Source organism: Paenibacillus anaericanus, assembly GCF_003994475.1.
GTDB lineage: Bacteria > Bacillota > Bacilli > Paenibacillales > Paenibacillaceae > Fontibacillus > Fontibacillus anaericanus.
In genome coordinates, this window is the sequence record NZ_RZNY01000009.1 from 115,344 (window position 1) to 173,014 (window position 57,671).

Below are 57,671 nucleotides of genomic sequence, written 5' to 3' on the forward strand. Positions count from 1 at the left end.
CAAATTCGACCAGACAGAATATCATTTAAAGAAGGACGTTCCTGTAAAAATAATTTTCAAAAATGAGGAAGGTAATCACGGCCTCCTCATTCCTGGATTAAAGCTACAAATGGACCGACAAAATGATACAAAGGTAATCACACCGACCAAATCAGGTAAATACGAAATATCCTGTTCGATCATGTGTGGCACGGGCCACGGTACAATGATCTCCACAATCATCGTAGAATAACTAAGCAAGCGCAAGAGCCCCCTAATTTTTCTGGGGGCTCTTACTTTTAAGTCAGAAAAAATGCTGCATCCATAAATTATTCCTGTTCGATTAATTCGATCCACTCATTATATTCAGATTGAAGCTTAGAGTAATCTTCCTTCAACCGAGAATATTCTTGTTCCGTCTTAAGCACTTGATCCCGTTCGACCTCACGTTCAACCTGAAGCAGTCGGTACTCATGCGACACAATTTCATAACTTTCAGAAATTTGACGCAATTGTTCCGCTATTTGCTCCCTTTGTTCCTTCAACTCGCTGAAATCCGATGATAAAGTCAAGACTTGTTCCCCACCAGCAGCACTTTCTTTCTGCCATTGGCTTAATTGCCGTTGAAGGTCTGCTTCAGTCTCACGCCATAACACTAACTCCTGTTCAGCTGATGCCAATTGCTCTCTCCATTGCAACTCTCGGCTTTCCGCTTCCAGTCGAGATGTTTCCTGTTCCTCAGCCAGCGCAGCATAATCCTGAACTTCACGCTCTGCTTCATTCAGCCGCTTACCAAGTCGCGCTAATTGTTCCTGCAAAGTCGATTTCTCATCTTCTAGTGACTTTGTTGCATGGACCGCACTAGTCCGTTCCCTCGTAACTTGATCCATCTGAGAGCGTAACAATTCCACTTCAGAGTTTAACTTCCGAACCACGTTCTTCTCAACCTGAAGTCCTTCTCGGGTTAAATCAGCTTCTTTCGCCGTGGACTCCAACAACTCTTCTAGTTTCTCATTACGATCTGCCGCTTCCAACAGACCAATTTCTAGACGACTTAACTCTTCATTACGCATCTCCGCTAGTTTCTGCCATGACTTCTCATTCTGAAGCGCACTTGTCACTTCTGAACGAAGCTTGTCTTCTCGTTCTCTAGCTTCCTGTAGTAAACGTAGCTGCTTCTTTGTCTCAGTTTCTGCCGCTTGTAACGATGCTTGCATTTGCTTGGCCTGCTGTTCCAGCTTGGTATGATTATCCTTAATCCGTTGTTCAGCAACCTTAGCCGCTTCCTCACGTTGCTGTGACCCCTTCACCTGAAGAAGAAGACGCTCAACTTCACCCTTCTCCTTCTTGGCTTCTTGTTCCACCGCAGATAGTTTGGTCCGAAGTTGCGCACTACCGCCCCGCTCTTCGGCCAATTGTCGTTCTAATTCTTGAACCCGAGCAGTAAGCTTGTTTACTTCTGAAGCCCGTTCTTTCACCGTATTCTCACTCTTAACAAGCTGCTCACTATTCAATTTATTATCCATCTTTAATTGATGTTGTTCCTCTTGCAGAGTCTTGTACATATTCTCTTGCTTCGTATGCAAAGCCCCTAGAACAGAAATCTCTTGTGAGAGCCCGGCTTTCTCTTGGAGTGTTGTTTGCAGTTCATCCCGGATTTGATCGGTCTTAACTGCTTCCTCCGCCATACGGACAGCGGCCAATACAGCAAGTCGTGGTGTATCCAAATGAGAATACATTTTGGATATAGCACGCATATGTTCGTCTACGCGGCGTGCAACCTGATGCATGTATTCAGCACTGCTGCCAACAATTTTATAAGAAGTTCCATAAATCTCAACATTTACAGTTATTCGGTCAGGGGTAGTCAAAGATTTGTGCCTCCTTCGGTCCTCCGTTGTGTTTCCTGATGTCTTATACTTGCACGAAAGTCACATCGAATCGATACTTTACATTGATTCGATGTGACTTCAATTAATTCCTGCTATTTTCTCAATTCTGCAGCAAAAGTTTGTTCAAGTGCAGAAACCACCTTTTCATGGACCGCCGAAATCTCTTCATCCGTTAGCGTACGCTCATGATGACGATAAACAAGCGAAAGGGCTACACTCTTCTTGCCCTCTCCAAGCTTACTTCCGGTATATACATCAAAAACCTTGACCGATTCAAGCAATTCTCCCGCCGTTTCCTTAATAGTAATAATCAAGGATTCTGCCACTATATCGCTACCAATAACTACAGCGATATCTCTTTCCATCGCAGGGAATCGCGGCAATTCACGATATTCAACATGTTCTCCCGCAAATTGATACAATGGCTCCAACAGAAGTTCTGCAACGTACGTATCGTCCAAATCCTTCTCACGTTGTACCTCTGGGTGAAGTTGACCTAACGAACCAATCAACTGCTTACCTTCCGGAAGGTTCAAATATAGCGACGCTGATCGACCAGGATGGAAGCCTTGTGGGCTATTAGCTTCATAAGAAACCATATTTCCCATTCCTAGATAAGCAAACACACTTTCTAATGCACCTTTTAGATCAAAGAAATCAACCTTTTCAGTCGAAACATTCCAGCGTTTCTCTACGCGATCTCCCGTAAGTAGAAGACTTAAGACCGGAAGCTCCCGCGGTTGTTTCGTCAGGTTCTCTTCATCGGATTGGAATACACTACCGATTTCAAATAGCGCCAGATTCTCTTCTTTACGATTGCGATTGTATGCTGCAATATCAATCAATCCAGGCAACAAACTGCTTCTTAATACACTACGATCTTCGCTCATTGGCATGGCCAATTTCACTTCATGTCCGCCTTTACCAAGCATAGGGAAGATACTTCCTGCTCCTTCGCGTATGAAGGAGTATCCCATCGCTTCCTGAAAACCTCCATGTGACAGCAAACCACGTAAAGCACGACGAAGTGCTTGAGGTCTACTATATCCACCTGGCGTTGTTGGTCCTTCAATTGCTGTTACAGGAATATTATCGTATCCATACAAACGAGCTACCTCTTCAATGAGATCAACGTCACGGGTAATGTCACCTCGGCGCGTAGGCACAGAGACATTAATCACGTCGTTAGCTAGATCACTATGTCCAAATTGTAGTCGTGACAGAATCACTTTGATCTCTAGTGGGGAAATATCTGTTCCTAAATAATCATTCAACTTATTGACAGATAGAGCTACCGATCTTTCTTGCGGCTCAGCAATAAGTGATTCCACCACACCTTGATGAACAGTGCCACCTGCATAGCTAGCCATGAGTGCAGCCGCCCGATCTAAAGCAGGTAATACAGCGCCCGGGTCAACTTCTTTCTCGAAGCGTTGGGAGGCTTCAGAACGAAGTCCTAATTGGCGAGAAGTTTTCCGTATTGTACCGCCATCAAACTTAGCGGACTCCAGTACAATATTAACACTGTTCTCCGTAACCTCTGAATGAAGTCCACCCATAACCCCTGCCAAACCAACAGGTTTGTTATGACCATCGACGATCAACAGCGCTCCTGCTGTTAGATTACGCTCTTGTCCATCCAGTGTAACTAGCTTCTCGCCTTCTTCCGCTACCCGCACGCCAATCGTTGCGCCTGCAATCTGATCAGCATCAAAAGCATGAAGTGGCTGTCCATACTCCAGCATTACGTAGTTCGTAATGTCAACAATATTGTTGATTGGGCGAACACCCGCAGCCATAAGCCGGTTCTGCATCCAAAGTGGCGAAGGTCCAATCTTGACCCCCGAAATATAACGCACAGCATAATGGCTACATAATTCCGGGTTATCAATTTTCACAGATATAGAATCTTTAGCAGATTGGCCTGTAACTTCGACCAGATCGGCTGCCGGAAGCTTAACATCTCTACCCAGAATAGCACCTACTTCGTATGCAGCACCAATCATGCTCAAACAATCCGAACGATTAGGTGTTAGATCAAAATCCATCACTTTGTCATCCAGCCCGAGTAGTTTGGTTATCGGTGTTCCAATCTCAGTTGCTTCTGGGAGCACAAGAATTCCTTCTTGTTGTTCTTTCGGGAGCAATTTGACATTCAACCCAAGTTCCTTAGCCGAGCAGATCATGCCTTGCGAAACAACACCACGCAGCTTAGCTTTCTTGATTTCTAACCCGTCTGGAAGCTTAGCTCCTACAAGGGCAACAGGTACTTTCTGTCCTGCATCAATATTCTTTGCACCGCAGACAATTTGAAGATCTTCCCCAACACCTGCGTCAATAATACATACATTCAGTTTGTCAGCATCAGGATGCTTTTCTTTGCTCTTTACATAACCAACAACAACCCCAGTCACGCCAAGATTGCGATTTTCAACGGAATCGATCTCGATTCCCGAGCGGGTAATTTGCTCCGCCAACTTTTCTATGTCTACTTCATCCAGACTAATATAATTTGACAACCATTCGGTTGATACTTTCATCTTAGGTTCCCTTCCCTCTTCAGAAATTAAATTGTGGCAAACTGACCCAAGAAACGCAGATCATTATTATAGAAGTGACGAATATCATCGACTCCATATTTAAGCATTGCAATCCGCTCAACACCCATGCCGAACGCAAAGCCGCTGTATTTCTCCGGATCATAACCGCTCATTTCAAGCACTCGTGGATGCATCATTCCGCTGCCTAGGATCTCAAGCCAACCGGAGTTCTTACATACTCGGCAGCCTTTCCCACTACATTTCACACAGGTTACATCTACTTCTACACTAGGTTCAGTAAAAGGAAAGAAGCTTGGACGTAAGCGAATTTGTGTGTCAGATCCAAACATCTCGCGAGTGAACTGCAGCAACGTGCCTTTGAGATCACTCATCCGAATCCGCGGCCCAATAACAATGCCTTCGATTTGATGGAACTGGAATGAGTGAGTCGCATCATCGTCATCCCGGCGATAAACTCTACCTGGACAGATCACCTTAACCGGAACCTCACCCTTCATGGCCTCCATTGTCCGTACTTGAACAGGCGAAGTTTGTGTCCGCATCAACAGATCTTCCGTTAAATAAAATGAATCCTGCATGTCCCGAGCCGGATGATTCTTCGGCAAATTAAGGGATTCGAAGTTGTAGTAGTCGGTTTCCACCTCTGGACCTTCAGCAATACGATATCCCATACCGATAAAGATGTCCTCAATGTCTTGAATAACTTGATTCAGTGGGTGAATCCCGCCCTGTTTCAATGGACGTCCTGGTAGAGTAACATCGACTTTTTCAGCCGCCAGCCGTTGTTCTGTTTCTTGGCGTTGGAAATGTTCTTGCTTTTCTTCGATTAACGATTCAATCGCGCCTCGCACCTCATTTGCTACCTGTCCGATCAATGGCCGTTCTTCTGCACTTAGCGATCCCATGCCTCGTAAAATTTCTGTCAACGGACCCTTTTTACCCAAATATTTGACCCGCAGATCATTCAGATGGGTTGCATCAGCGACCTTGCTAAGTTGTGCCACCGCTTCCTGCTTGAGTTCTATCAAACGTTCTTTCATCGATAAATCCCCCTTTTAATTAAAACAACAAAAAAAGGCCTTCTCTCCCGTAAGGGACGAAAAGACCGTGGTACCACCCTTGTTAGAGTACACATGTACGAACTTACGGCATAGCCGCAAGAGGTTACGTACTGCTCAAACTCTCACTTTAACGATATAACGGATCGTGACCGGTATTCCCTACTTCATAAACTCTGTCTCACTCGACAAAGCTAGAGGTTCAAGAAACTGCTCCAGAGTGAACTTCAACAGCCCAATTTCCATAGAGACGTTCTCAATCATCGACGTCTCCTTCCTGTAAGGAGGATTCTGTTTACTCTTCTCCATCATTGCATTTATTTAAAATTAACTTGACTTACCTGCTATTATATGAAAAGTTGCACTTAATGGCAAGTAAGTAACTTGTTTTTTTGTATTACTACTATGTTATGGTATCTTAATGATGATAAGGAGATGGAGAGATATGAACGGTACTGAACGCAAGAACATCACACCCGGCATCACCGTTGACATTGTACTTAAGAAAGACCAGCGTACAGGACAGCTAACTAGAGGAGTCGTTAAGGATATCCTCACCAATTCGCCAAACCATCCTCACGGGATTAAAGTCCGACTTCAAGACGGTCAGGTAGGTCGGGTCAAGTTGATACATTGATGATAACAAATGAAGCCTCGGACAAGTCCGGGGCTTCACCCAATTTAGCGTTTCAGATGAAAAGGAACCGTTGTAACGATGACATTCTTATTCCTAATCAAATAGGCGCGCATCATAATACTGGTCTGATTATGCAGTAAATTTTCCCACCAATGTTTGGTGATAAATTGCGGAATTAAAATGGTGATATGATCCTCTTCTGATTTTTTCCATTCAACAGTCTGTATCAATTTCAATAAAGGCCGTAAAATACTCCGATATCTCGATTTCAAAACGACTAACCGAATTCCCGGATCCCACTCTTCCCATTTTTGCTCCATTTTTTGAATCGATTCATCGTCAAATCCTATATAGACTGCTACTACGTTATCGGACAAGGTTTTAGCATAACTTACCGTATTCAGCACGACTCGTGTGATACCTGAAATCGGAATAATTACTGTATTTCCCTTCGAAATAGGCTTATCAAGGCTAAGATCGATACGCAATTGGTCTGCCGTATTCTCGTAGTGCTTACGTATGCGAAAGAAGCCGTATACGACGATCGGTAGAAATACGAAGATCATCCAAACATGACTAAATTTCGTAGTAATGAAAATGAGTGTAATCGACAATGTAGTCAGCATACCAACTGTATTAATGAGTAGCTTAAATTGCCAACCCGAAGGCTTTACTCGAATCCATCTGATCATCATCCCTAGTTGGGATAAAGTAAACGGAATAAATACACCAACCGCGTACAGAGGAATCAAATTCTCCGTATGTCCTCCAAAAGCAATGACCAGTATCGCCGAGAGCGAACTTAGAAACAGAATCCCATTAGAAAAACCAAGTCGATCTCCTCTAACCATGAACATATGCGGCAAATATTTGTCCTTAGCTAACATAAAAGAAAGTAATGGAAACGCAGAATAAGCTGTATTAGCTGCAAGAAACAATATAATGGCTGTAACACCTTGTATGAAAAAATATAACGTTCCTCTGCCGAAAGTCGCCGCAGCGATTTGTGAAACTACTGTTTCCTTAGGATTGGGCTGAATACCATACCAGTAAGCAAGTAAACTGATTCCGGTAAACATAATCCCTAGAATAATCCCCATCATCATGAGTGTCGCTGCCGCATTCTTTTCCTCGGGTTTACGGAAATTAGGAATAGCGTTAGATACGGCTTCCACACCAGTTAAGGCCGAGCAGCCGGAACTAAATGCTTTAAGCAATAGAAATAAGCTGACATTCGAGACAGTAGCACTGAGCTCATGTGCCGAGGCCACCGCACCACCTGTTAAATATTTAAATACCCCACAAATAATCAGAACAAAGATTGACACAACGAACAAATAGATCGGGATTGCTAATACGGAGGCTGACTCAGTTACACCCCTGAGGTTCAGGATTGTAAGGAAAACAATCATACCAAGCGCTATAAGTACCCTATAATCATGAAGTTCAGGAAAGGCAGAAGTAATGGCATCTGTGCCCGCCGACGAACTTACAGCTACTGTCAATATATAATCGACAAGCAGCGAGCCCCCCGCGATCAAACTCGATGAGACACCTATATTCTCTTTTGCAACAATGTATGCTCCCCCTCCACCAGGGTATGCAAAAATCGTCTGGCGATAAGAGACAATCAGAATGGCTAATAATCCGAGAACCGCAACAGAGATCGGTATCGAATACCACATGGCAGCAGCTCCTGCCGCCATCAACACAATAAGAATCTGCTCCGTGCCGTATGCTACGGAAGATAAGGCATCTGAGGATAGAATCGCGAGTGCCTTAAATTTACTAAGTTTCTCCCCTTCAATTTCTGTTGATTTCATCGGTCTACCGATGAGCATTCTCTTTACTTTCTCGAACATACAGCGTCATCATCTCCTGGTAATTTAAACTGCCAAGATCGTATTATACTCCGTTTTCATTTTTTTACAATAATTTTTCTGGCATTTTCATTACATTTAATTACATTTTTATCGTCCGTATTATTACGCAATGAATCATGCAACCTTAACAAATAAAATACCCCACATGACAACAAATAAAACTCCACTGGAATATACCAGCGAAGTTTTCTTTTCCCCAATTTCATTGTAAATGTAGGGTTCCCTTTCGAAAAAATAACATAAAAAGAGACCCTTGCTACGCAAAGGTCTCTAATCTTACATATAAGCGGGTGATGGGAATCGAACCCACGCTATCAGCTTGGAAGGCTGAAGTTCTACCATTGAACTACACCCGCAACTTAGATGGTCGGGACGACACGATTTGAACATGCGACCCCCTGGTCCCAAACCAGGTGCTCTACCAAGCTGAGCTACGTCCCGAAGCTTCCCTGAGATCAGAATCTCGAGTGAAGACAAGAAATAATATATCACTTTTCAAGAGTCATTGCAACATATATNGCTTCCCTGAGATCAGAATCTCGAGTGAAGACAAGAAATAATATATCACTTTTCAAGAGTCATTGCAACATATATTTTATATTATTTTTATAATCACGCATCTCTTCAACCAACAAGCCTAGTAAGGAACTGTGATTCAAATACCCCGGCAGGTACTGGCTTACTGAATAAAAACCCTTGCCCCTCGTGGCAATTCTGCAACTTCAAAAATTCAAGTTGATCTTTACTCTCCACTCCCTCTGCCGTCACTTTAAGTTTTAGATGATGCGCCATTGTAGTGATTGTTGACACAATAGCAGCGTCATTTCCATCGAGCATAACTTCCTTAACAAAGGAACGATCAATCTTGAGACGGTCAATAGGTAAGGTCTTCAAATAATAAAGTGAACTGTACCCTGTTCCAAAGTCATCAATGCTGATATATAGCCCTAGACGCTTCAAGCTATGTAGTTGTTCAAATGCCGTATCAATATCAAAAGTCATAGTCTCTGTGATTTCAAGCTCCAGATAACACGCCTCAAGCCCAACTTCCTTGAGGATCATGTCGACGCGATCAGCAAGGTTATACTGTCGGAATTGACGCATGGATAAATTAACAGATACACAGATAGGTTCATACCCTTCGTCTTGCCACTGCTTATTATGTTGGCATGCAGTCCTAAGCACCCATTCACCCAAAGGTACAATCAAGCCACTCTCTTCGGCAAGCGGAATAAACTCTCCTGGAGAGAGTAGTCCTCTCGTTGGATGATTCCAGCGGACTAACGCTTCCATACCCACCGTGTTACCCGAATCAAGACTAACCTGTGGCTGAAATTCCAGGAAGAACTCTCCACGATCCAGCCCTTTACGCATATCGTTCTCCAGTTCCACTTTGGATTGAGTTCGTAATTTCATAGCCGGTGTATATCGTATGAAATCTAAACCAAGCTCCTTAGCACTATGGACAGCCATGTCTGCATATTGAATGATTTGATCTACCGAGTCTCCGTCTTCCGGAAATATAGATAATCCCATACTGAGCGATATATGATATTCAGTCTTATCAATCATAACCGCTGGATTCACGGAACCCAATAGCTGCTCTGCTCTCATTTCTACAGCTTCAACATCGCCATATCCAGGTATAACGATTGCAAATTCATCTTCCCCCATCCGATATATTACCTCAGACGGAGAGCATAAATCAGACAATCGTTCCCCCACTTCAGTAAGCAGCTTATCACCTGCGCTGTATCCAAGCGAATCATTAATTGCCTTGAACCGATTAATATTAATAACAGCCACACCTATCCGATTAGAACCTTCGCCACAAGATTCCAAACTCCCCCCTAAGCATTCCCTCATTTTACGCAAATTAGGTAGTCCGGTTAAATCATCATAATAGGCCATATGTTTCATTTGAGCCTCGATAATTAGTTGCCCCTGAAATGGATCCTCGATAGTTAATTTATATACACCTTTCAATACAAAATAATAGGAAATACCCATGCACCATTCACCAATTGCATGTTCCAAACCTGTTCCCAATGGGTCTACAAACGTTAGTAGAATATGTCCCAGCATCATGAATACTAATGCAGTTACTACCGTCAGAGCCGCAGCAGGACGCTCCTTGCGATGGATATACATAATTGCACAAATCCCCAAGCCATATAGAATAGGGATAGCTACCTGTGCAACTCGCTCGAAGACTCCAATGCCATTCACCCCAAACAAAGTTGGGAGTTGTTTCTGATATATGTATAATATGAAGATTGTTCCTAAGTTAAGTACAGCCGCCCCCAGAAACACGAGTACTTTATGTCTTTGTGATATTTCCCGATCCGGGAAACTAAAGATAAACAGCAATCCTAAGGCCCCTAACGCGTGTGAAAGTAGTAAGAACCACATAGATAAACTATTATTCGGTTCAAAACCAAAAATATGAATACCACTAAAAGTAGCAATATGAAATACGTCCAAGGTTCCCAAAATAGAGAATAAAACAGCAGAATATAGTCGTCTTCCCGATAGATTGTTCGTGAACAATATCCACCCCTGAGCAAATACTGCAAATGACACCGCAACGCAAATAATACCTGCCAATAGATTCATCGCTTGAAGACTATTCGCACTAATAGATGCCCCATCCATTATAGCGGAAAGTCTGATCACGCCAAGCATCACTGTCAAACCAAGTATTCCCTGAATGATTGTTTTTCTTTTCTCTACCTTGATTTGCATGTTATTTTCCCCCGGATGTATAAAAATACGTGATTAGCTAATATACGAATTCAACATTATTCTGCTATTTCCTCCTTCCTTATCGAAAAATACAATAGTTCGCAAAGTTTTGTCGGAAATTTAGATCAAAAAAAGCCCGGAGTATTTCCCGGACTTTTTTTGTTAGATCTTATTTTTTGTCAAAATTCACTTCAGGGGTCGTCATTTTATCAAAAAAGTCAACTGCTTTATCTTTGTCCGCTGAAGAGCGCAGTGCCATAGCCGAACGTGGATGCTCGTCTAATGTTCCTGTGATCATGTAAGGAATAATATATCCCCACTCCTCTTTCTCACGAAGAGGAATTAGAAGCTCTTCAAGCACTCCAAGAATCGGTCTAAGCTTGTAGTTCGTATTCTTCAAATGAGTTACCAACAACTCAGTAGGACAGTTACCAGCCGCGCGGCCCATACCATAAACGGATGCATCAAGGAGTTCAACTCCATGATCAACTGCTACGAGTGTATTGGAGAATGCCAGCTGCATATTGTTGTGAGTATGCACACCTAAGCGTTTGTTAGGCAAATGGGTTTTGAATTTCTCAACTAAATACTGCATATCTTTATAATCGAGACTTCCATAGGAATCCACGATATAAACTACATCTACGACGCTCTCTTTGATCATCTCAAAAGCTTCGATTAATTCATTCTCCATGACATTGGACAACGCCATAATATTAATCGTTGTTTCATAACCAAGATCATGAAACACTTGTACAAGTTGAAGGGCCTTGTCCACATCTTTAATGTAGCAAGCAACTCGAATCAGATCGAGCATACTTTCACTACGTGGTAGAATGTCGTTCTCGTCTACCCGGCCGATGTCTACCAATGCTGACAACTTCGTATGACCCTTCTGCGGTATAACCTTACGCAAGAAATCATCGTCTAGAAATCTCCAAGGTCCAGCGTCTTCTGCACCCTTGAGTAGTTTAGGACTATTCTTATATCCAATTTCCATATAATCCACACTAGCTTCATTCAAGCCAGCATATAATTTTTGTACAAATTCCACACTGAAGTCCCAGTTATTAACCAAGCCACCATCGCGAATAGTACAATCTACAATTTTACTCTGATTTATTTTCATTTCTATCGATCCCTCTCCATCTTTTGTTGTTCTATCCATCTTACTTGAATCGAAATCAAAAAGTAAAGTATATATTAGCCGTGATGTACATCACAGTACAGCGATCTTCATCATGATATATTACAACTAATTCTAATTGAGATTGATTATCAATATCTTTAATCCCACATATATTACACAAGTTAAAATACACCAAAAAAATTTACTTCATTATAATAGGAGGATTTGAGCCATGATGATTTCTTTGAAAGAGTTAAAGCCGAACGAGACGGGCGTAATTAAAAGTATTGGAGGCAGTCGCCCGATTCGCAGAAGGCTAATGGATATGGGAATCACTCCTGGAGCCCAGATTATTATGAGAAAAGTTGCCCCACTTGGCGATCCTATTGAAATTAATATACGTGGTTATGAACTCAGTATCAGAAAAGCGGAAGCCGACCAGATTACAGTAGAAAAATAAAGAATAATTTTGTAGAGGATGGGTGACAGATGAGTTATCGGTTTGCTTTGGCAGGAAATCCTAACAGCGGTAAAACTACACTATTCAATAACCTAACAGGTAACAATGCACACGTTGGTAACTGGCCTGGAGTGACCGTTGAACGAAGAGAAGGAAAGTGCAAGAAGTCAACTGAAAATATAGTCATCATTGATTTACCCGGTATATACTCCCTATCTCCCTACACTCCTGAGGAAATCGTCGCCCGTGATTTTCTGACAAACGATAAGCCCGATGTCATTATCAACATCGTAGATGCTACCAATATTGAACGTAATTTATATTTAACTACACAGTTATTAGAACTTGGTATACCTACTATTATTGCCCTCAATATGATGGATGAAGTGGAGCTGCGTGGTGATAGAATTGATGTTGTCAATTTGGAGAAACAACTGGGAGTACCTGTTGTCCCGATCACCGCTTCAAAAAACCAGGGAATCGAAGAACTTCTGAATAGAGCCCTTTCCTTTGATAAAGACCACCCTCTTACTACTAAGAACGCTCTGGAAAACACCAAAATATGCGACACAATACAAGAAATTAGCGAATTGTTAGCAGCAGGTGGATATACGAACACACTATATTATGCGATCAAGTTAATTGAAAGAGATGAGCAGATTAAGGACACTTTAAAGTTAAATCCATCCTTGAACTTATCCATCGATAAGGCTATCGCTCGAGCAGAACATCAATCCGGTGAAGAAATCGAAATGCTAATCGCAGATTTGCGTTACCAATACATAACGGAAGCGATCTCCGAACATGTTCAAAAAGGAAAAACAGCAGGAGAACTTACCTTTTCTGATAAAGTCGATAAAATAGTCACCCACAGAATTTTAGGATTACCTATTTTTTTCCTCATTATGTATTTAGTCTTTGAAATTGCTGTTGGTACTATTGGAGCTTGGATTGTAGATCCCTTTGGAGCCTTTCTAACCGAAACATTACCCGAAGTCGTAACAAACTTTCTGATTTGGGCCGGAGCATCGGACGCTATCCAAAGCCTTGTTGTAGGTGGTGTTCTTACAGGTGTCGGAAATGTCTTGTCCTTCTTGCCACAGATTGTGCTACTCTTCTTGTGTCTGTCCATTCTGGAAGATGTCGGCTATATGGCAAGAGTAGCCTTTGTTATGGATAGAATATTCCGTTATTTCGGACTCTCAGGCAAAGCATTTGTACCTTTACTTATGGGATATGGATGCTCCGTTCCAGCTATCATGGCTACACGAACCTTAGAAGATGTTAAAAGCCGACGTCTGGCCATTACTGTGATGCCATTTATGTCATGTAGTGCAAAACTACCTGTCTATGCTGTATTTGCTGGCGCATTCTTTACTGCTCACCAAGGTCTGGTTATGTTCACCCTTTACTCTCTTGGTATTCTCATTGCAATGCTCTCATGTCTTCTATTAAATAAAACCGTGTTACGAGGTGATGCTGCTCCTTTCGTAATGGAACTCCCTCCATACCGTATCCCAACTTTAAAAGCTACGACTACGCATACTTGGGAAAAAGCGAAGGGCTATGTTGTTAAAGTAGGAACAATACTTCTCTCCATGACCGTTGTAATCTGGTTTCTTCAATCCTTCAACTTTTCACTACAATTAGTTGATAATTCTTCCGAAAGTATTTTCGGTTCTATTGGGAGTGCGATTGCCCCGATTTTTGCCTGGAATGGATTCGGCTTCATTAAGGGTACAACGATAGCTCATTGGCAGATTGGTGCAGCTCTACTTACCGGTTTAATCGCTAAGGAAGCCGTAGTAAGCACACTGGGCATTTTGTATATTAATGATGGTGGGGAACAATTGACTAGTGCATTAAGTACCGCGCTTCAGGCACACTTTACCCCATTAGCGGCTTTCTCTGCTATTGTCTTTGTCTTACTCTATGCTCCATGTGTCGCTGCCATCGCTACGGCAAAGAAAGAGTTAAATTCATGGAAGTGGACCCTGTTCACCGTTGCCTACCAGTGTGGTGCAGCATGGCTAATTTCGATGATCATTTATCAAGTGGGATATTGGCTGGGCATCGGACTTGTTTAGTTAGCCATCTTTATGCGACCTCTAGAATCACATTTTGAGGAGGGAGATTATGATAGATTTTCTAATTATTATCCTGCTAGCTGGCATTATTGGATTTACTGTATGGCGTTCTATTAAAAAACGCAAATCAGGTGGTGGAGGCTGTGCTGGGTGCAGTGGTTCGTGTGCAGAGTTTAGCGCATGCGATATCAAGGAACCTAAAGGAAAGTAAAGCTGAAATTCTGGACTAAAAAAGGTCGGGCAGTGATTCTGCTCGACCTTTCTTTGCATGTTATACAACCTTATAACCTCTCTCCAACCATCGGAAGAGTAATCACAAAAACAGTCCCCATACCTTTCGTACTATCCACAGTTATATCTCCCCGATGATTCTTAATAATTCGGTAACTGACCGATAATCCTAAGCCTGTACCATTTTCTTTCGTTGTGAAGAAAGGATCAAACAACCGATTCATCAAAGCCTTATCCATACCATTCCCATTATCTTGAATTATGATATTAACGAATTCCCCATCAGGCTGTGTTGAAATAGCAATGATCCCCCCATGATCATCCTCTATCTCCTCAATCGCTTCCATCGCATTCTTGATAATATTCAGAATCACCTGCTTGATCTGTTTCGTATCTATCGAGACATTCAGCACCCTATCTTCCTGGAGGTTCAGAATCACCTCACAGTTCTTCATCAGAGCCTCACTCTCTGTAAGAAGTACAGCTTCCTTTAGTAGGGTTGAGATATCAACAATGCTCTTCAGCGGAACAGTGGGCTTCGATGAATTAAGAAATTCATGAATAATATCGTTGGCACGATCGATTTCCGCCAAAATAATCCGTGCATATTCATCTCTACCCAGTTGAATGAGATGAGGACGTAAAAGCTGGATGAATCCACGAATTGAAGTCAAAGGATTACGAATCTCATGAGCAATCGCCGCTGATATTTTACCGAGCATTGCCAGTTTATCATTATGGTAGGCCGTTTGTTCGATTCGTTTAAAATCGGTAACGTCCTTAACACTTAATAAAAAGTCTCCATCCATCTGATCACCGTAGGTAATTGTAATAAGCCAATTTCTTCCGTACTCATCAACAAACTCATGAAACTTCTTGCTATAAAGAAATGTTTCTCGATATAGTTGTACAACCTTTCTCTTCAGAAAACGACTAAGATGCGGATGACGGAGTACCTGTAATAAGTTACAACCAATCAGTGACTGCCCTGGTAAATCAATTAATTTAGCCATCTCTACATTGATAAAGGTAAGAATCCCATCGCTGTCAAACAGTATAATTCCACTATCTAGGTGTTGCAGCACATTTTCATACTTATTTTTTACAAGCTGGGTCGATTGGTACGCTTTCACAGACTGAAGCAATGTTTCTTGGAATTCACTCAACAAATCGGTTCCCCCTCTTCCCAAAAATGAGCTTGTCCGATAATTATGTACGAGGCAATTAATTACATTCCCTCAAATAATAATTTCGCAATCAATGTAAGCGGACACCATGAGATTATCACTTATAATCATAGTAAAGTTTTCCAAATTTCGTCAATCAGAGATACTGTCGAAAAAAGTGGGATCATCACTAATCATCATAATTTCCACAAAAAAAAGAAAATAGCCCTCCTGAGGAGAGCTTTTATAACACATTTCATCCCTTGCTATTGTTATGTTGCAGTTTCATTCTTCTCCTACTCATTACGGCAAGTCGTTTCTTGAGCTCATTTTCCCATTTCGTATCTTTAATAAATTTAGCCACCGTAAGCAGATCTAACGACATATCTATTTGACTCTGCACAATATCAATCGGATCCTCATCTTCACGATTCACACAATTCCCAAAAATTGATTCCTCATCTTCCATAACAAAATCCTGGAAGTCAATCTCTGATACTCCATCTCCATGAGCATACTCCGCTAAGATTTCGTATTCGTTCTCCACTTTATAATGAACCTCAACCCGATTACACACCGGACAAAAAAGTAGGGGAACATTATGGACTTGCGTACGATAATGCTTCAAAGTTCCCTTCGTCCCCACCATACTTGCACCACAGCAAAAACTCATTCCCCATCACCCTCTCCGAATTCTGCTCACAGGAACCACGGCCTTATATCTTATAGAACTTCCTATAATTTATTCGAGACCCTTACCTCAAATTCCTTTGGAAAAATTTAAAATCGACATTAATGCAAACTTTGAGCTAAAAGGACCAAATTATGAAAGTCTGGGGCAAAAGGCCCCCTGTATTGGCAAGGTGTATTTGCCAGTCAGAGGGCCTTTCAATACATATTACTGAATTATGAGTTCAGGTTCTTCTGACCTGGTTCAATTAGAGAATACCATAGTCACCTGTTACGACCGCCATATTAATATCAGGAGCGGGCATTCCAACTAAACGTTCTGCCATTAAAAATCCCTCTTCAAATGTTAGCATTCACATATATCAAAGTCAATATTATAGTAATTTCATTATTAGAGTAACTCTAAATACGAATTACTTATAAATTGTCTTACTTTTGAATTGCAGCTACGATCAAATCGCCCATCTCTTTGGTACCGATAGCTTGGCTCTTATCCACTGCGATATCACTCGTACGATGTCCGGCATTCAGCACTGATGCTACTGCCGATTCAATCGCATCAGCTGCATCGGCATATCCAAAGGTCATCCGGAACATCAATGCAACAGAGAGGATTGTAGCGATCGGATTGGCTAGATTCTGTCCAGCAATATCGGGAGCTGACCCGTGTACTGGTTCGTACAGTCCAAAGCTACCTTCCCCTAATGAAGCTGACGATAGCATGCCAATCGAACCGGTCAGCATTGCTGCTTCATCACTCAGAATATCACCGAACATATTCTCAGTCACGATAACGTCAAAGCTGGAAGGGCGTCTCAGCAATTGCATCGCACAATTATCAACGAGAACATGCTCCAACTCTACGTCCGGATACTTCGGAGCAATTTCATTGACAACTTCACGCCATAAGCGTGAGGTTTCCAATACGTTTGCCTTATCGACGGAAGCAAGCTTCTTGCGACGTTTCTGGGCAATTTCGAACGCTTGAGTGACAATCCGTTCTACTTCTTTGACATTATATGCACAAGTATCAACTGCTTCTTGTCCATGCTCAGTATCACGACGGAATTTCTCACCAAAGTAAATACCGCCTGTCAACTCACGAACAACCATTAAATCCGTACCTTCAAGAACTTCTGGCTTCAAAGTTGATGCATCCTTCAGACAGTCAAACACTACAGCCGGACGTAAGTTTGAGAATAAACCAAGAGCTTTGCGAATCCCCAGTAGACCTGTTTCGGGACGCAACTCTTTCGGATTGTTATCCCATTGCGGACCACCAACAGCTCCCAATAATACTGCATCTGCACGCTGGCAAACTTCCAATGTTTCTTGTGGAAGTGGTGTTCCTTTTTTATCTATAGCGATGCCTCCAAAAAGCGCATGCTCTGTTTCAAATTTATAGCCGAACAATTCTTCTGTACGTTTCAATACTTTTTCCGCTTCAGCCACTACTTCTGGTCCAATACCATCGCCAGCAATGACTGCAATTTTCTTCACTTCTCCCATAACTTTCAACTCCCTTTCAATATACCTAAATTCACTCGAAATAGACTCTTACTCTGTTGTATCATAATCAACAAGGTTAAACAAAGATATAGAATCTATTAAGTCTATAGGATGAGCCTATAAGCACAATCTTGTTTCTATAAAAAGCCCATTTCTTGGATTACATAGTCAATTGTCTATACACGTTAGTCTAAAAATGCATAATGTGAGTCGAATCAACATACTTGAAAATATGGAGGTAGAAACCTTATGTCGGAAATCAATCATACAAGTTCCGGAATAATCTTAGTGTTGTTTATTTTATTAGTGATCGTCTCGAGCTCATGTGTAAGCCGTCCCCACATCGCTAAAGTTGCATCTGTGACTCCAAATCAACCTTTTTCACCTAATCAATCCTTTATGCCGAATCAATCTTTTATGCCTAATCAGTCTGTTATGCCAAACCAATCCTTCTCACCAAATTCGTCTATGTCACCAAATTCATCTTTTTCACCCAATTCGCCTTTTTGATACGGCGTACTCGAGAGTTTGCCAATATTACAGAAAAAGTCCGCAGCGATAACTCTCTGCGGACTGGATTACCATTTAGATTATTCTGAGAAATGTTCTTTAACCTCTTGTCTCAATTAATCTGTTAAGAGCGTCGACATAGGCACGAGCGCTTGCCTCCAAAATATCCGTACTAACGCCTCTGCCTTGAACTGAAATTTCATTTTGCGTGAGCACGACATGCACTTCACCTTGAGCATCTTTACCGTGGCTAACGGACTTAATTGAATAATCAGACAGCGTCACTTCTTCTCCAACTGCCTTATCAATGGCATTATAGAGAGCGTCAACCGAACCGTTACCTTCCGCTTCTCTCTCAAGCACATCACCATCAACCGTTACGATGCGAACTTTAGCAGAAGGTATCATTTCATTACCGTACGAAACATAGATCGTCTCCAAAGAGAAAAATTCCGGCGTATCAATCAGTCTCTCTTCCACAATGGCTAACAAATCTCCATCGCTGACATCTTTTTTCTTATCGGCCAATTCCTTGAACTTGGCAAACGCTAGGTTGAGACGTTCCTCATCCAACGTATATCCTAGATCAATCAGTTTCTCTCTGAACGCATGACGTCCAGAATGTTTCCCAAGCACTAGCTTACTCTCCTTAAGTCCGATCGTCTCGGGAGACATAATCTCGTAAGTCGTCTTCTCTTTCAACATACCATCCTGATGGATACCTGATTCATGTGCGAACGCATTAGCTCCGACAATCGCCTTATTACCCGGTACAACCATCCCTGTCAGTCTACTTACTAGTCGACTGGTACGAGAGATCTCGGAAAGAGCGAGTGAGGTTTTGGCCCCAAAGAATTCGCTTCTTGTTTCCAAAGCCATCGCAACTTCTTCAATTGCGGTGTTACCTGCACGCTCACCTATCCCATTAACCGTACCTTCAATCTGATCGGCACCGCCAAGAATGGCAGCAAGAGAGTTGGCTGTAGCCATCCCCAGATCATCATGACAGTGTGCACTTAATTGGATTTTCTCGATATTAGGCACCTTTTCTTTAAGCGTCTTGAAAATGTTACCGTATTCATGTGGATATAAAAATCCCACTGTATCCGGGATATTGACCACAGAAACCCCTTCTGAAATAGCCATTTCGGTCATCTCACACAAAAATTCAATTTCAGTTCTCCCCGCATCCTCGCAAGAAAACTCTACTTTGGAGAAATATTTCCGCGCATACCGAATCGCTGCTTGCGCAGTTTCTAGCACCTGCTCTTTCTCCATCTTCAGTTTGTATTTGCGATGGATCGGACTTGTCGCTAGAAATAGATGGATACAAGGGTCTGCAGCACCTTTCAACGCTTCCCGGACCGCATCAATGTCTTGGACACGAGAACGTGATAACCCTATTACAGTAGATTGTTTGATCGCACGAGCTACGGCGTTTACAGAAGCCAAATCCCCGGGGGAAGCAGCAGGAAATCCTGCTTCGATACGATCTACACCAAGTTTTTCAAGCTGATAAGCAATCTCCAGCTTCTCCCTAGTATTGAGATTAACTCCTGGAGACTGTTCCCCATCACGTAGCGTTGTATCAAAAATATAAATTTTACGCATCCCTACACCTCCTGAATTTTAGTAGGCCTACAAAAACTTAATGCGGCTCATGCTGATGCATGGCCGCATTGATAGATAGGAATGAACTATTTATTTAATCCAGTGCATTAGACCGCGCAATTCCCGGCCAACCACTTCGATCGGATGATTTGCTTCATTACGACGAGTCGCTGTAAGGAAAGCACGATTGGATTGATTCTCAAGAATGAAATCACGAGCGAATTTACCTTGTTGAATGTCAGTCAATACGGCTTTCATTGCTTTCTTCGTTTCGTCAGTAACGATACGAGGTCCAGTTACATAATCACCATACTCAGCTGTATTGGAGATGGAATCACGCATTGTTGCCAATCCACCTTCATATACCAGGTCGACAATCAATTTGAGTTCATGTAAACATTCGAAGTATGCCATTTCTGGAGCATAACCTGCTTCGGTCAATGTCTCAAAGCCCGCTTTGATTAGTGCACTAACGCCACCGCAAAGTACAGCTTGTTCGCCGAACAAATCGGTTTCTGTTTCTTCGCGGAATGAAGTTTCGATAACCCCAGCACGAGTACAGCCAATACCTTTTGCATAAGCAAGTCCAATTTCTTTCGCTTTGCCAGTAGCATCTTGATGAATTGCAATTAGTCCTGGAACACCAAAACCTTCAACGTAAGTACGACGAACCATATGTCCTGGTGATTTAGGAGCTACAAGCAAAACGTCATTGTCAGGGGATGGCACGATTTGGCCAAAATGTACGTTAAATCCGTGTGCGAACAATAAAGCTGCACCTTTTTTGATGTTTGGAGCGATTTCACTGTTGTATACTGATGCTTGTGTTTCATCTGGCATCAAAATTTGTACCACGTCAGCACGGCGAGTAGCTTCCGCAACGGATAGCACTTCAAAGCCATCTTCTTTAGCCTTATCAAAAGATTTACCTTCGCGGAGGCCTACCACTACGTTAAGTCCGCTATCACGCAAGTTTTGTGCGTGGGCATGTCCTTGGCTACCATAACCGATAATTGCGATAGTCTTTCCTTTTAATACGCTAAGTTCTGCATCTTGTTCATAGTACAAAGTAACTGCCATTTTTATTAGCCTCCTAAGAATGTGGGTAGCATATAAGCTTACCCTTATTAATTTTGTACCTCCGCCTGATGAGCGGGCGTTTCAAAGGACCACTGATATTTACATCTTACTTGGATCCTCTCAAACACCCGCCCACGGACGAGAGATAATTTAAAACATTTACAAATTATGCATTTCCTCGAATCATAGCTGTAACTCCTGTTCGGGACAATTCCCGAATACCATACGGTTGCAACAATTCTATCATAGCATTGATCTTCTCTGTGTCACCAACAACCTGTACAATCATGCTGTTAGTTCCGATATCCACGACTGCTGCACGGAACGTTTCAACAACACCCATAATCTCGGGACGCTCAGCAGGTTCAGACTTCACTTTAATCAATGCTAGTTCACGACCTACCATTGGTTTAGAACTCAGATTCACAACCTTGATGACGTCGATCAACTTATAAAGTTGTTTCTCAATTTGCTCTAGTGTCTTGTCGTCTCCTTGAGTCACAATGACCATCCGAGACAACCCTACTTCTTCTGACTGTCCAACCGTAATGCTCTCAATATTAAAACCACGTCGTCCGAATAGTCCGGACACTCGCTGCAAAACTCCCGGCTGGTCGTTCACTAATACCGAAATAGCATGGCTCTTCATCATCATTCACTGTCTCCCATCAACATTTGATCAATGGTAGAACCTTGCGTAACCATTGGATATACGTTCTCCTCTTTACGGACCACGAATTCCACTAGAACTGGCCCTGGAGTATCTAAAGCCTCTTGCCAAACTTGCTTGGCATCCTCTTTGTTACTCGCTCGCAAACCTTTAACACCATAGGCCTCTGCCAATTTCACAAAATCCGGACTGCCGGCAAGATCGATATGGCTATAGCGATTTTCATAAATCAATTCCTGCCATTGACGAACCATTCCAAGCACCTGATTATTTATTACAACGATCTTCACTGGGATGTTGTTGATCGCACAAATCGCCAGTTCTTGAGCACACATTTGCATACCGCCGTCACCATTGATCGAAATGACTAGTCGCTCTGGATATGCCATTTGTGCACCAATAGCTGCCGGAAAGCCAAATCCCATAGTTCCAAGTCCGCCGGAAGTAATCCAAGAGCGCGGCTGATTGAATCTGTAATATTGAGCAGCCCACATCTGATGCTGTCCTACGTCTGTCGTTACAATGGCCTCACCGCTCGTTGTATCATTCAACAGCTCAATTACCCATTGAGGTTTAAGCTCTGTATCGGAATCAATATATTTCCACGGCTTATCTTGCTTCCACTGACTAACTTTAGTTCTCCAAGCATCAGCTTTATTACTACGTCCTACGAGAGGATTTAACATTTCAAGCACCGTTTTGACATCTCCAACAATCGGAATATCTGCCTTTACGTTCTTGCCTATTTCTGCCGGATCAATATCAATGTGAACGATCTTAGCAAGCGGTGCGAAACCATTCAGCTTGCCTGTCACACGATCATCAAAGCGGGCGCCGATGTTGATTAATAGATCGGCCTGTTGGATCGCTTGGTTAGATGTGTAGGTTCCGTGCATACCCGGCATTCCCATCCATAATTCATTCCCACTTGGGAATGCGCCAAGTCCAAGTAATGTTGTCGTTACTGGTATTTCCGTTCTAGTCACGAATTCGAATAACTCTTCATGACCACCCGAGTATACAACACCACCTCCAGCGATGATCACCGGACGTTCTGCTTCCTGAATTGCTGCTGCCAGCTTATCAAGCTGAAGACGATTAGGCACGACTGTTGGATTGTAACCACGTAATTTTATGGATTGACCTGGTTCAAACAACGTTTTGTTCGCTGAAACGTCTTTCGGAATATCAATCAGCACCGGACCCTTGCGTCCTGTATTCGCGATATGAAAAGCTTCGTGAATAATGCGCGGTAAGTCCTCTACGTTTCGAACTAGATAACTATGTTTTGTAATCGGCATTGTGATACCGGTAATATCCGCTTCTTGGAATGCATCTGTACCAATCAGGCTGGATACGACGTTACCAGTAATTACCACCAAAGGAACTGAATCCATAAACGCTGTTGCTATCCCCGTGACCGTGTTAGTCGCTCCAGGGCCGGAGGTGGCGATACAAACCCCCACTTTGCCACTAGCTCTAGCATAACCGTCCGCTGCATGGATGGCTCCTTGCTCATGTCTTGTCAGCAAATGTTTGAAATCAGTAAATCCGTACAACGCGTCATAGATATATAATACCGCGCCACCTGGATAACCGAAGACACACTCGACACCTTCTAATAGCAAACTTCGAAGCAAGATTTCTGAACCCGAAATAACTTCTGGTTTCATCCATTTCTCACGTAATTGTTCTGTAGACTGCACTTCCGGAATATGCGCACTCATCAGTCATCCTCCTTCCAAATGTTAGGCAGTTCAATTCATACAACAAAAAAAACCCTTCATCCGCCGGAATAGTTTCCTATTCCGAGGGACGAAAGGTTATAGCTTCCGTGGTACCACCCATTTTCACCCAGCACTTCGCAGTGCCAAGCCTTGACGAGTAAAAGCATGGCTAGCCCCTACCCGTGGTCTCTAACGCAGACCTAACGATTCTCCCTAATAAGCCCCTCTGCAGGAATCCCGTAGGACATTCTGCTTCAGTAAAGCTTTTCAGGAAAACAGCTCCGAGGTGAGCTCGCATTTAAGGGGTAATGGTGGTGGTTTCAGCAATTCCATCCACTCTCTGAGCAAAGAGCCCTTAAACCTTCGTCCTCATCATCGCCGATGCATTTATGAACGTAAAATGTTAGAAACATTATATGATTAGTTTACACGCCCCGTCAATACCCTTTTAAAACATAGGCCTCGGATTTCTCAAAACAGTGCTGATCGGAACGTATCTCCACCCTATTGTCATATGATATCAAACAGCGCCCAAATTATACACAGTAAGGAGGAATACGAGCGAAATGATCCGCTTTAGAAGGCCTAAACAAGATGATCCTATCATTATCAGTTTGATCAAAAAGGAGCTTGTCCCCCTCTCTAGCTTACCAACAAATGAACTGAATAAAGTTATTGAGGAGTTGCCCAAACGGCTTTCGCGCGGCGTTACGCTAGTAGTTTCGCCTTATTACGAATCTGATTTGGTGGGATTCATTCATTTTATGATTCACGGCGAACTGCTATATATCGATATGATGGCCGTATTACCTGCACACCGCAGTAAGCAGCACGGCAAAACCCTTATGGCTCAGGCTGAGAACTTCGCTAGTTCTCGTGGATGCAAAAGATCAAAAGTAATGGTGGACCAGGACAACACCAGAGCCCACCAGTTCTATCAGAAGCTGGGATACCGTTCTGTACGTTTCATTCAGATATCCCAATGCTTCGAATTAGAGAAGAACTTATCCATACTTGCTTAACTAAAGCTATCTACCGGAAATATCCATACGGGTAACCGCCGCCATAGCCACCGTAGCCGCCGCCGTAACCCCCATACCCATAATTGTATCCTCCATAGCCGCCATAACCTCCATAACCACCAAAGCCACTAACACCAGGTGACGTTCCGATGGCCAGAAGATCGAACAGAACAAGAGGAATTATTGCTTTCGTTCTGACTTTCTTATTTGAATCCTGACTTAAAATTAGGCGATTGCCACTAATTCTCACCAATTTTCCTGTAACGAAGCTACCATCTTTTCTATAGGCGGTAATGGATTTTCCAAGCCATTTTTCGGCTTCTTTCCTTGTAATCTTTTTATTCATGGAAATCCTCCTCCGAAATTTACTGTTCAAAGACACCAGCACTGTCTTATCCCCAACATATTCGGTAAAAGCGGATTCAGCTTACGCCATCGCCTTGCTATAAAAAAAAGGCACCTCGAACAAGTACAATACCTGTTCGAGGTGCCTAATTATATAAATCCAATTATTTACGCGTTGATTTTCTCTTTAGCTACAGTAGCCAAAGAATTGAACGCAGGAAGATCATTTACAGCCAAATCAGCAAGCATTTTGCGGTTAATGTTCACTTCTGCCAATTTAAGACCATGCATCATTTTGCTGTAAGACAAGCCGTTCAAACGAGCTGCCGCGTTGATACGAACAATCCACAATCTGCGGAAATCACGTTTCACTTGACGACGGTCACGGTATGCATACAACAGGGATTTCATTACCTGTTCATTAGCTGTTTTAAAAATGCGGTGTTTCGAACCAAAGTATCCCTTAGCAAGCTTCAATACTTTTTTATGACGACGACGAACGACAAATCCGCCTTTAACTCTTGCCATATTAATAAACCTCCCAAAAAGTTATGTTAATTATTTCAAATTAGCTAATTGTTGCTTAAGACGACTTACATCTCCTGAATACATTACAGGACTATTCGCTAGTACGCGTTTACCACGTTTCGATTTATGGGACAACAAGTGGTTACGGTTAGCTTTGTAACGTCTTACTTTACCTGTACCAGTAATCTTAAAGCGGCCTTTCAGGCTGCTGTGGGTTTTCATTTTCGGCATTGTACTTCCCCCTCAGAGTTTGTGAGCTTTCACTTTGCGAGTGACCCGCTAAAGTAGAACAGCTTGTATAAGCTAATGCTTAGTTTTTCGGTGCCAAAATCATAATCATGCTGCGACCTTCCAATTTAGGAAGTCGTTCAACACTACAGCTTTCTGCAACTTCTTCTTTGACGCGGTCCAAAATTTTCTTTCCGAGGTCGGCATGGGCAATTTCACGGCCGCGGAAACGAACCGAGCATTTGACCTTGTCGCCTTCATTCAAAAATTTGATCACGTTACGAAGTTTCGTCTGGTAGTCATGTTCCTCAATATTGGCACGGAACCATACTTCCTTGATGTCCACTATCTTCTGATTCTTACGGGCTTCTTTCTCTTTCTTCTGCGTCTCATAACGGAATTTTCCGTAGTCCATAATCCGACATACCGGCGGCTTGGCCGTCGGAGCGACGTTAACCAGATCCAGATTCAGGTCGATTGCCATTTGTAGTGCTTCGCGAATTGGTGTAATACCAATTTGTTCGCCTTCAGCGCCTACTAAGCGTACTTCTTTAGCCCGTATCTCATCATTGATCAAATGTTCCTTACTGATAATTATCCACCTCCAAATATTTGTTACCATTGCGACCGAAAGGCCAAAATTAAAAGGGATGCAGGTTTACGCCCGCATCCCAAATTGATCATCAATTCTTCATGAACATTCATTCATAAATTAAGATCAAAACCAGTCAACACGAAGTTGAACAGGTGAGAAGCCCTGGCCTCTGCTTGCAATCCATTATTAATCTGTTTACAACACCAAAATAATATATCATATGGAGCAATCACAAGTCAAGCAATGATTCACACTTTTTTTGTGAGCCCATTAAACCTGTTTACTTTGTACCTCTTCCAGTCGAACAACTCGAGTATGTTGGGTATGGCTCCATTGTTTGTTGTTTTGCGTAAAGAACGCATAGAACGTAATCGGCCACCACGATAACAAGTAAATTGGGAACAGAATGAGATAAGCATAAACTTTCTTAAACTTAACCTTCTCCAAGATCATAGCCATCAAGAAGATAAATACATTAGCAGCGATTGCCACGAACGATATCCACATCGGGAAGTAACCATACAAATTCGCTAAGCGTGGTTCACCCATAAATGATTGATCTACCCAGATTACAGCAGTCATTAAGAAAGTTAACAGTACGATATATACGTTAGCTCCATAAAGCGCCATATCCAGTTTGATTAGATTCCGTTCCTTGATACTCTTCCAAAGTAACGGGAAGAAATATCTCCGAGCTACCGTAAAATGTCCCTGCATCCAGCGCAGCCTTTGACGAGCTGAAGCCTTGAACGTAAGTGGCTTCTCGTCGAACAGCTTCGCATCATAGTTGAATACCGGGTAGATCCCACGTTCAACACAGCGCATTGTAAATTCCAAATCTTCCACAAGGCTGGTGGCTCCCCACCCAATCTCCTTCAGAAGTTCAGTTTCAAAGCACATCCCAGTACCACCGAGGAAGTTAGCCATATTCAAATTATGGCGAGACAGCTGCCATAAACGATTGCAATACCAGTACGAAATACCATAAGAGGCCGTAATCCATGAATCCTCTGGATTTTTCGTATCGATATATCCTTGAATTACCCGGGCACCTGAACACAGATCGTTATTCATTTCACTCAGGAAATCTGGATGAGCCAGATTATCTGCATCAAACATGACAACTCCATCATATTGCCTAGGCATTTTCCAGAGTTGCTTCAACATCCATTCAATCGCATAACCTTTACCACGTAAATTTTGATTTGTACGAACGCATGCGTTCATTCCGTGACTCCGAACGATTGCCGCCGTATTATCTGTACAGTTATCACAAATTACAAATACATCGTAAAGTTCTTTCGGGTAATTAAGATGCTTTAGGTTCTCCATTAGAGCCCCTACTACTTTTTCTTCGTTATGTGCCGCTACCAGCACAGCAAAAGATTTATTCGGCGCAAATTGTTCTTTTTTCTTTTTCTTGTACATGCCGAATAAAGATAATCCAAATTGATACAGACCTATCACTGCCAGAAAAACTTGCAGAGATACCAAAATGGTGTCTATCATGATACTTTGTACCCCCTTTTAACTCCTCAATTTCTTTATCTACATTTTTGGAGTTTTCTTTTTTTAATGACCCTTATATAGTTTACAAAAACGAACAACCTGTTAGCGCATTACGATTTTCCTCGACTTTAACTTATTTGTCAAAGTTCATGTATGGCTCTTATGCTGAAAATTCAACCGAAGTCAGTCTATATCTCCACAAGGCAACGTTGTTACCTGCAATCTGTGCGATTAGTTCTTATTTTCATCCATTTTGGCTTTTTTTATTTCCTAAGGCCCCCTTTTTTTTGCTAATTGTTACGCGAATGTAAAACACTCATAATAACAAACGAATAAAAATTTAAAAAGTTTACGAAATTACTTATATTTCTTTAAACTTTTTTGATATCATTTGAATCATTGTAAAGGGTGGAAAGTCAAGAGTCAAAAAACCGAATTCCATTTTAACAAAAATTAACCTCTAACCTTGAAAAGACCCGCGAATAAAAATATGATAAGTCTAACCCGAAAATGCCATGCTACGACTAAGCCCTAATTCACTGAGTGCAATTTTGGGCCGTACACGCGGCCAATAGAAGCGCGGAGGGATCACATGAATCATTTAATTGAAAAGCTCAAACAACTTGATCAACAGCTTTTTATGAGAATCAACGGCCGCTTCCACAGGAGTTTTCTTAACTTTTGGTTTTATCATCTAACTCATCTAGGAGGAGCTCGTTTCACCATATTATCTATACTATTTATTTGGTGGCTCTGTCCTGAACCATGGAGTACGATCGGTCTCCAAGCTGGTGTTGCATTGGCAGTCAGCCATATTCCAGTAGCACTCTCGAAGAAAATATATCCACGTATTCGGCCTTATTTGATCTTACCGGGAACAAATACTTTCAGGAATCCTCTTACCGATCATTCTTTTCCATCGGGTCATACAACGGCTATATTTTCAGCTACAGTGCCCTTCATGGTAGCTCAACCGGGCCTTGTCCTTATTCTAGGCCCTATAGCACTGCTAGTTGCGATCTCCCGAATATATTTAGGTCTACATTACCCCTCCGATGTTCTCGCTGGAGTCGTGATCGGCACCTCAGTTGCCCTCGGAACGGTTGCATTATGGACGTAAACGGGATATTGTTAAATTGTTAAGTCATGGGAAAACCTTGCGGGAAAAGGTGAAACTATAGTGCATAAACAAAGAGTCTTACTTTTATCTGAGGGGTTTGGGGCCGGACATACCCAAGCGGCATACGCTCTCTCAAGCAGTTTACGCAAGATAGCGCCTAATGTGCAGACGAAAGTGATGGAACTCGGCAGTTTTCTAAATCCGAGGATGGCACCGTTCATCATAACAGCTTACAAAAAGACGGTATTCACCCAACCTCGACTTGTTCGGATGATGTATCGCAGCAACTATAAAAAGTCTTTAAATCGATTGACGACTTTAGCTCTTCATCGGCTATTTTATACGCACACAACACAGATCATCCAGCAACTCCATCCTGATGTCATCGTGTGTACGCATCCGATTCCTAGTGCTGTCATTTCACGCATGAAACGACTCGGACTAGATGTACCACTATGCACGGTTATTACCGATTACGATGCTCATGGAACTTGGGTTAGCGCCGAAGTCAACCGTTACCTAGTATCTACGGAGCCGGTGAAGGAAAAGCTGCTGGAACGAGGTGTTGAGGAGGATAAAATCCAGATTACTGGAATTCCAGTCCATCCGAACTTTTGGGAACGCCACGGAAAAGAAGACATTCGGAATCAATTTCATTTACATGACATGCCTACAATTCTTGTCATGGGTGGCGGTTGGGGGTTCATGAAGGACGAAGCGGTTAATTCGTTACTCGCCATGAACCGAGACCAGATCCAACTTATTTTCTGTTTCGGTAGTAATGTCAAATCGCTGGAGAAGATGAAACGTGATCCTCGGTTTATTCATCCGAATGTTCACCTTCTTGGCTTTACAAAGGAAATCGACAAACTGATGGAGGTATCCGATCTCCTCATTACGAAGCCAGGTGGTATGACTTGCACGGAAGGATTAGCCAAAGCCATCCCGATGTTGTTTCATAAGCCACTTCCTGGCCAGGAAGAAGAGAACTCTCAATATTTCGCTGCACAAGGTTGGGGGACACCGATCAGCTCGTTAGACGATATTACGAATTGGATCAAACGGTTGATCGATAACTATGAGGAAGTAACTGCTGAACGAGAAAAAGTCCTCAGTGAGATCGCCAGTTATCATCCAATGCAAAGCGCACAAGCCATTATGGATATTCTAGAAAGTAACAACAAGGCCCTAATTTAACTCTCGCACGTAAAAAGCCAACACCCCATTAAGTAATCATGGGCTGTTGGCTTTTTACTTATAAACTTTCACATGAATCGAATCAAGTTACTAAAAATTATCCATCTTATGCTCGTGGTAGTTACGTAAAGCCGCCTCACCTACGATGACCTCACAACGATGAATAGGCATTCCTTGCCCCACGAATTTGCTTTCGTATTCTGTCATCACATGGTCTTCATTAATTCCGTTCGCATGAAGACTAAGCGATATATTACTCATTTGCAGTCCGCTCGCAGCAAACGAATTGAGTGAAAACTGAAACAGATCTCTAGAATCCGTTTTAAAATGAATTTCACCCTTTTCATTCAACAACTTAATATATTTATCTAAAAACCGTGGATGTGTCAGTCGTCTCCGCCCATGCTTTGCTTTTGGCCAAGGATCACTGAAGTTCAAGTAAATCCGCTCTACCTCACCAGGGGCAAAAAACTCCTCGATCATTTCAATATTACCAAGCGCGAGTCTTACACTCTGAGGCTCTTGCTCTCCCCAGATAGCACGAACTTTCTCGCTTGCACGACGAACCAACTCGTCATACATGTCCATACCGATAAAGTTAACTTCAGGATATTTAGCACTCATTCCACTAATGAATTGTCCCTTTCCCATCCCAAGTTCAATATAGATAGGGCGATCATTTCCAAACAATTCGGACCAACGTCCTCTGTATTCCTTGGGCTCTAATATAACGATATCTTGCTGACTCTCAAGACTCTCTCGAATTCCTTTTCTGCCGCGTAAACGCATGTCATTCCTCCGCTTTCTCATAGTGCATGTTCAACCTTTTATAGGCCATCCTTGCAATATTGTGCCTAAGTTCCGCTCAATTGTAAAGAGTAAAAACAGTGAAAAAGGAATCTTGCAGCCGCCGGGGAGACGGTTCACATGATTCCTTTTTCGATATATTTTGGAATTGGGGTCCAACGATTTCAATACATTCAAAATAACATAATCTGTAATTCATCGCAAGAAAGCTCAGAGACCGGATTCCCCTTTTATATAAAATTTTGATACAATGAAACAGTGGAAGCCGTGGGATCACACGGTTTATTAGCAAAGTTAAAGCGAAACCTACTTTTGTGACAGAATAAAGGAGTTATGATGAACACACTACTACCCTCCTCCCCAAAATTGTGGGGAGACAAGCGATTTCATACATGGAATACAGAGATGCGGGATCAATTCGGTGGCAAAGTTTTCAAAGTCATGCTAGATGCCGGATTCACTTGTCCAAATCGAGATGGTTCCATTGCCAAAGGCGGCTGTACTTTCTGTAGCGCTCGTGGTTCGGGTGACTTTGCAGGCAGTCGGCGCGATGACCTTGTGACACAATTCAACAACATTCGCGACAAGCAACATATCAAGTGGCCTAATGCCCAGTACATCGGTTACTTCCAGGCGTATACGAACACATACGCACCTGTAGACGAGCTTCGCGAGTACTTCGAAGCTATTTTGGTGCAACCCGGTGTCGTTGGTTTGTCCATCGCTACGCGGCCCGATTGTCTTCCAGACGACGTGGTTGATTATTTAGCAGAATTAAATGAGCGTACTTACCTATGGGTTGAAATGGGATTACAAACTATTCATGACTCCACTTCAGAGCTTATAAATCGTGCGCACGATACTCAGTGCTATCTGGATGCTGTTGAGAAACTTCGCAGTCGTAACATTCGCGTTTGTACCCATATCATCTACGGACTACCACAAGAAAGTCATGAGATGATGCTAGATACGGGACGCGCCGTTGCCGCTATGGATGTGCAAGGTATTAAGATTCACTTGCTTCATCTCATGCGTAAAACCCCTATGGTGAAACAATATGAAGCCGGTTTGTTACGCTTTCTAGAGAAGGATGAATATGTGAAGCTGATTGTCGACACATTGGAATTCCTGCCACCTGAAATGATTGTCCATCGATTAACAGGAGATGCTCCGCGTGACCTCCTTGTTGGACCGATGTGGAGTCTGAAGAAATGGGAAGTTCTGAATGCGATCGATGATGAACTGAAACAACGGGATACTTGGCAAGGCAAGTTTTGGAGAGGATGTTAACATGGGCTTTCTCTCTGTATTAAGCTTCGCACATAAACTGACAAGTGAACGGTTGCAACCAGGTGATTATGCTGTAGATGCAACGGCTGGAACAGGTGCAGATACATTATTTCTAGCACAGGCTTGTGGTAAGCGCGGGCATGTCTTTGGCTTCGATGTTCAGTCCGAAGCACTCCACATCACTCAAGAACGCCTGGATAAGATAGAGCCACCCACCAGACTGGCTAAGGTAACTTTATTTAACCGAAGTCATGCTGAGATGGAAGATGCCCTTCCTGCGGAATCGCACGGGCGTCTTGGCTCCATCATGTTTAACTTAGGTTATCTACCTACCACCGAAGCCGATCACTCTGTTATTACTTTGACGGAAAGCACGTTAGAAGCTCTTGAGGTCGGTGTCCGCTTGCTTCGTCCACGTGGGCTTATCACTATAGTACTCTACCCTGGTCACCCTGGAGGTGAGACAGAGGCCGCCGCCGTTGAATCATGGGCTGCTAGCCTCCCCTCTTCTATTGGACAGAGCATTGTGTATCGCCAGTTGCAAAGATCAACCGCTCCATATCTTATCGCCATTGAGAAAAGATAAGGTGACTAAGAACAGGGCATCATAAGTGCATCATTATGAGATTAGGAAGTAGGATACTGAAAGGATGGTGTGGTCGTTGAGAGAAGAAAATTTTACTTTTCAGAATGATGCAGGACACCAAGTTTATGTATACCACTGGTCACCAGACGTTGAGTCAGCCCCACTGCGCGGAGTAGTACAAATTGCGCATGGAATGACCGAGACGGCCAAACGGTATGAACGATTTGCACAAGTACTTACGGAACAAGGCTTCCATGTATATGCTAATGACCATAGAGGCCACGGCTTAACAGCGAAAACCCAGGAAGAGCTTGGTCGTCCTGGTAAAGATGGCTTTAACGGCATGGTACGCGACATCATAGCGCTTGGAGACTTCATTAAGAAGCAGCATCCTAATCAGCCTCTATTTTTACTTGGTCACAGTATGGGGTCCTTTCTTACTCAAAAAACGATGTACACAAATCATCAAAATTACAAAGGATTTATACTGAGTGGAACTAATGGTCCACGGCCGTTACTACATATAGGACAGAATCTGGCTCGTTTTCAAGGCCTCTTACAAGGTGAACGCCATGCCAGCCTCTTGTTAAATGCACTTTCCTTCGGGAATTTCAACAAAAATTTCCTCCCAGTCCGAACATCCTTTGATTGGCTCTCTAGGGATGAAGCCGAAGTAGATAAGTATATCAATGACCCCTACTGCGGCTTTATATGTAGCACTAGTTTCTTCCAACAATTCTTTAGTTTGCTTTTAGAAATACACCGTCCGAGTCAACTAGAGAAAATCCCAAAAGAAAAACCCGTTTATATATTCTGTGGAGACAAGGACCCCGTAGGCGATAATGGTGCGGGAGTTCGTAAACTTGTTAAGTTATATGAACAACACAAGTTGCAGGACGTTGAAGTGAAGCTATATCCAGGCGGCCGACACGAAATGCTAAATGAGATTAACCGTGATGAGGTCAGTGCAGATGTTGTCGATTGGCTTAAACGACATACTGAATAAAACGGCAATAGATGCATAATAAAAACTGTGTTGTAGATGACCGCTACGATGACGGATTATTCTTTCGATCGCTGTTGCCCTTAGATTTCCTGATTCTATACTAGCTTTAACGGTAGAAATCTAAGGGCAAAGGCGAACGCTATCGCTTCTCCAGAACAATTCCGTCCTCTTCGCTACGTTCCTAGCATATCCATCGTTATTAAAATAGTGCTGATAGTGGTTTAGCGCCATAATTCAGAACAAAAAAGCCTCCGATAACGGAGGCACTGAAAAACTTACGTTTTAATTTAGAAATCAATTTAAATTGATAAAGGCGGAATTCCATTAGATATTAAATGGAATTCCGCCTTTATTTAGGCTCTACTCTATCTCTTTTGCTTCATAAGCGTCCTTGATCCCGCCTGAATTTGAAAAGAGGCATCTTTCGTACGAATAGATTGCGAAAAGAATACCGCTAGACAAAACCACACTTATAAAAAAGAGGAATACTGTTCGAAGTAGCGAAGATAGCGGAATTATCCTGAAGAAGCGTAAGCGTTCGCCTTTGTCCTCTGATTTCAACCACTATTCAGTATACAATCAAGAAATCAGAGGACAACAGCGATCGTAAGGATAATCCGATATCGTAGCGGCATCCTACACAAATATTTGCGGATTTTTTCAGTATCCTTGTCTATCCCTGAGGTGATGTCACTGTCAGTGGCATAGAATAGAAGACGGGTACTTCATTTTCTTCCTGCTGATATAGAACTATCAACAGTGACCCCTGCCCGTCACTCTCCTTGATTTCCTTCCCTTCCAATAGATCATTCAGCTGGAATGGCAACTCTTCAACCACAGCGAATTTCAGTAGCTCACGCTCATCTAAATGACGAGCGGCGAAATCATCGGACACGCTGGACGGCTCCTCAGCAAGACGCTTAAAGTAACTCACGCGCATGTCTTTAGGAACACGATCTTCCCACCATATTTTACGAGGCTTATATTTATGACCCAGGAAATAATCCAGCTTCATAAGACCAAGCACGATACCAGGCTCTTTAAGCCCACGACGAGTCAGAAAGTCTTGAAGACGTGTGAACAAATCCTCAAGTTGATGACCAATGCGTTGCCACCCTCGCTCCTCCCAGAAATCCCCGAACTCTTGGAAGAAATCAAACGGTGAATCAAACTCATGCTCCATCAAGTAATTCAGCGTGTGATCCATACGATGTGCATTCCAATATTTTTCTAGCACATCTTCAAGCCGCTTTAAGGAAATAATGTCCGAAAATGGCATGATATCATTTCCAAGTATTTCATACGGGGCATGATCCATGTATACATAGTTGTATTTAGCAGCTTCGTTTCTTAATCCAGTACCCCTCAGCAACTTCAGAAACCCAAGTTGAAGTTCCTCAGGACGCATAGCGAAGACATCATTAAATGTTTTGCGGAAACTGGCGTAATCTTCTTCAGGTAGTCCGGCGATAAGATCGAGATGCTGATCGATATTACCACTATTCTTGATCTTCATTACCGTCCGAGATAGCTTGGTAAAGTTCTGACGTCGCTTAACGAGTTCGTTCGTCGCATCATTGGTCGACTGAACGCCAATCTCGAACCGAAAAACACCTGGCGGGGCATTCTCAGCCAAGTAATCAAGCACTTCCGGACGCATGATATCTGCGGTAATTTCAAATTGAAATACACATCCACCATGATTCGCAATTAGAAATTCAAACATTTCCATCGCATAATTACGGTTAATATTGAACGTACGATCGAGGAATTTAATGATTTTGGCCCCATTATTGATCAGGTACAGCAAATCCGATTTGACACGTTCGATATCATAATAACGAACACCAACCTCGATACTAGAGAGGCAAAATTGACAGCTAAATGGACAACCACGGCTTGTCTCGAAATAAACTATACGTTTGCCCAAATCCGGAAGATCATCCGGAAATCGATGAGGTGTCGGTAGTGTATTTAAATCACTTTTTGGTCGACCAGGGTTAACTATAACTTCCTCACCCTTGCGATAAGTCGCACCAAACACATAGTGATATTTCTGATCCCCTGCTATCTCCTGCAAAAGATGGTGGAACGTCTCCTCCCCATCTCCCATTACAATAAAATCTACACTCTTCGAACGTCCCATCCAGTAAGGTGTATCATAAGAAACCTCAGGACCACCCAAAATGATCTTACATTCCGGTAAAACTTTTTTTAATAAATCGGCTAACTTCAACGTCTCTTCGATGTTCCAGATATAACATGAGAACCCAATCACATCCGGCTTGCGCTGATATAGATCAGAGACGACATTCATCACTGGATCCTTAATCGTAAATTCAGCTAGTTCAATATCAAATTCATGCTCGCTATATGCCTTCAGTAATCGAATAGCCAACGAAGTGTGTATATATTTTGCATTTAAAGTAGACAAGATGACTTTCATAATTCACAACCCTATTCCATATTTTGAAAAAATTCCAGAAACGGTCGACCATACTTGCGATATTTGACCTCGCCGACCCCTTTTATCCTCAGCATGTCCGACTCACTCGTTGGACAAACAAGACTCATCTCACGCAGTGTTGCATCATTGAAAATAATATAAGAAGGGACCCGGTCCCTCTCTGCCAGTTCACGACGAATAAGACGAAGTTGTTCAAATACGGTCTCATTAACTGCCGATGGTCCGTCATCGTATGCAGATCCTCTTCGCCGGTTACTGCTACTGCTCGCCGTTTTGGACAGAATAGGCTCAGGTGCTCGCATCATGACCTGATGTTGCCCTTTTAACACATCAACTGATAGCGGCAGTAGACGAACAATAGGATATTGCCCTTCAGACAACGCTAGATAGCCTTCAGCAATTAAGAGATTAATGAGTTCAGATATCTCCTTCTCCGTGCGGCGGCGCATCATACCATAGGTAGGCAACGTCTCGAACCCATATTGAAGTACCTTCTTGTTCTGCGAACCTTTTAGTACGGAGGCAACCAGTGACACACCAAAGCGTTCACGCATCCGATGGATACAAGAGAAAATAATCTGTGCATCAACTGTCATATCGACTAGCTCACGTTCATCCCGGCAGGAACTACAAATCCCGCAAGGCTTCCTGTCATGTGCTTCTCCGAAATAATCTAACATTCCCCACTTTAGACAGCTGGTTGAATAGCAATACTCGATCATTTGCTGAAGTTTACGATATTCGTTCCGTTTGCGGTCCCCATCTTGGGGATTCTGCTCAATCAGAAACTTTTGCGTCATAATATCCTGTGGACTAAAGAGTAGAATACAATCGCTGGGCTCTCCATCCCGCCCTGCACGTCCTGCTTCCTGTACATAAGCCTCCATGTTCTTAGGCATATTGTAATGAATGACGTATCGGACGTTCGATTTATCGATCCCCATACCAAATGCATTCGTCGCTACCATCACTCGGATATCGTCATAGAGGAATGCTTCCTGACTTTCCTCCCGCTCACGGTCTGGCAAACCCGCATGATATCGTCCGGCTGGTATGCCCGATTGACGTAAACGCTCGTATAGATCATCCACCTCTTTACGAGTTGCGGCATACACGATCCCGGGTTGATGGGCATGTGTCTCTGCATAATTCAATACGAAATCACGTTTATTCTCACCACGTAACACAGACATTGACAGGTTATCCCGTCCCAAGCCTGTCATGAACAAGGCTGGATCCTCCAACCGAAGTAATCGGATCATGTCGTCCATGACTTCCGGTGTCGCCGTAGCTGTAAATGCCGCGATAATCGGACGTTCTGGCAGGCTATTCACAAATGGAGATACGGCGAGATAACTCGTCCGAAAATCATGACCCCACTGTGAAACGCAGTGCGCTTCGTCCACGGCAACGCAGGAAATTTCTAAACTGCTCATTTCCTCACGGAACCAATCCAGTTCTAGTCGCTCAGGAGCTACATAGAGTAGCTTGATTTCGCCACGTTTAGCAGCGCGTATACGATCATTTACCTCTTTTCCAGATAACGTACTGTTAATATAAGCCGCAGGCACTCCCATTGTTGTGAGTGCATCCACCTGATCTTTCATCAATGAAATTAATGGTGATACCACCAAGGTCAGCCCCGGCAGAATTAAAGCCGGAATCTGATAACAGACCGACTTACCGCCTCCTGTAGGCATTATTCCAAGTGTATCGGACCCTGAGAGCACACTCTCGACGATCTTACGCTGCCCTTCGCGGAAATCGGGGTAACCGTAGTATTTTTGCAAAAAAGATTGGGCTTGTTCCATATGAAGTTCCAGCAGATTCATCTTAATAAGCTCCTTACGTTTCTCTTGCTCTATAAACCCTCTATCTACTTCCAGTTTAACGGGGATGAAGAAAATGGGCAAATTGACTTCGAGACTACATGGTACTTGCTACCCACTACGTGGTATATTGAGACTGAATAAATTTCAAGGATGGAGAATTAAACTATGAATGAACCAAAAGAATCAAATCGTTCCACTAACAAAACTAAAGGGCATCAACCACCGACTAACTCTAAAAAACGTCACTCGGGTACTAAACCTTCAGTAGGACGACCGGCCGCTCTGCGGGTACAGGATCGCGAGCATGCCGAAGAGTTACACATTGGAGATACTATTATTGTAACTATAAAGAGACTCGGAATAAATGGAGAAGGCGTCGGCTATTACCGTCGTAAGGCGGTATTTATTGTAGGTGCGCTTCCGGGCGAAGTCATTAAAGCCAAGGTGACCCGTGCTGAGAGTAATTTCATCGGGGCTGAAATTGTGCAGATAGAAAAGCGCTCCCCTCATCGGATAGATGCTCCATGCCCTGTGTTCGGTATTTGTGGAGGCTGTCAAATTCAGCATCTTTCCTACGAAGGACAACTGCAGGGTAAAGAAGAAATTGTGCGCGAGGCGTTTTCCCGCTTCGCAGGGATTCAAGATCTCAAGAAAATGAAGCCGATCCTCGGCATGGAACATCCATGGGATTACCGAAACAAGGCACAACTTCAACTTGGCATGCAAAAAGAACAAATCATCGCTGGACTTTATGGAACTGACTCTCACAAGCTGGTTGATATTACGGGTTGTCCAATCCAACATCCGAAGGTAAATGAAGCTGTAGACAAGACCAGAAAAGTGCTTCAAAGTCTAAACATTCCAGTCCATAAAGACCAGGACCGTGGAAACCTAGGATGGATTCGCACAATCGTTGTACGCTGGGGGTTCCAATCTGAGCAACTTCAACTTACGCTCGTGACTGCAAGCGACAAACTTCCTAAGCGTGATTTGCTTGTGAGAGAACTTCGACTGGCGATTCCAGAGCTCGTCAGCATCTCCATGAACGTCAATCCGAAGAATACCTCCCTTGTTTTCGGGAACAAAACGCTGCTTATTTGGGGAGAGGAAGGGATTCGCGAGTCTCTTGGTGACCTGGAATTTACTCTGTCGCCACGTGCCTTCTTCCAACTGAATCCCCTGCAAACAGTCAAGCTGTATGAATCAGTCCGAGTTGCCGCAGCATTAACAGGCCAAGAAACGGTTGTAGACGCTTATTGCGGCACAGGGACGATTGGTCTGTGGCTCGCACCTTATGCGCGTGAGGTTCGGGGGATAGAATCGATCACGGAAGCTGTGTTAGATGCCAAGGACAATGCGGCTCTTAACGGACGTAGTAATGTCTCATTCTACGAAGGTTATGCAGAGGATCTATTGCCTCGTTGGGTTAAAAATGGCTTCTCACCTGACGTTATCATTGCCGATCCACCACGTACTGGACTCCACCCAAGTTTTATGGAGGCTGTCCTGCGTACGAAACCTAAACGTTTCGTATATGTATCCTGTAACCCATCCACTCTCGCCAAGGATTGCAAAGTCCTAATGGAAGGTGGATATTCTATCGAAATGGTGCAACCTATCGATATGTTCCCACAAACAAGTCAGGTCGAGGCAGTAGTGTTATTGGTTAGAAATTAGTTTCACATTGAAATAATGACCTTATGCAATGAGCTAATGCTCACGGCATAAGGTTCCTTTCATTTATAAAATCACGATATGAAATCTCCAAGGTGAAGGAGTGTTAATGATGGATTTTGAAGCGGTTATGCAGGAATTAGAAGCACTCGGAAAAGAAAGGCTCAAAAAAATTTACATATCCAATGGTGCGCATGAGCCGCTTTTTGGTGTGGCAACAGGTGAAATGAAGCCCCTTTTCAGAAAAATAAAAATAAATCAACCGTTGGCAGAACAGCTTTACGCTACAGGGAACTATGATGCCATGTATTTTGCAGGAATAATTGCGGATCCCCAAGCGATGACTGCAGAGGATTTTGAGCGATGGATTGATGGGGCATATTTCTATATGCTGTCCGATTTTGTGGTCGCCGTAACTTTGGCAGAAGCAGACATTGCGCAAGAAGTTGCTGATAAATGGATCGCTAGCGGAGAAGAGTTGAAAATGTCAGCGGGGTGGAATTGTTACTGCTGGCTTCTGGGTAATCGCCCTGATAGTCAATTTTCCGAAAGCAAAATAGCCAATATGCTTGAAATGGTGGAAAGCGCAATTCACGATGCACCAGAACGAGTGAAATACGCAATGAATAATTTTATTGCTACTGTGGGGGTATCCTATTTGCCTCTTCATGATATGGCGGTCGAGATCGCAAAGGCAGTTGGCCCTGTAACAGTCAAAGGGAATAAGAAAAAAGACAACTATCTGCACGCTTCAGAGCGTATCCAGAAGTCAGTAGATAAAGGAGTCCTTGGATTCAAACGCAAACATGTAAGATGCTAGGATGTTTGAATCCGTGCTTAAATAGTTCAATGATCACAAACAATTGAATAAATTGAGGGATACCACCAAAAGAATGGTATCCCTTTTATATATCATTAAAAACCGCTTAGCCATTGAACAACGTTAACGAGATTTATATCGCATAATAAGGACAACAACAATAGAAACAATACATAAGGATACAGTATTAGTAATCAAAAAAGCTAAACCCACACCACTAATTGCCAAACTAACTGCATATGCTTCCATGAGGCTAATCCCTACCACCATCAGCAAGTACGATCTTAAACTTAAATCTGATACAGATTTTGTTCGAATGATTTGAATGATTTGTGGTATATATCCTAAGGCAAGAATGGCTCCTCCAATGAGTTGTAATACAGATAGCAACATTGCTATACCTCCCCTATTATATATACTGTTGTATGGCGATGCAGCCCAGATTGTGCATTCTTTATTTTTCTATACCTAATGCGGCAATTTTGAACAGGCTCTTATATGGAAAAGAGGTAGTTACATGTCAAAAATGGAATTGAAACCGATGGGGCAACCCCCACGGTTAATGAACAAACGGAAAAGAATTAGTCCACTTGCTCCGAGCTGGAAGGGAGCCTCCATTGCATTAGCCATCGTCGCATTATGCTTGTATTTCATCCAAGGATATTCCTTTTTTGGTACGCGCGGTTTGGGCGATTATCTGCTGGGGACGTCATTGCTCTTAATTGTGATTGTGCTCGTAACCGGCGTAATTGCAGGCGTGCTTCACGTTACCAAGCGAATGCCTTCACGTTTTGTTTGGATTGCTATCGCTTCGTTTTGTTTGCTATTCATTAGCTTCATGGGGCCCATGCAATTGATGTTTATCCTCCCATTATTAATAATTCTAGTATTTTCTGTACTGGGAGCCCTCTTATCCTCATTGATAACCGGTAGATACCGTGAGGCTAAGCTTGTCTCGAAAGTAACCGCTGGGATTTTGTTGGCAATTACGCTAGGGACCATTGGCATTGGCGGGTATTGGCTGCTGGACAACGGCAATGCAGATTTGGCGAAGCCGTACCGGTTATCAGCGATGAAAACTGCGGACCGTTACCGGACGACAGCAGCGAATCCAGCTGAACAAGGACCGTATACGGTCAAAACGTTGACATACGGTAGCGCAAACAGTTATCGGAAGGAATTTAATCAGACTGGATCACTCGTGACAAAACAGGTGGACGGATCAGCTTTTTTGGAAAAATGGTCGTCTAATCGTTCAAATACGTTTGGTTTCGGACCAGATCAAATGCCGCTGAATGGATCAGTCTGGTATCCTGATGGCGAAGGATCGTTTCCGTTAATCGTCACCGTTCATGGCAACCACACCGCAACCGATTATTCAGACCCGGGATATGAATATTTGGGCAAGCTATTGGCAAGTCGCGGGTATATTTTTGTATCCATAGACGAAAATTTTCTCAATTCATCCCTTTACGATGATTTGTTTACACTCAAACTGCTGGAGAAAGAAAATTCAGCACGAGGATGGTTGATGTTAGAGCATCTGAAAGTGTGGAACGAGTGGAATAAGACGAAGGATAATCCGTTTTTCGGTAAAGCGGACATGAGCCAGATCGCTCTGATCGGTCACTCTCGCGGCGGCGAGGCGGTAACGGTCGCAGCGGCGTATAACAAGCTGCCCGCCTCCCCGGAAAATGGAAACATCAAATTCGACTACAACTTTGGTATCCAATCCGTCATTTCGATTGCGGGTACTGACGGGCAATACAAGCCTGCGGGACAACCGACTCCGCTAAAAGATTTGAACTATTTAACTTTGCACGGCACACACGACATGGATGTCAGCTCATTTTCCAGTGCGAGCCAATACAGTCGAATCGGCTTTTCAAACGACAGTGATTTTTTTAAAGCATCGGTATACATTTATGGTGCGAATCACGGCCAATTCAACACCACCTGGGGAAGTAACGACAATATAGGACTAGGCAATAAACTGTTCAATATCGCTCAACTGATACCGCAGGAAGAGCAGCTACAAGCGGCCAAAGTGTTCATCTCGTCCTTCCTAGATACGACATTGAAAGGAAAAAGCGAATATCGGTCCATGTTCCAAGATATTGGTTATGCCCGAGAGTGGCTACCGGACACCATGTATATCAACAACTATATGGACTCAAATACAAAGCTCATTAGTAGCTTTGACGAAGACATCGATCTCAGTACGACGACCTTGGCAGGAGGAAGGATGATCGGAGAACATTTGAAACAGTGGAGAGAGGAAAAAGTCGAGCTGAAATTTGCGCCCGACATATACAGTGCAGTACGTCTCGGATGGGACAGTGCTGCGACACCCGGCACTCCCTCCTACACCGTTGTTTTGCCAGATGGTAGTCTCGATGTACGGGAAACGAGTTCCATCGTTTTTTCGATGGCTGACCGGAATAACGAGACAACAAATCATGACAAGGACGCCCTCGTCGATTTAACCATCCATGTAGAGGACAGAGACGGTAACGTGGCGTCCCTCCCTCTCAGCAGCGAAGCTTATTTACTACCCATGTTCGAAGGTAACATCATAAAATGGCCATTCACGGCTTCGCAACCGACGAAGGAGCCGGTGTTCCAAAACTTTACGTTCAACCTTGCCGATTTAAAAAAGACCAACCCGGATTTCCAGCCTGAGCAATTGAGCAAGATTGGTTTTGTATTTGATAAAACAAAGAACGGCACGATATTGATCGGTAATATCGGCATCCAAAATGAAGATGTTGCAGTAAATAGTTCGCCTTAATACATCATCCTGCCATTTAACGTAAAGACGGCTGCCAGGTGGCAGCCGTCTTTACTATCGTTCTATTTTAAAGAGATAAGAAGGTTCACATTTTTTGTGAAGTCACTTTACCAAACTCAGCGCTGACTCTGTGTAATATTCTACCCATTCAGAGAATGAAAGGTCATCATCCCATGTAACCATCCCCATTGCCTTAGCACATCCCCAATCCAATATCCGCTGTTGAAGCATGTGTACTCTAATCCGCCCCTTATAAGCCTCTATTTGCTCAGGATGTGGTAAATAGACGGATAATAGGCGCTTGGCTACTTCTTCCTCTCCATAATTAATGTACATTGTGATTATCTTTATTAAGTCCGCTAGAGGGTCGCCGAAATAAGCGTTAGTAAAATCGAATAGGCCACTAAATCTCCAATTATTATTTTCCAATTCTAAGAGAAAGTTTTCGGGTTTAAAGTCTCCCATTACAAATGTTGGTGAACTAAATTCGTCAAAGGAAGACTTCGAAGCTTCCAGCAACTCTTCCACCCATAGCACATCTTGTGATGTTATGACTGAGTACTTCTTAGCATCTTCCACCCAAAATCTAATTCTATCGAAGAGCCATGCTCTATATGAATCCTCAAAAGGGCGTATCGTGAATGTTTCCGTGTCTAACTCACCATATTCGTCAACTTTCCAGCTATGGAGGTTCGTGAGCGTCTCAGCTACTAGTTCGGCTATCTTTAATTTTTCTTCTAAGTTAAGATTATCTTTGATTTGTTGCGAGTTCATATGTTTCCCAGAAAGACACGACATTAAAGCATATTCCCAATCAAAAATATCTGCTGCAGCATCTATCAAATAAGGAGTAGGGACAGCGATCCCCGTGCGATTATGTATATTTTCAACAAAATATTTCTCTTCAGCAAATTGTCCAGGGAACAAGGGGTTACCTTTAAATACAAATTTCCCTTCCGTCGAAGTAACAAACCAAGTCTGACCCATGGCGCCCTTTTCCGTTTTCTCAGATGATATGAGCCGTCCCAAGTTAAATCTATCAAGCATGGACTGGAATTGAGAATCACTTATAGAACCTAACTTATTCGGTGAAAAAATGATTGCAGTAGTCAAAAGACCATCTCCTTAAGAATATCTCTTTCGAACTCACGTTCCCATTTAATATCTTATATCCATTATCCTACAAATTCAAAGACAAAAAGTACACAGTAAATAAAAGAGCGTTCTTCAAGGGAGTCTTCCCCTTAATTGAACGCTCTTGTTATGACAATATAATTGGTTATAGCACCTAATGATTCTTTCTAAGAAGTTTTACCTACAATGTTGTCCCCTCTCTTCGTGATCGTGTACGTAACGATCTCACCACTCCAGAAATGGAATTTCAAAATTACTTCTCCGTCTTTCACATCCTTAAAGAAATCTGGAAGCAGTTTGATTTCATCGGTCATAAAAGAGGGACTAAATGTATTGTCATATTCCTTAAAGGAAGTCCAGTCTTGCGGACCTGCATTGCCGCCAGCGGCATATGTCGCTTCCATCGTAGCCACGCGGTTACCGTTAAAGTTGGTTGGAATAGCGAAAGCTTCTGTCGTTCCTTCAGCATTGTGCAATACCGGTTTGTCATTAACGGTTAATTTCAACTTCCAGTCAGGTCCGTTGTTGAACTGTACTGACAATACTGCATTGACTCCAAGGTTCCCTACGGTTGTCAACTTTGTGAGCAGACTTGATTTGAGGACTAACTCCTCACCGTTCAGCACAAAGTCCTCACCTTGCTTCAACTTTTGTCCATTTGTAACGATTCCAGTCAACTGGTTCCCATTTAGATTCAGGTTCACTTTAGCATCTTGAATCTCAGCGCCCTTAGCAAGATAGATGATGTCAGACTCCGCGGTCGACGAACGTCCGCTCCAACCGGCTTTCATAATATTGATCAGTTCTTCATCTGACCATTTATATGTTGTTCTGTTAAAATGTTGTCCATTATCCCACAACATACTGGTGACTTTCTTCTCCCTGAGAGTGTTGGTTAAAAACTCGAAAAACTTAAGTTTCTCTCCTTGCTCGATTGTATTCGTGTTCTTGTCAAATCCAAGTAGACCATATTCACCAAGAATTACAGGAATCCCCTTGGCAACAAAGGTGTTGGAGACATTATCGAATGTTGTAACGATATCTTTCGTTGTATCTTTCTCAAACTTATAGTATCCAGCAATGTTCACGCTGAACGGCCAGAAACCATAAAAGTGCACAGTAGCAATCAGGTTAGGATCGTTCAGCTTAACAATAGTATTGTAAAGCACATCTAGATCTTCCTGAGACGGGTTGGTCTCGCGTGTAGGTAGAACTAGTGGACGAACCGCATTTTTCCCACCTGATTCTCTAACAATCTTATGGAAAGATGTTAGCAGTTCATACAACATCTCATTCTGTTTCGCGCGATCCTCGGTACCCCCATCGGTAAAACGAGGTTCATTGATACTTTCGAACATTAGCTTATTGGAGTGATCCTTAAATCGATCCGCAATTTGTGTCCAAGTCGCCTGATAACGAGCAAGCACTTCATCATGCTTCTTCTCCATGTGGCTTACCCACAACCAAGAGTCATGATGGATGTTGATCATAACATAGAGATCTGCATCCAGTGCCCAGTCCACAACTTCTTGAACTCGGTTCATATATGCCTGTTCGATCGTATAGGTTGGTGCATCACCTATGTGCTGATCCCATGTAATCGGAATCCGGATACTCTTGTATCCTTGAGCAGCGATCTGCTCAATTAACTCTTTGGTCACACGAGGGTTGCCCCATGTTGTTTCGTCAATTCCTGTAGCATCAAGCGTATTACCCAAATTCCAACCAGGCTGCATATCTTGAACATAGGATTGGATACTACCTTTGGCCGCGTTTTTAGCCTCCTGTTCCTTTTTAGGATCGGCAGCGGAAACAGAAGCTGAGAACATAGAAAGTAATAGACTCGCAACAATAGCTAAGGACAAAATCGATTTTTTTCTACTCGTTATCATATCATTCTCCTTTTTGTAAGCGTTTTCTATTAACTAATTTATCATGCTGCATCTTCTTAAAATACCGTAATAATTTATGGAAAAATCATATGTAAATCAGTGAGTCAAATTAGCGGCTGTAGGATAAAAAATAAACCCGCTCCGTTAAGAGTGGGTTCTTGGGTTCTCATTTTCCGTTAGTTAATCATCATACCAACTCTGAAATATACATGGGCTTACTTCCATCTTCTGATTTGAACCCAAGTCTAATATAGAAGTTCACTGCATCAGGATATGAAATTAATACTTTTGATTTATACCCTTTATATCGCTCAAGCATCATGTTCATCAGTTCCTTACCAATACCATTACTCTGATAACTTGGATTAATAAGTGCGTAATGAAAATATGCCGTTAAAACACCATCAGATAAAGCATTTACTAACCCGACAAGCTTGCCTTCATCCCATGCTGTTACAACGGAGTGCGACCCTTCGATTGCTTGTAAAAGTTGCTTTGGATATTTACCAGACTCCCAATCCACTGATAAGAACAACTCTTCAAGAGCTTCTTCTGTAATGCCCTCTTTACTTGATGTGTAGTAAATACTCATTTCGATCCTTCCTCTCTTATCATCTATTATATTAAAAAATCACGTAATGATCATTTCTCTACATCACACTTCCGTTCACGGTTTATTAATTCTCGTATATTCGACAGTCTGGTAGCTTTATGCTATGGTATCACTTACGAGGCATTTCGTTCCACTGGAACGAGGTGCCTTCGCGCGTATGTAACCAGGTTTACATTAAATGTATTTAAGGTGGTGATGTGATGGTGCTCTTCCATCCCCGCGTGGGCGGGGCAATTCTAGGTAAGTTAAGAGAAAGGCTTTTGGGAGCACAAAAAAATTAAGTATAATGAGGAGTCGATTGTAATGAGAGCATGTTTTCAGGCGGAGCTACGTCAACCAACAAACCGAAATGGATTGAAATCTTTACGCAGAGAGGGCCGTCTTCCCGGTATAATCATGAGTCCCAATGAAGATACGACCATGATTCACGTTGCGTTAAAAGAGTTCCAACGCTGGGCAAGAAACGGTGGAACAGGTGTGCTTGAATTAAATTTGGAGGGAACTGAACCGATTCCGGTACTTCTTGAAGCCATTCAAAGGGATCCGGTATCCCGAGACTTGATCCATGCTGATTTTCTACGAGTGAATCATAAGGAGATTGTTCGTACATGGGTTATGGTTGATTATATTGGCACCCCAATTGGTACGAAAAAGGGTGGCGTTCTGCAAACCCAAGTGACAATGATCGAAGTCGAAGCACTACCTGCAGACTTACCTGCTTCGATAGCTATCGACATTAGTCATTTGGAAATTGGAGATTCTCTCCAAGTTGGAAATCTACAGATTCCTAGCGGTGTTGAATTGATCTCCTCAGTTAATGAGTTTCTATTATCCGTTATCACTCCTAAATTATAATTGTATTTATATCTTCGATAAGAAAAATAATTATATATAACAGAAAGACCATGTTATCTACGTCTGTAGATAGTCAAGCTCCCATTTAATGTCCACTAACTGGAGTCTTGACCAAACATGGTCTTTCTCGCCTTTATATCTCTTGTAAAATGGTTCACTATGTTGGTAATAACTGAAAATATAAACTCCAAGATGCTTTAGATGGTACAATAGAGGAATGCGAGTAGTTGGACGTGGAACAAACTGATTTTTCGCAATACTTTTTTGAGACTAAGGAGACATAATGACATTTAAAGACTTGAATATTATACCGGCAATTTTGAAAGCATTAAGCAATGAAAACTACACTTCACCGACACCTATACAGGAACAAGCAATCCCACCCGTGTTAGCTGGTAGAGACTTACTTGGTTGTGCGCAAACTGGAACAGGGAAAACAGCGGCATTCGCAGTCCCTATCTTACAACTATTAAGCCAACAACAGAGCAATAAAGGCACGAAACGTCAAGTTCGTTCATTGATACTAACACCAACAAGAGAACTAGCCATTCAAATTATCGAAAACTTACAAGCGTATGGCAAATACACCAACTTGCGTAGTTGTGCTGTCTTTGGTGGTGTTTCACAAAACACTCAGGAGCGCGCCCTTAAACAAGGTGCGGATATTGTTGTTGCAACCCCTGGCAGACTTATCGATTTGATGAACCAAAAACTTATCGATCTACAACATGTCAAAATCTTTGTACTAGATGAAGCTGACAGAATGCTAGATATGGGCTTTATTCACGATGTAAAACGTATCATCGCAAAAATGCCTAAGCAAAAACAAACTCTATTCTTCTCAGCAACGATGCCGCCAGAAATTTCTACCATGGTCAAATCCATACTTGTTAATCCGGTAAAGGTAGAGATTACACCGGTCTCTTCAACTGTAGATAAGATCCAACAATCGATGTACTTTGTAGATAAGGGAAACAAGCAGAAACTGCTAATTCATCTTCTGCAAGATAAATCCATCGCTTCAGCTCTTGTATTTACTCGTACAAAGCACGGTGCTGATCGCGTTGTACGCGAACTGACCAAGGCGAATATTGCATCACAGGCGATTCACGGAAATAAATCACAAAATGCCCGTCAAACGGCATTAAGCAATTTCAAAAGTGGTGCAACACGGGTATTAGTAGCAACAGATATCGCTGCACGAGGGATTGATATTGATGAACTTTCGCATGTATTCAACTACGATCTCCCTAATATTCCGGAAACATATGTGCATCGAATCGGACGTACGGGAAGAGCTGGATTAAGTGGAATTGCGATCTCCTTTTGCGAAATTGAAGAAAAGCCATATCTTAAGGATATTGTTAAAGTGATTGGGAAATCCATCCCAGAAGTGAAAGACCATCCATATCCAATGCTGATTATGACTCCTCCACCAAAGGAAGTAACCTCAGTATCAAAGTCGTTCAAACCAGCTCACAAGAAGAAACCAGTGGGGAACCACTCTAATTCTTCTGCAAATAAAAAAACATCCTTCCCTAAAAAGTATGATGCTAGATAAGCAGTACGACTCTTCATCTGGATCTAAAAAATGATGTTAAAAAGCTTTAGCAGAGTGATATTTCTGCTAAAGCTCTTTTTTGTTAGGTCACTGAGACTAGGATGATCACGAAGGACTTCAACACGATAGTTGACAATTATTAACTATGCTATTAGTATCTAATTTAACATATATCAAATTAGAAGCTCATTAAATTAGTTATAAGGAGAGATAAACCTTTTGCAATTAGATAAAATTGTGAATTACCATAAAGCACTGTCCGATCCAACCCGAATTAAAATCTTGATTCTCCTAGCGGGTGGTGAACTTAACGGTCAAGTTTTGGCAGACAAATTATATGTTACACCTGCCACCATTACTCACCATACTGCTAAACTTCGTGAAGCCAGTCTAATCAACGAACGCAGGGAGAAGAATACCGTTTATTTTTCGCTCAATCACTATTTCATTAAGAATACCGCTACTGCAACAGCAGATCTAATTTATAAGGATACCAATACAACCGGAGGGCTTGAGCAAATGAATATCCAACAACAACGTTTGAAAGAATCTGTCAGCAAGAATTTTTTCACATCGGAAGGAAAATTGAAGCACTTGCCCGCACAGCTCAAGAAAAAACTAATCGTGCTGCAACAGCTTGTATCTGCATTAGAACCGAACCATCCATATACTGAGAAAGAGATCAACGAATTCATTAAGCAATACCATGATGATTATGCTACCATTCGTAGAGAATTTATTATGCATCAATACATGATTCGTGATCGTGAAAACTATACGGTAAACCCTCAGGAAATGTGGCCAAAATGGGAGACATTATCTTGAACATCTTTTTTCTATTCGTTCAGAGCGGCTTTTAAACCTTCTAAGTTCTGACGCATAATACTCAAGTAGTCTAAATTGTTGGCTTTGTCTTCATCAGTAAGTCCTTCTATCGGATTAAGTACTGCCGATTGTGCACCAATTTCTTTCGCAATGGTATCTGCCACTTTAGAAGAAACTAGCGTCTCAAAGAAGATGGTCTTCACATGATGTTCTTTCGCAAACTTCACGATTTCCGTCATCTTCTCCGCAGAAGGTTCTTGCTCAGGAGATAAGCCCGCAATCGGAACCTGTGTTAGTCCGTATTCTTTAGCCAAATAACCAAAAGCAGCATGCTGCGTAATGAAATCTTTCCGCTTTGTATTAGATAATCCATCTTTAAATTCCTGATCTAATTGTTCTAGTGCAGCTACATACTCGTCTGCGTTCTTCTTAAACTCATCTTTATGCTCAGGTGCTGCTTCGACAAGCCCTGCTTCGATGTTGCGGACTTCCTTGATCGCCAAAGTTGGGGATAACCATACATGTGGGTCCAGACCACCATGATCATGATGATGACCTTCTTCAGCGTGTTCATGAGCTTCTTCTCCTTCATGTTCATGAGCTTCTTCTCCATTATGATCATGAGCTTCTTCTCCTTCATGATCATGAGCTTCTTCTCCTTCATGTTCATGGACTTCTTCGTCTGAACCTTCCATAATATCCAGACCATGACTCGCTTCGATCTTCACCAGTTTGTCATTGCTCACAGCCGACAGTACCTGATCAATCCAACCTTCCATCCCCGCTCCGTTATAGACGAGAACATCGGACTCTGCTATTTTCTTGAGATCTTGTGGCGTAGGTTCCCAATCATGGGGTTCCATTCCGCCAGGGACTAGAACTTCCACCTCTGCGAGATCGCCAGCAACATTTTTAGTAAATTCATACATCGGGTAGATGCTAACTTGAATCTTTAATTTTTTCGTTTGAACTACCGTTTTATTTCCTGATTCCGTCGAATTAGCGTTATTTACCACAGTATCACTGTTGTTAACTCCCCCACCACAACCAGAGACAATTAAAATCAATCCTAATAAAAATGCTATGAATTTTTGGTTTTTAAATTTCAAAATGAGACTCTCCTTTATTTTGATATTCTTGTTCATTAAGTACTTTTCCCCAGCTAGTACGGGCTCTTCGTTTATGAAGTACAAGTCGTAAACGTTGATATGCAATCCCAACCAGCAGAAAAATCAGCAGAGTTAACGCGATGGTTCCTCCCGGAGGTGTGTTGATATAATAAGAAGCGGTCAATCCGCTGAATATACCCATTAACCCGATAATCACAGCCATAACTATAGCCGCTGTAAATCCTTTTGCTAAACGTAACGCCAATGAGGCAGGAAGAACCATCAAAGAGGATACGAGCAGAACGCCAACAATCGGCATCGCAGCAGCCACCGTCATACCGGTTAATACAGCAAATGAAAACGTTAGGCCTCTGACACGTACTCCACCAATCTGTGCCGTTTCTTCATCAAATGTCAAATTATAAAGTGGCCTTCTTAGGACAAAGAAATAACCAACACCCACAAGTGCAACACAGGCAATCAACCACAATTGTATATCGCTAACAGCCACGATTGACCCAAATAAATATGAACTAAAACTCTTATTCAAATTACTACGAAAGCTCATTAGAACAATGGCAAGAGCTAATCCTGAGGTCATGATAATTGCGACTGGAACCTCACTATAGGTTCTGTAAGTTCGCCTCAATTGTTCAACCAGGATGCCGCCGATCACAGCAACAACAAACCCGTAAACCACTGGATTGAGACCAAGCACGGACCCTAAAGCTACTCCGGCCAATGAGACATGCGAAAGTGTATCTGCCATCAGCGCCTGACGTCTAAGCATCAGATAGACTCCTAGCATCGGTGCAATTATTCCGATACATGCTCCGGCCCAAAACGCACGCTGCATGAACTCGTACTCAAACATTGCCACTCCTCACTTTCCCTTTGTTCCAAAGATATTACGCGGTCAAGATATTGGTTGGATTCTTCCAGGCCATGGGTAACCATAATGACCGTAATTCCGTGTGTTGTTACACAGTGCCTCATTAATTGGTAGAATCCAATTCGGCTCTGCTGGTCCATCCCTGCAGTCGGCTCATCCAGAATCAATACATTCGGCTCTCCAGAAAGAGCTCTAGCGATACAAATCCGCTGCTTCTGTCCCCCTGACAACTCACCGATTCTGCGGTTCCTATATTCCCACATCCCTACTTGCTTAAGACTTTGTTCTACTACAGCTTCTTGCTCTAATGTAAATCGCTTGAACAAACCGAGCCGCGAATAGCAGCCCGATTTGACTAGCTCCAATACATGGCTAGGGAAACCACTGTTAAAAGAAGCAACATTTTGTGGTACATAGCCAATTCGCAGCTTATTTCCATCTAGTGCTTTCTCATTTAATTGCACCGTTCCGCTCCAAGGCTTAAGTAAACCAAGTAACAATTTGAGCATTGTAGTTTTGGCTGCTCCGTTCGGACCAGTAATTCCTACGAACTCTCCACAATGTATATCTAGAGAAACCCCGTTCAGAACAGGAGCTTGCCCATACCCGAAAACTACATTTTTCATAGAAGATAAAATCATACGCGCCCCTCTTTATCCATTCATTCCTATCTAGTTTCCCGATGCATCGTATATCTTCTCAACCGAGGAGAATACTTTTTTAGCTCCAAACGCTCGGGATGATTCCGTTTATTCTTAGTTGTTGTATAGTTTCTATCTCCACATTCCGTACATGCCAATGTTACAACTACCCGCATATTCGTAACCTCCTTCAATGAAATGATTAGTTTGTTAAAGACCTACAACGCTAGAGTTAGGATTAAGCTCATCATCACTGAGCCATGGAAGTGGATTGTTAAAGCTCGCCCAGTCCATATCCATTTCCTCTGCAGTCAAAAGACATAGATCCAACTGATTCTCGATTTCGGATCTATCCATATCGATACCGATAAGAACGACTTCAGTTATCCGATCTCCCCACATGTCATCCCATGTCTGTAGCACCTCTGGATCAATTGAGAAAAGCTCTTGTTGCTCTTCAGGAGACAAAGCTGCCAGCCACCGACCTGCTGGACCGAACTGAATGGAAGATCCCGCCTGACTAAAGCTTGCAGCCAGATCAGACTTAACAGAAATCCAGATTAGCCCCTTCGCTCTGACAACCTCCACAGGCCAGTCTGCCATATACTCGGCCAATCGCTCAGGATGGAAAGGTAATCTGCGCCGATACACGAAGGAACTGATTCCATACTCCTCCGTTTCAGGTGTATGTATCTCTTGCTCCAATTCTTTAATCCATCCAGCCGACATGCTCGCCTTATCAAAATCAAATAATCCAGTGTTTAAAATTTCTTCTGGTTCAACAATCCCGTTCTGTGCTCTGATAAGCTTTGCTCCAGGTTGTAATTTACGAAGTACACCTTCCAGTTCGTTCAATTCATTTCCCTCTACTAAATCGCATTTATTCAATATCAACACATCACAAGTTTCAATTTGGTCGATCAATAGATCAACCACATCGCGAGTATCTTCTTCCCCCGTTGCTTCCCCTCGCTCCAACAATGTTTCCCCAGAAGAGAAGTCATGCCAGAACCGATAAGCATCTACTACAGTGACCATGCAGTCCAATTTAGCCAGAGATGTCAGGTCAATTCCGCTGTCCACATCCTCATAAGAAAATGTCTGAGCAATCGGGATCGGCTCGCTAATCCCCGTCGATTCGATCAGAATATAATCAAATCTGTCTTCCAATGCTAATTTTTCAACTTCTTTAATCAAGTCGTCACGAAGAGTACAGCATATGCACCCATTCGACATCTCCACCAGCTTCTCTTCTGTACGCGATAGATTCCCCCCAGCGCTCACCAGATCGGCATCAATATTTATTTCGCTCATGTCATTTACAATAACCGCAACCTTCAACCCTTTACGATTATTGAGAATATGATTTAACAGTGTAGTTTTACCAGACCCTAAATAACCACAGAGTACGGTTACTGGTATTTTCTTTTGATTCAAAAAAGTCGCTCCTTTCTAACATAAAAGTTCTTATTCGTAATTATTACGATTAATAAAGTACAATATAATCCCTCAGATACATTTTGTCAACTTGCGTTGAGTTATTATTAATCTAATGAACAGTCAAACTTACTATTATCGGACATATGCATCGATCCCATCATCCGTATCTGTTACAGTGGATTCATCACGTACTATTTCTACAAAAATACGGTTAGGAACACAAACAATACTCTCATTTGGCCGTGAAATGAAACCCATAGCCATGGATATCTTCTTTGGACAGTCGGCATATACCATTTGAATTCCGTTGTCGAACACCTTCAATATGTTGTGACCGAACTCTGTTTTGATCTCGATATTGTGCTCCTCTCCTGCAAGAGAAACCTTCTCGTAAAATTTCCCATTTACGGTAATCACCGCATTTAAGCTAGAGGGATCATACACCTGAGTTTTCTCGTTATAATATCTTAGTCCTATCCATATTGAGCCGACCAAAATAATAATAATGATCAACAAAATATCGCCACGCTTCAGTTTGATCATAAATCTCCTTCTGTTGTAATTTTGCTTTATATTCGTAATTATTACGATTAATAAATCTTATACTATGAACTTTTGTTGAGTTTGTCAATCCATAACTGTGTGATTCATCCATACGCTTCATCTCTTATGATCAATATCGCTTACAGTAAAGCCCCCTCGATCTATACTTAATAGAAATATATGGATAATAAAAGGGGATATAATAATGAGCACTTTGATATTATATGCAGGGAAATATGGCAGTACCGAAAAGTGCGTGGATACATTAAAGAAAAGCCTAACTGGACCCATTGAAACCATCAATCTTAATCGGGATATTCCACCCAACGTTTCTCCATATAACAAGGTCATTATTGGCGGCTCGATCTACTTCGGCCAATTTCAAAAAGCGAGCAAACAATTTTGTGTAGATAACTTGGACTTACTTAAACAGAAAAAGATCGGGTTATTTATGTGCTGTGGAAATCCCGAGAATATCAATCAGTACATGGTGGAGGCCTTTCCAGCAGAGTTGCTGGAACATGCAGTAATCAAAGATTGTTTTGGCGGGGAACTAGAGAGGAATAAAATGAAGTTCTTCGATAAATTAATTACTGGAATGATCCTTAAATCAGCGCAAAAAAGTGGTAAACCATCACCCGAGATTCTATGGGATTCGGTCACCCGTTTTTCAGAGAAGATGAATCTCGCATAATTTATAACGCTGTTAAGTTCATCAATCCAAGTGTTACAGTACTTATATTATCTTGTTCATATCAAAAGGACTCCCTCAATGAATCGGGGGAGTCCTTTCGTTGTGGAACCGTATAGTCAATTATTGACGTTCGATCGTAATCCAACCATCTGAATCACTATGCACTTGCGCACCTAGCGACTCAGCGATAAAGCGTAAAGGAATATAAGTTGTTCCATCCTTATGGATAAATGCCGGTTGAGCTAACGTAACGGTATTGTCACCTACTTTAGCCTCCTTCGAACCCACGGTGATCGTAATATTCACACCTGTGATATCGTCAATAATGACGATTTGGTTCGAACCTTTCACCCATTTGACCTCCGCATCCAATTGCTCCGACAAATATCGAAGAGGTACGAACGAAGTATTGTTCTTAGTAATTACGCCGTAATAATCACTTTGTGTATCGATCACGAAGTATTTTTGCGTTACATTTAATTCATTCTTCAACAACTTATAAACCTCTGAGCTTGGTTCAAAGTTCCGTAGAATCTGGCCTGGTGTTATCTCTCCATCTGTTACATCTAGCACTCCAGCTGAAGTATCGATCTTATCAAGCACTACATTTCCATTAATATTCCATGATTCACTTTCACTGTGAATTTTAATAGCTTGGATTGGTAGTTCTTCGGACTGAGGAATGGCAATTTGAAGATCCATCACTTGTTTGCGAATATTCTGAGCACTATCAAAGTACAAGTCAACCTTTAACAAAGTATCTTTGCCTAATACAGTCGCAAGCTCAGGTGTTTCATCAAGCAAAGAGGCCACTTGCGTATCATAGTTAGCCAACAGCTCGGTAAGGCCTTGTTGCACAACTCCAAAGATAGCTGCTACTTCAACTTCTTTGGAATTCAGCAGGGAAAATCCTCCCTCTACTTCAAACTCACTTTCATACAGTGAACTAGTAACGTCGTAAATTACACCGATAATTTCCTTTAAGCCTTGTTCGTCTTTTGACAAATTAGTCAGAAATGGCTTAATCAGACCAAGCAGCTCATCTCCGCTAAGTTCCACATGTAGATTAGTTAGGTTCACCGATTCCCCATTAATTTTCTCCTGCGATTGTTTCACTGCGATCTTAGAAGGGTTCGGGATATGCTTCATAACCAAGCCCATTGCTTGGATCGTAAGTTCTTGTACTTTCTCATTGTATTGCTTCATGTCAGGAATACCGAGATCCGATGTATCCGTAGATATGTAGATTGGCTTCTTAGCGCCTTCTACTTGGACAACAAGACCCGTCTCATCCATCGAGAACTGAATAGGGAGCTTCTTACCTTGGTAACCCACAGATCCTTTGATGGATACAGCACTAGTATCTTTCACTTTAGCGCTATCAATATTTATGGATAATGAATTAATAAGTTCGATGACTTTCTTCTGTTCTATGGTCAAGTTACCTGTGCCTGGAACAACTTCTAGCGATAGGGTCTGCTTTGATTCACTCGATTTCTGCGATAGATTTCCTATCAAAGCCTTGTTGATATCAAGTCCTCCAATTGACGTACATCCCGTAAGCATGACCAGGAGTAGGATTATTGGAATCGAAATCCTTTTTAATCTTTTTTTCACGTTAAAATTTCCCCTTTCGTTACATTACTAATTCTCATTATCTTCATTTGTACTCCTTTTGTAAATAGTGAGTTAAATCACGTCTGTGTTTTGTCTAGATCATTAGATTGATAACAAGTAGCCACTACTCGTAATTTTTTTCTGTTAAAATAAGAATATCAACCTATCATTCCGTTTCAGAAGGGAGCATACATCATGAAACCAACTGTTTATATCGCAAGAAAAGTTCCTACAGAAGTAGAAGATTATATCGGGAAACACTGCAACTATAGTAAGTGGGACCAACCGGGCCCGATTCCTCGTGAAGTTCTGCTTGAGAATTTGAGTAACGCTGAAGGATTGTTGATCTCAGGTGGTAAAATCAATCAGGAGTTACTGGACCACGCCCCTCGTCTACGTGCAGTCAGTACGAT

Annotated in this window: 51 protein-coding genes, 2 tRNA genes and 1 other annotated feature (2 of these 54 cut by a window edge); of the genes, 19 read left to right on the forward strand and 34 right to left on the reverse strand. The window is 42.4% G+C overall.

The features are described from left to right. Nucleotides 1–232: the 3' portion of a cupredoxin domain-containing protein gene (locus EJP82_RS12730; protein ID WP_127192438.1), read on the forward strand. The gene continues 146 nt to the left of window position 1, outside the view; only the last 232 of its 378 coding nucleotides appear in the window; the start codon falls outside the window, past its left edge; it ends in the stop codon at nucleotides 230–232. 76 nt (nucleotides 233–308) lie between these two features. On the opposite strand, the gene EJP82_RS12735 is transcribed toward EJP82_RS12730, so the two are convergent. The 3 genes from EJP82_RS12735 to pheS form a co-directional block, all read right to left on the reverse strand. Continuing rightward, nucleotides 309–1,850, reverse strand: a complete 1,542-nt coding sequence (locus EJP82_RS12735) for a cell division protein ZapA (protein WP_127192439.1) — start codon at nucleotides 1,848–1,850, stop codon at nucleotides 309–311. A gap of 113 nt (nucleotides 1,851–1,963) precedes the next feature. After that, nucleotides 1,964–4,411, reverse strand: coding sequence for a phenylalanine--tRNA ligase subunit beta (gene pheT, locus EJP82_RS12740; protein WP_127192440.1), 2,448 nt, complete (start codon nucleotides 4,409–4,411; stop codon nucleotides 1,964–1,966). A gap of 26 nt (nucleotides 4,412–4,437) precedes the next feature. Beyond that, nucleotides 4,438–5,472 (reverse strand): phenylalanine--tRNA ligase subunit alpha, encoded by a 1,035-nt coding sequence (pheS, locus tag EJP82_RS12745; protein ID WP_127192441.1) that lies wholly within the window; start codon nucleotides 5,470–5,472, stop codon nucleotides 4,438–4,440. A 49-nt stretch (nucleotides 5,473–5,521) separates the two neighbouring features. Beyond that, nucleotides 5,522–5,811: a binding site (T-box leader), on the reverse strand. 124 nt (nucleotides 5,812–5,935) lie between these two features. On the opposite strand from pheS, the gene EJP82_RS12750 reads away from it, so the two are divergent. Next, nucleotides 5,936–6,127, forward strand: coding sequence for a YwbE family protein (locus tag EJP82_RS12750; protein WP_127192442.1), 192 nt, complete (start codon nucleotides 5,936–5,938; stop codon nucleotides 6,125–6,127). 44 nt (nucleotides 6,128–6,171) lie between these two features. Here EJP82_RS12750 and EJP82_RS12755 read toward each other — a convergent pair whose 3' ends face one another. The 5 genes from EJP82_RS12755 to EJP82_RS12775 form a co-directional block, all read right to left on the reverse strand. Further along, entirely contained in the window at nucleotides 6,172–7,989 is a 1,818-nt protein-coding gene (locus EJP82_RS12755; protein ID WP_127192443.1) for an APC family permease, read from the reverse strand. Between the two features lie 306 nt (nucleotides 7,990–8,295). Further along, nucleotides 8,296–8,366, reverse strand: a tRNA-Gly gene (locus tag EJP82_RS12760). An 8-nt stretch (nucleotides 8,367–8,374) separates the two neighbouring features. Next, a tRNA-Pro gene (locus tag EJP82_RS12765) sits at nucleotides 8,375–8,451 on the reverse strand. Between the two features lie 183 nt (nucleotides 8,452–8,634). Beyond that, entirely contained in the window at nucleotides 8,635–10,755 is a 2,121-nt protein-coding gene (locus EJP82_RS12770; RefSeq protein ID WP_127192444.1) for a putative bifunctional diguanylate cyclase/phosphodiesterase, read from the reverse strand. 169 nt (nucleotides 10,756–10,924) lie between these two features. Beyond that, nucleotides 10,925–11,884 carry an aldolase catalytic domain-containing protein gene (locus EJP82_RS12775; protein WP_127192445.1) on the reverse strand — a complete coding sequence of 320 codons (960 nt, stop codon included), beginning with the start codon at nucleotides 11,882–11,884 and terminating at the stop codon, nucleotides 10,925–10,927. A gap of 232 nt (nucleotides 11,885–12,116) precedes the next feature. On the opposite strand from EJP82_RS12775, the gene EJP82_RS12780 reads away from it, so the two are divergent. From EJP82_RS12780 to EJP82_RS12790, 3 genes are read left to right on the forward strand one after another with little or no spacing between them, the layout of a single operon-like run. Then, nucleotides 12,117–12,344, forward strand: coding sequence for a FeoA family protein (locus EJP82_RS12780; protein ID WP_246054085.1), 228 nt, complete (start codon nucleotides 12,117–12,119; stop codon nucleotides 12,342–12,344). A 29-nt stretch (nucleotides 12,345–12,373) separates the two neighbouring features. Continuing rightward, nucleotides 12,374–14,431, forward strand: a complete 2,058-nt coding sequence (gene feoB / locus EJP82_RS12785) for a ferrous iron transport protein B (protein ID WP_127192446.1) — start codon at nucleotides 12,374–12,376, stop codon at nucleotides 14,429–14,431. A gap of 49 nt (nucleotides 14,432–14,480) precedes the next feature. Further along, nucleotides 14,481–14,642 carry a FeoB-associated Cys-rich membrane protein gene (locus tag EJP82_RS12790; RefSeq protein ID WP_127192447.1) on the forward strand — a complete coding sequence of 54 codons (162 nt, stop codon included), beginning with the start codon at nucleotides 14,481–14,483 and terminating at the stop codon, nucleotides 14,640–14,642. A gap of 70 nt (nucleotides 14,643–14,712) precedes the next feature. Here EJP82_RS12790 and EJP82_RS12795 read toward each other — a convergent pair whose 3' ends face one another. From EJP82_RS12795 to ilvB, 7 genes are all read right to left on the reverse strand, one after another. Continuing rightward, nucleotides 14,713–15,831 carry an ATP-binding protein gene (locus tag EJP82_RS12795; protein WP_127192448.1) on the reverse strand — a complete coding sequence of 373 codons (1,119 nt, stop codon included), beginning with the start codon at nucleotides 15,829–15,831 and terminating at the stop codon, nucleotides 14,713–14,715. A 253-nt stretch (nucleotides 15,832–16,084) separates the two neighbouring features. Continuing rightward, nucleotides 16,085–16,501 carry a hypothetical protein gene (locus EJP82_RS12800; protein WP_127192449.1) on the reverse strand — a complete coding sequence of 139 codons (417 nt, stop codon included), beginning with the start codon at nucleotides 16,499–16,501 and terminating at the stop codon, nucleotides 16,085–16,087. Between the two features lie 446 nt (nucleotides 16,502–16,947). Next, complete coding sequence (gene leuB, locus EJP82_RS12805; RefSeq protein WP_127192450.1) at nucleotides 16,948–18,027, reverse strand: 3-isopropylmalate dehydrogenase; 1,080 nt, start codon at nucleotides 18,025–18,027, stop codon at nucleotides 16,948–16,950. 609 nt (nucleotides 18,028–18,636) lie between these two features. Then, complete coding sequence (locus EJP82_RS12810) at nucleotides 18,637–20,148, reverse strand: 2-isopropylmalate synthase (protein WP_127192451.1); 1,512 nt, start codon at nucleotides 20,146–20,148, stop codon at nucleotides 18,637–18,639. Between the two features lie 90 nt (nucleotides 20,149–20,238). Next, nucleotides 20,239–21,228 carry a ketol-acid reductoisomerase gene (gene ilvC, locus EJP82_RS12815; protein WP_127192452.1) on the reverse strand — a complete coding sequence of 330 codons (990 nt, stop codon included), beginning with the start codon at nucleotides 21,226–21,228 and terminating at the stop codon, nucleotides 20,239–20,241. A 166-nt stretch (nucleotides 21,229–21,394) separates the two neighbouring features. Further along, nucleotides 21,395–21,883 (reverse strand): acetolactate synthase small subunit, encoded by a 489-nt coding sequence (gene ilvN / locus EJP82_RS12820; protein ID WP_211350098.1) that lies wholly within the window; start codon nucleotides 21,881–21,883, stop codon nucleotides 21,395–21,397. Continuing rightward, on the reverse strand, nucleotides 21,880–23,625 hold the full coding sequence (gene ilvB / locus EJP82_RS12825) for a biosynthetic-type acetolactate synthase large subunit (RefSeq protein WP_127192453.1): 1,746 nt from the start codon (nucleotides 23,623–23,625) through the stop codon (nucleotides 21,880–21,882). The genes ilvN and ilvB overlap by 4 nt, the downstream gene beginning before the upstream one ends. A gap of 566 nt (nucleotides 23,626–24,191) precedes the next feature. On the opposite strand from ilvB, the gene EJP82_RS12830 reads away from it, so the two are divergent. Then, a complete protein-coding gene (locus EJP82_RS12830; RefSeq protein WP_127192454.1) occupies nucleotides 24,192–24,647 on the forward strand; it encodes a GNAT family N-acetyltransferase in 456 nt (151 codons plus the stop codon). A 10-nt stretch (nucleotides 24,648–24,657) separates the two neighbouring features. On the opposite strand, the gene EJP82_RS12835 is transcribed toward EJP82_RS12830, so the two are convergent. The 5 genes from EJP82_RS12835 to EJP82_RS12855 all read right to left on the reverse strand — a co-directional run bounded on the left by EJP82_RS12835 (nucleotide 24,658) and on the right by EJP82_RS12855 (nucleotide 27,852). Further along, nucleotides 24,658–24,993 (reverse strand): hypothetical protein, encoded by a 336-nt coding sequence (locus EJP82_RS12835; protein ID WP_127192455.1) that lies wholly within the window; start codon nucleotides 24,991–24,993, stop codon nucleotides 24,658–24,660. A 167-nt stretch (nucleotides 24,994–25,160) separates the two neighbouring features. After that, nucleotides 25,161–25,520 (reverse strand): 50S ribosomal protein L20, encoded by a 360-nt coding sequence (gene rplT, locus EJP82_RS12840; protein WP_127192456.1) that lies wholly within the window; start codon nucleotides 25,518–25,520, stop codon nucleotides 25,161–25,163. 30 nt (nucleotides 25,521–25,550) lie between these two features. Then, on the reverse strand, nucleotides 25,551–25,751 hold the full coding sequence (gene rpmI / locus EJP82_RS12845) for a 50S ribosomal protein L35 (RefSeq protein ID WP_127192457.1): 201 nt from the start codon (nucleotides 25,749–25,751) through the stop codon (nucleotides 25,551–25,553). A gap of 79 nt (nucleotides 25,752–25,830) precedes the next feature. Continuing rightward, the gene (infC, locus tag EJP82_RS12850; RefSeq protein ID WP_127192458.1) at nucleotides 25,831–26,325 is read right to left on the reverse strand and encodes a translation initiation factor IF-3; all 495 of its coding nucleotides are present in this window, start codon (nucleotides 26,323–26,325) and stop codon (nucleotides 25,831–25,833) included. A gap of 288 nt (nucleotides 26,326–26,613) precedes the next feature. Beyond that, entirely contained in the window at nucleotides 26,614–27,852 is a 1,239-nt protein-coding gene (locus EJP82_RS12855) for a glycosyltransferase family 2 protein (RefSeq protein WP_127192459.1), read from the reverse strand. A 592-nt stretch (nucleotides 27,853–28,444) separates the two neighbouring features. Here EJP82_RS12855 and EJP82_RS12860 point away from each other — a divergent pair. Continuing rightward, the gene (locus EJP82_RS12860) at nucleotides 28,445–28,972 is read left to right on the forward strand and encodes a phosphatase PAP2 family protein (RefSeq protein WP_127192460.1); all 528 of its coding nucleotides are present in this window, start codon (nucleotides 28,445–28,447) and stop codon (nucleotides 28,970–28,972) included. Nucleotides 28,973–29,032: 60 nt separating this feature from the next. Continuing rightward, a complete protein-coding gene (locus EJP82_RS12865; protein WP_127192461.1) occupies nucleotides 29,033–30,169 on the forward strand; it encodes an MGDG synthase family glycosyltransferase in 1,137 nt (378 codons plus the stop codon). A gap of 90 nt (nucleotides 30,170–30,259) precedes the next feature. Here the strand turns inward: EJP82_RS12865 and trmB are convergent, their stop codons facing one another. Further along, nucleotides 30,260–30,979 (reverse strand): tRNA (guanosine(46)-N7)-methyltransferase TrmB, encoded by a 720-nt coding sequence (gene trmB / locus EJP82_RS12870; protein ID WP_127192462.1) that lies wholly within the window; start codon nucleotides 30,977–30,979, stop codon nucleotides 30,260–30,262. Between the two features lie 333 nt (nucleotides 30,980–31,312). Between trmB and mnmL the strand changes: the two genes are divergently transcribed. The 3 genes from mnmL (at nucleotide 31,313) to EJP82_RS12885 (ending at nucleotide 33,858) form a co-directional block, all read left to right on the forward strand. Then, entirely contained in the window at nucleotides 31,313–32,266 is a 954-nt protein-coding gene (mnmL, locus tag EJP82_RS12875; RefSeq protein ID WP_370877645.1) for a tRNA modification radical SAM protein MnmL/YtqA, read from the forward strand. 1 nt (nucleotide 32,267) lies between these two features. Beyond that, nucleotides 32,268–32,852, forward strand: a complete 585-nt coding sequence (gene mnmM / locus EJP82_RS12880; protein WP_127192464.1) for a tRNA 5-(aminomethyl)-2-thiouridylate-methyltransferase MnmM — start codon at nucleotides 32,268–32,270, stop codon at nucleotides 32,850–32,852. Between the two features lie 76 nt (nucleotides 32,853–32,928). Then, nucleotides 32,929–33,858 (forward strand): alpha/beta hydrolase, encoded by a 930-nt coding sequence (locus EJP82_RS12885; protein WP_211350099.1) that lies wholly within the window; start codon nucleotides 32,929–32,931, stop codon nucleotides 33,856–33,858. Nucleotides 33,859–34,531: 673 nt separating this feature from the next. On the opposite strand, the gene EJP82_RS12890 is transcribed toward EJP82_RS12885, so the two are convergent. Both EJP82_RS12890 and recQ read right to left on the reverse strand, forming a co-directional pair. Beyond that, complete coding sequence (locus tag EJP82_RS12890) at nucleotides 34,532–36,304, reverse strand: B12-binding domain-containing radical SAM protein (protein WP_127192466.1); 1,773 nt, start codon at nucleotides 36,302–36,304, stop codon at nucleotides 34,532–34,534. 11 nt (nucleotides 36,305–36,315) lie between these two features. Further along, the gene (gene recQ / locus EJP82_RS12895) at nucleotides 36,316–38,157 is read right to left on the reverse strand and encodes a DNA helicase RecQ (protein WP_127192467.1); all 1,842 of its coding nucleotides are present in this window, start codon (nucleotides 38,155–38,157) and stop codon (nucleotides 36,316–36,318) included. A gap of 165 nt (nucleotides 38,158–38,322) precedes the next feature. Here recQ and rlmD point away from each other — a divergent pair, with 165 nt between their 5' ends. Together rlmD and EJP82_RS12905 are read left to right on the forward strand one after the other, a co-directional pair. After that, nucleotides 38,323–39,834, forward strand: a complete 1,512-nt coding sequence (gene rlmD, locus EJP82_RS12900) for a 23S rRNA (uracil(1939)-C(5))-methyltransferase RlmD (protein ID WP_127192468.1) — start codon at nucleotides 38,323–38,325, stop codon at nucleotides 39,832–39,834. Between the two features lie 109 nt (nucleotides 39,835–39,943). Then, nucleotides 39,944–40,651 carry a DNA alkylation repair protein gene (locus tag EJP82_RS12905; protein ID WP_127192522.1) on the forward strand — a complete coding sequence of 236 codons (708 nt, stop codon included), beginning with the start codon at nucleotides 39,944–39,946 and terminating at the stop codon, nucleotides 40,649–40,651. Between the two features lie 123 nt (nucleotides 40,652–40,774). Here the strand turns inward: EJP82_RS12905 and EJP82_RS12910 are convergent, their stop codons facing one another. Next, nucleotides 40,775–41,044, reverse strand: a complete 270-nt coding sequence (locus EJP82_RS12910) for a PQ-loop domain-containing transporter (RefSeq protein WP_127192469.1) — start codon at nucleotides 41,042–41,044, stop codon at nucleotides 40,775–40,777. Nucleotides 41,045–41,168: 124 nt separating this feature from the next. Between EJP82_RS12910 and EJP82_RS12915 the strand changes: the two genes are divergently transcribed. Further along, complete coding sequence (locus tag EJP82_RS12915; RefSeq protein ID WP_127192470.1) at nucleotides 41,169–43,442, forward strand: MFS transporter; 2,274 nt, start codon at nucleotides 41,169–41,171, stop codon at nucleotides 43,440–43,442. A gap of 102 nt (nucleotides 43,443–43,544) precedes the next feature. On the opposite strand, the gene EJP82_RS12920 is transcribed toward EJP82_RS12915, so the two are convergent. The 3 genes from EJP82_RS12920 to EJP82_RS12930 form a co-directional block, all read right to left on the reverse strand. Further along, nucleotides 43,545–44,555: an aminoglycoside phosphotransferase family protein gene (locus tag EJP82_RS12920; RefSeq protein ID WP_127192471.1), complete on the reverse strand. Its 1,011-nt coding sequence runs from the start codon at nucleotides 44,553–44,555 to the stop codon at nucleotides 43,545–43,547. 188 nt (nucleotides 44,556–44,743) lie between these two features. Then, complete coding sequence (locus tag EJP82_RS12925; protein WP_127192472.1) at nucleotides 44,744–46,468, reverse strand: cellulase family glycosylhydrolase; 1,725 nt, start codon at nucleotides 46,466–46,468, stop codon at nucleotides 44,744–44,746. Nucleotides 46,469–46,655: 187 nt separating this feature from the next. After that, nucleotides 46,656–47,060, reverse strand: coding sequence for a GNAT family N-acetyltransferase (locus EJP82_RS12930; protein WP_127192473.1), 405 nt, complete (start codon nucleotides 47,058–47,060; stop codon nucleotides 46,656–46,658). Between the two features lie 324 nt (nucleotides 47,061–47,384). Between EJP82_RS12930 and EJP82_RS12935 the strand changes: the two genes are divergently transcribed. The 3 genes from EJP82_RS12935 to EJP82_RS12945 all read left to right on the forward strand — a co-directional run bounded on the left by EJP82_RS12935 (nucleotide 47,385) and on the right by EJP82_RS12945 (nucleotide 50,322). Next, nucleotides 47,385–47,936, forward strand: a complete 552-nt coding sequence (locus EJP82_RS12935) for a 50S ribosomal protein L25 (protein WP_127192474.1) — start codon at nucleotides 47,385–47,387, stop codon at nucleotides 47,934–47,936. A 283-nt stretch (nucleotides 47,937–48,219) separates the two neighbouring features. Continuing rightward, nucleotides 48,220–49,497 carry a DEAD/DEAH box helicase gene (locus EJP82_RS12940; RefSeq protein ID WP_127192475.1) on the forward strand — a complete coding sequence of 426 codons (1,278 nt, stop codon included), beginning with the start codon at nucleotides 48,220–48,222 and terminating at the stop codon, nucleotides 49,495–49,497. A gap of 219 nt (nucleotides 49,498–49,716) precedes the next feature. Beyond that, nucleotides 49,717–50,322, forward strand: a complete 606-nt coding sequence (locus EJP82_RS12945; protein ID WP_127192476.1) for a DUF2087 domain-containing protein — start codon at nucleotides 49,717–49,719, stop codon at nucleotides 50,320–50,322. Nucleotides 50,323–50,333: 11 nt separating this feature from the next. On the opposite strand, the gene EJP82_RS12950 is transcribed toward EJP82_RS12945, so the two are convergent. The 6 genes from EJP82_RS12950 to EJP82_RS12975 form a co-directional block, all read right to left on the reverse strand. Then, complete coding sequence (locus EJP82_RS12950; RefSeq protein ID WP_425464340.1) at nucleotides 50,334–51,434, reverse strand: metal ABC transporter substrate-binding protein; 1,101 nt, start codon at nucleotides 51,432–51,434, stop codon at nucleotides 50,334–50,336. Next, nucleotides 51,421–52,311 carry a metal ABC transporter permease gene (locus EJP82_RS12955; RefSeq protein ID WP_127192478.1) on the reverse strand — a complete coding sequence of 297 codons (891 nt, stop codon included), beginning with the start codon at nucleotides 52,309–52,311 and terminating at the stop codon, nucleotides 51,421–51,423. The genes EJP82_RS12950 and EJP82_RS12955 overlap by 14 nt, the downstream gene beginning before the upstream one ends. Then, on the reverse strand, nucleotides 52,248–52,964 hold the full coding sequence (locus EJP82_RS12960; protein WP_127192479.1) for a metal ABC transporter ATP-binding protein: 717 nt from the start codon (nucleotides 52,962–52,964) through the stop codon (nucleotides 52,248–52,250). Before EJP82_RS12960 ends, EJP82_RS12955 begins: the two co-directional genes overlap by 64 nt. A 26-nt stretch (nucleotides 52,965–52,990) precedes the next feature. Beyond that, a complete protein-coding gene (rpmG, locus tag EJP82_RS12965) occupies nucleotides 52,991–53,140 on the reverse strand; it encodes a 50S ribosomal protein L33 (RefSeq protein ID WP_127192480.1) in 150 nt (49 codons plus the stop codon). Between the two features lie 34 nt (nucleotides 53,141–53,174). Next, nucleotides 53,175–54,401, reverse strand: a complete 1,227-nt coding sequence (locus tag EJP82_RS12970; RefSeq protein ID WP_127192481.1) for a GTP-binding protein — start codon at nucleotides 54,399–54,401, stop codon at nucleotides 53,175–53,177. A 135-nt stretch (nucleotides 54,402–54,536) separates the two neighbouring features. Further along, nucleotides 54,537–54,947 carry a NusG domain II-containing protein gene (locus EJP82_RS12975; RefSeq protein ID WP_127192482.1) on the reverse strand — a complete coding sequence of 137 codons (411 nt, stop codon included), beginning with the start codon at nucleotides 54,945–54,947 and terminating at the stop codon, nucleotides 54,537–54,539. A 205-nt stretch (nucleotides 54,948–55,152) separates the two neighbouring features. Here EJP82_RS12975 and EJP82_RS12980 point away from each other — a divergent pair, with 205 nt between their 5' ends. Continuing rightward, nucleotides 55,153–55,641 carry a flavodoxin domain-containing protein gene (locus EJP82_RS12980; protein ID WP_127192483.1) on the forward strand — a complete coding sequence of 163 codons (489 nt, stop codon included), beginning with the start codon at nucleotides 55,153–55,155 and terminating at the stop codon, nucleotides 55,639–55,641. A gap of 120 nt (nucleotides 55,642–55,761) precedes the next feature. On the opposite strand, the gene EJP82_RS12985 is transcribed toward EJP82_RS12980, so the two are convergent. Continuing rightward, nucleotides 55,762–57,258, reverse strand: a complete 1,497-nt coding sequence (locus EJP82_RS12985; RefSeq protein ID WP_127192484.1) for a copper amine oxidase N-terminal domain-containing protein — start codon at nucleotides 57,256–57,258, stop codon at nucleotides 55,762–55,764. A gap of 195 nt (nucleotides 57,259–57,453) precedes the next feature. Here EJP82_RS12985 and EJP82_RS12990 point away from each other — a divergent pair, with 195 nt between their 5' ends. Then, a protein-coding gene (locus EJP82_RS12990; protein WP_127192485.1) for a 2-hydroxyacid dehydrogenase crosses the window boundary here: on the forward strand, nucleotides 57,454–57,671 show its beginning. 754 nt of this gene lie beyond the right edge of the window; only the first 218 of its 972 coding nucleotides appear in the window; it begins with the start codon at nucleotides 57,454–57,456; the stop codon falls past the right edge of the window.

Bases quoted from the DNA above. Each gene is read 5' to 3' on its own strand.
- ilvC (WP_127192452.1), bottom strand. From the start codon at position 21,228: ATGGCAGTTACTTTGTACTATGAACAAGATGCAGAACTTAGCGTATTA.
- pheT (WP_127192440.1), bottom strand. From the start codon at position 4,411: ATGAAAGTATCAACCGAATGGTTGTCAAATTATATTAGTCTGGATGAA.
- EJP82_RS12925 (WP_127192472.1), bottom strand. From the start codon at position 46,468: ATGATAACGAGTAGAAAAAAATCGATTTTGTCCTTAGCTATTGTTGCG.
- feoB (WP_127192446.1), top strand. From the start codon at position 12,374: ATGAGTTATCGGTTTGCTTTGGCAGGAAATCCTAACAGCGGTAAAACT.
- EJP82_RS12780 (WP_246054085.1), top strand. From the start codon at position 12,117: ATGATGATTTCTTTGAAAGAGTTAAAGCCGAACGAGACGGGCGTAATT.
- EJP82_RS12890 (WP_127192466.1), bottom strand. From the start codon at position 36,304: ATGAAAGTCATCTTGTCTACTTTAAATGCAAAATATATACACACTTCG.
- rlmD (WP_127192468.1), top strand. From the start codon at position 38,323: ATGAATGAACCAAAAGAATCAAATCGTTCCACTAACAAAACTAAAGGG.
- rpmG (WP_127192480.1), bottom strand. From the start codon at position 53,140: ATGCGGGTAGTTGTAACATTGGCATGTACGGAATGTGGAGATAGAAAC.
- EJP82_RS12835 (WP_127192455.1), bottom strand. From the start codon at position 24,993: ATGAATAAAAAGATTACAAGGAAAGAAGCCGAAAAATGGCTTGGAAAA.
- EJP82_RS12915 (WP_127192470.1), top strand. From the start codon at position 41,169: ATGTCAAAAATGGAATTGAAACCGATGGGGCAACCCCCACGGTTAATG.
- EJP82_RS12830 (WP_127192454.1), top strand. From the start codon at position 24,192: ATGATCCGCTTTAGAAGGCCTAAACAAGATGATCCTATCATTATCAGT.
- EJP82_RS12935 (WP_127192474.1), top strand. From the start codon at position 47,385: ATGAGAGCATGTTTTCAGGCGGAGCTACGTCAACCAACAAACCGAAAT.
- EJP82_RS12930 (WP_127192473.1), bottom strand. From the start codon at position 47,060: ATGAGTATTTACTACACATCAAGTAAAGAGGGCATTACAGAAGAAGCT.
- EJP82_RS12860 (WP_127192460.1), top strand. From the start codon at position 28,445: ATGAATCATTTAATTGAAAAGCTCAAACAACTTGATCAACAGCTTTTT.
- ilvN (WP_211350098.1), bottom strand. From the start codon at position 21,883: ATGATGATGAAGAGCCATGCTATTTCGGTATTAGTGAACGACCAGCCG.
- leuB (WP_127192450.1), bottom strand. From the start codon at position 18,027: ATGGGAGAAGTGAAGAAAATTGCAGTCATTGCTGGCGATGGTATTGGA.
- EJP82_RS12855 (WP_127192459.1), bottom strand. From the start codon at position 27,852: ATGATAGACACCATTTTGGTATCTCTGCAAGTTTTTCTGGCAGTGATA.
- EJP82_RS12940 (WP_127192475.1), top strand. From the start codon at position 48,220: ATGACATTTAAAGACTTGAATATTATACCGGCAATTTTGAAAGCATTA.
- EJP82_RS12960 (WP_127192479.1), bottom strand. From the start codon at position 52,964: ATGATTTTATCTTCTATGAAAAATGTAGTTTTCGGGTATGGGCAAGCT.
- EJP82_RS12905 (WP_127192522.1), top strand. From the start codon at position 39,944: ATGGATTTTGAAGCGGTTATGCAGGAATTAGAAGCACTCGGAAAAGAA.
- EJP82_RS12775 (WP_127192445.1), bottom strand. From the start codon at position 11,884: ATGAAAATAAATCAGAGTAAAATTGTAGATTGTACTATTCGCGATGGT.
- pheS (WP_127192441.1), bottom strand. From the start codon at position 5,472: ATGAAAGAACGTTTGATAGAACTCAAGCAGGAAGCGGTGGCACAACTT.
- ilvB (WP_127192453.1), bottom strand. From the start codon at position 23,625: ATGAGTGCGCATATTCCGGAAGTGCAGTCTACAGAACAATTACGTGAG.
- trmB (WP_127192462.1), bottom strand. From the start codon at position 30,979: ATGAGAAAGCGGAGGAATGACATGCGTTTACGCGGCAGAAAAGGAATT.
- EJP82_RS12770 (WP_127192444.1), bottom strand. From the start codon at position 10,755: ATGCAAATCAAGGTAGAGAAAAGAAAAACAATCATTCAGGGAATACTT.
- EJP82_RS12790 (WP_127192447.1), top strand. From the start codon at position 14,481: ATGATAGATTTTCTAATTATTATCCTGCTAGCTGGCATTATTGGATTT.
- EJP82_RS12755 (WP_127192443.1), bottom strand. From the start codon at position 7,989: ATGTTCGAGAAAGTAAAGAGAATGCTCATCGGTAGACCGATGAAATCA.
- recQ (WP_127192467.1), bottom strand. From the start codon at position 38,157: ATGAATCTGCTGGAACTTCATATGGAACAAGCCCAATCTTTTTTGCAA.
- EJP82_RS12810 (WP_127192451.1), bottom strand. From the start codon at position 20,148: ATGCGTAAAATTTATATTTTTGATACAACGCTACGTGATGGGGAACAG.
- EJP82_RS12980 (WP_127192483.1), top strand. From the start codon at position 55,153: ATGAGCACTTTGATATTATATGCAGGGAAATATGGCAGTACCGAAAAG.
- EJP82_RS12750 (WP_127192442.1), top strand. From the start codon at position 5,936: ATGAACGGTACTGAACGCAAGAACATCACACCCGGCATCACCGTTGAC.
- EJP82_RS12910 (WP_127192469.1), bottom strand. From the start codon at position 41,044: ATGTTGCTATCTGTATTACAACTCATTGGAGGAGCCATTCTTGCCTTA.
- EJP82_RS12800 (WP_127192449.1), bottom strand. From the start codon at position 16,501: ATGAGTTTTTGCTGTGGTGCAAGTATGGTGGGGACGAAGGGAACTTTG.
- rplT (WP_127192456.1), bottom strand. From the start codon at position 25,520: ATGGCAAGAGTTAAAGGCGGATTTGTCGTTCGTCGTCGTCATAAAAAA.
- EJP82_RS12975 (WP_127192482.1), bottom strand. From the start codon at position 54,947: ATGATCAAACTGAAGCGTGGCGATATTTTGTTGATCATTATTATTATT.
- rpmI (WP_127192457.1), bottom strand. From the start codon at position 25,751: ATGCCGAAAATGAAAACCCACAGCAGCCTGAAAGGCCGCTTTAAGATT.
- mnmL (WP_370877645.1), top strand. From the start codon at position 31,313: ATGAACACACTACTACCCTCCTCCCCAAAATTGTGGGGAGACAAGCGA.
- mnmM (WP_127192464.1), top strand. From the start codon at position 32,268: ATGGGCTTTCTCTCTGTATTAAGCTTCGCACATAAACTGACAAGTGAA.